This is a genomic window from Photorhabdus akhurstii (assembly GCF_018448925.1).
In the GTDB taxonomy this organism is placed as follows: domain Bacteria; phylum Pseudomonadota; class Gammaproteobacteria; order Enterobacterales; family Enterobacteriaceae; genus Photorhabdus; species Photorhabdus akhurstii.
Window position 1 is genome coordinate 21,056 of the sequence record NZ_RCWE01000015.1, and the last position, 57,671, is coordinate 78,726.

The 57,671-nt window shown below is 43.6% G+C and carries 50 protein-coding genes, 11 tRNA genes, 3 other RNA genes and 1 pseudogene (1 of these 65 cut by a window edge); 18 read left to right on the forward strand and 47 right to left on the reverse strand.

Going from position 1 to position 57,671, the window contains the following annotated elements:
- Positions 1–6: 6 nt before the first annotated feature.
- From EAE93_RS15745 to sdhC, 23 genes are all read right to left on the reverse strand, one after another.
- Positions 7–146: transfer RNA gene (locus EAE93_RS15745), tRNA-Lys, on the reverse strand.
- 34 nt (positions 147–180) lie between these two features.
- Positions 181–310: non-coding RNA, RtT sRNA (locus EAE93_RS15750), on the reverse strand.
- 45 nt (positions 311–355) lie between these two features.
- A tRNA-Lys gene (locus EAE93_RS15755) sits at positions 356–431 on the reverse strand.
- 34 nt (positions 432–465) lie between these two features.
- A tRNA-Lys gene (locus EAE93_RS15760) sits at positions 466–541 on the reverse strand.
- A 147-nt stretch (positions 542–688) separates the two neighbouring features.
- Positions 689–1,456: a cell division protein CpoB gene (gene cpoB / locus EAE93_RS15765; RefSeq protein WP_036812858.1), complete on the reverse strand. Its 768-nt coding sequence runs from the start codon at positions 1,454–1,456 to the stop codon at positions 689–691.
- A gap of 9 nt (positions 1,457–1,465) precedes the next feature.
- On the reverse strand, positions 1,466–1,966 hold the full coding sequence (gene pal, locus EAE93_RS15770) for a peptidoglycan-associated lipoprotein Pal (protein WP_036780818.1): 501 nt from the start codon (positions 1,964–1,966) through the stop codon (positions 1,466–1,468).
- A 42-nt stretch (positions 1,967–2,008) separates the two neighbouring features.
- Positions 2,009–3,301, reverse strand: a complete 1,293-nt coding sequence (gene tolB, locus EAE93_RS15775) for a Tol-Pal system beta propeller repeat protein TolB (protein ID WP_036812856.1) — start codon at positions 3,299–3,301, stop codon at positions 2,009–2,011.
- 103 nt (positions 3,302–3,404) lie between these two features.
- A complete protein-coding gene (tolA, locus tag EAE93_RS15780) occupies positions 3,405–4,451 on the reverse strand; it encodes a cell envelope integrity protein TolA (RefSeq protein WP_214040060.1) in 1,047 nt (348 codons plus the stop codon).
- Between the two features lie 45 nt (positions 4,452–4,496).
- Positions 4,497–4,922 carry a colicin uptake protein TolR gene (gene tolR, locus EAE93_RS15785; RefSeq protein ID WP_036812850.1) on the reverse strand — a complete coding sequence of 142 codons (426 nt, stop codon included), beginning with the start codon at positions 4,920–4,922 and terminating at the stop codon, positions 4,497–4,499.
- Positions 4,923–4,936: 14 nt separating this feature from the next.
- Positions 4,937–5,632 (reverse strand): Tol-Pal system protein TolQ, encoded by a 696-nt coding sequence (tolQ, locus tag EAE93_RS15790; RefSeq protein ID WP_036812848.1) that lies wholly within the window; start codon positions 5,630–5,632, stop codon positions 4,937–4,939.
- On the reverse strand, positions 5,629–6,033 hold the full coding sequence (ybgC, locus tag EAE93_RS15795; protein ID WP_036780827.1) for a tol-pal system-associated acyl-CoA thioesterase: 405 nt from the start codon (positions 6,031–6,033) through the stop codon (positions 5,629–5,631). Before ybgC ends, tolQ begins: the two co-directional genes overlap by 4 nt.
- Positions 6,034–6,145: 112 nt before the next feature.
- A complete protein-coding gene (ybgE, locus tag EAE93_RS15800; RefSeq protein WP_415186296.1) occupies positions 6,146–6,436 on the reverse strand; it encodes a cyd operon protein YbgE in 291 nt (96 codons plus the stop codon).
- Entirely contained in the window at positions 6,430–6,552 is a 123-nt protein-coding gene (gene cydX, locus EAE93_RS15805; protein ID WP_071647116.1) for a cytochrome bd-I oxidase subunit CydX, read from the reverse strand. The genes ybgE and cydX overlap by 7 nt, the downstream gene beginning before the upstream one ends.
- Before the next feature lie 12 nt (positions 6,553–6,564).
- A complete protein-coding gene (gene cydB / locus EAE93_RS15810) occupies positions 6,565–7,704 on the reverse strand; it encodes a cytochrome d ubiquinol oxidase subunit II (protein ID WP_214040061.1) in 1,140 nt (379 codons plus the stop codon).
- Positions 7,705–7,718: 14 nt separating this feature from the next.
- Positions 7,719–9,287, reverse strand: a complete 1,569-nt coding sequence (cydA, locus tag EAE93_RS15815; protein WP_036812845.1) for a cytochrome ubiquinol oxidase subunit I — start codon at positions 9,285–9,287, stop codon at positions 7,719–7,721.
- Positions 9,288–9,958: 671 nt separating this feature from the next.
- Positions 9,959–10,834: a succinate--CoA ligase subunit alpha gene (gene sucD / locus EAE93_RS15820; protein WP_036812842.1), complete on the reverse strand. Its 876-nt coding sequence runs from the start codon at positions 10,832–10,834 to the stop codon at positions 9,959–9,961.
- 3 nt (positions 10,835–10,837) lie between these two features.
- Positions 10,838–12,004 (reverse strand): ADP-forming succinate--CoA ligase subunit beta, encoded by a 1,167-nt coding sequence (gene sucC, locus EAE93_RS15825; protein ID WP_036812840.1) that lies wholly within the window; start codon positions 12,002–12,004, stop codon positions 10,838–10,840.
- A 168-nt stretch (positions 12,005–12,172) separates the two neighbouring features.
- Positions 12,173–13,390: a 2-oxoglutarate dehydrogenase complex dihydrolipoyllysine-residue succinyltransferase gene (odhB, locus tag EAE93_RS15830; RefSeq protein WP_036812839.1), complete on the reverse strand. Its 1,218-nt coding sequence runs from the start codon at positions 13,388–13,390 to the stop codon at positions 12,173–12,175.
- Positions 13,391–13,404: 14 nt separating this feature from the next.
- Positions 13,405–16,212, reverse strand: coding sequence for a 2-oxoglutarate dehydrogenase E1 component (gene sucA / locus EAE93_RS15835; protein ID WP_214040062.1), 2,808 nt, complete (start codon positions 16,210–16,212; stop codon positions 13,405–13,407).
- A gap of 264 nt (positions 16,213–16,476) precedes the next feature.
- Positions 16,477–17,193, reverse strand: coding sequence for a succinate dehydrogenase iron-sulfur subunit (locus tag EAE93_RS15840; protein WP_036780842.1), 717 nt, complete (start codon positions 17,191–17,193; stop codon positions 16,477–16,479).
- Between the two features lie 36 nt (positions 17,194–17,229).
- On the reverse strand, positions 17,230–18,996 hold the full coding sequence (gene sdhA, locus EAE93_RS15845) for a succinate dehydrogenase flavoprotein subunit (RefSeq protein WP_214040063.1): 1,767 nt from the start codon (positions 18,994–18,996) through the stop codon (positions 17,230–17,232).
- A complete protein-coding gene (gene sdhD, locus EAE93_RS15850) occupies positions 18,997–19,344 on the reverse strand; it encodes a succinate dehydrogenase membrane anchor subunit (protein ID WP_036780845.1) in 348 nt (115 codons plus the stop codon).
- Positions 19,338–19,727 (reverse strand): succinate dehydrogenase cytochrome b556 subunit, encoded by a 390-nt coding sequence (sdhC, locus tag EAE93_RS15855; protein WP_036780848.1) that lies wholly within the window; start codon positions 19,725–19,727, stop codon positions 19,338–19,340. Before sdhC ends, sdhD begins: the two co-directional genes overlap by 7 nt.
- Before the next feature lie 867 nt (positions 19,728–20,594).
- Here sdhC and EAE93_RS15860 point away from each other — a divergent pair.
- Complete coding sequence (locus EAE93_RS15860; protein WP_036780850.1) at positions 20,595–21,878, forward strand: citrate synthase; 1,284 nt, start codon at positions 20,595–20,597, stop codon at positions 21,876–21,878.
- Between the two features lie 72 nt (positions 21,879–21,950).
- Here EAE93_RS15860 and EAE93_RS15865 read toward each other — a convergent pair whose 3' ends face one another.
- Positions 21,951–23,120: an RNA-guided endonuclease InsQ/TnpB family protein gene (locus EAE93_RS15865; RefSeq protein ID WP_036780852.1), complete on the reverse strand. Its 1,170-nt coding sequence runs from the start codon at positions 23,118–23,120 to the stop codon at positions 21,951–21,953.
- Positions 23,121–23,179: 59 nt separating this feature from the next.
- On the opposite strand from EAE93_RS15865, the pseudogene EAE93_RS25615 reads away from it, so the two are divergent.
- Positions 23,180–23,290 (forward strand): annotated as a pseudogene (locus EAE93_RS25615) (IS200/IS605 family transposase); the annotation flags it as partial.
- A 433-nt stretch (positions 23,291–23,723) separates the two neighbouring features.
- Here the strand turns inward: EAE93_RS25615 and EAE93_RS15870 are convergent.
- Both EAE93_RS15870 and EAE93_RS15875 read right to left on the reverse strand, forming a co-directional pair.
- Positions 23,724–24,467, reverse strand: a complete 744-nt coding sequence (locus EAE93_RS15870; RefSeq protein WP_214040097.1) for a type 2 GTP cyclohydrolase I — start codon at positions 24,465–24,467, stop codon at positions 23,724–23,726.
- 66 nt (positions 24,468–24,533) lie between these two features.
- Entirely contained in the window at positions 24,534–24,743 is a 210-nt protein-coding gene (locus EAE93_RS15875) for a YbfA family protein (RefSeq protein WP_036812824.1), read from the reverse strand.
- Between the two features lie 217 nt (positions 24,744–24,960).
- On the opposite strand from EAE93_RS15875, the gene EAE93_RS15880 reads away from it, so the two are divergent.
- The 8 genes from EAE93_RS15880 to kdpE all read left to right on the forward strand — a co-directional run bounded on the left by EAE93_RS15880 (position 24,961) and on the right by kdpE (position 33,904).
- Positions 24,961–25,119: a hypothetical protein gene (locus tag EAE93_RS15880; RefSeq protein WP_214040064.1), complete on the forward strand. Its 159-nt coding sequence runs from the start codon at positions 24,961–24,963 to the stop codon at positions 25,117–25,119.
- Positions 25,120–25,143: 24 nt separating this feature from the next.
- The gene (locus tag EAE93_RS15885; protein ID WP_214040065.1) at positions 25,144–25,527 is read left to right on the forward strand and encodes a hypothetical protein; all 384 of its coding nucleotides are present in this window, start codon (positions 25,144–25,146) and stop codon (positions 25,525–25,527) included.
- Between the two features lie 508 nt (positions 25,528–26,035).
- Positions 26,036–26,125: a K(+)-transporting ATPase subunit F gene (gene kdpF / locus EAE93_RS15890; protein ID WP_071647059.1), complete on the forward strand. Its 90-nt coding sequence runs from the start codon at positions 26,036–26,038 to the stop codon at positions 26,123–26,125.
- On the forward strand, positions 26,126–27,832 hold the full coding sequence (kdpA, locus tag EAE93_RS15895; RefSeq protein ID WP_214040066.1) for a potassium-transporting ATPase subunit KdpA: 1,707 nt from the start codon (positions 26,126–26,128) through the stop codon (positions 27,830–27,832). It abuts the gene before it with no gap.
- A gap of 21 nt (positions 27,833–27,853) precedes the next feature.
- Complete coding sequence (kdpB, locus tag EAE93_RS15900; RefSeq protein WP_214040067.1) at positions 27,854–29,920, forward strand: potassium-transporting ATPase subunit KdpB; 2,067 nt, start codon at positions 27,854–27,856, stop codon at positions 29,918–29,920.
- An 11-nt stretch (positions 29,921–29,931) separates the two neighbouring features.
- A complete protein-coding gene (gene kdpC, locus EAE93_RS15905; RefSeq protein ID WP_214040068.1) occupies positions 29,932–30,519 on the forward strand; it encodes a potassium-transporting ATPase subunit KdpC in 588 nt (195 codons plus the stop codon).
- A gap of 2 nt (positions 30,520–30,521) precedes the next feature.
- The gene (gene kdpD / locus EAE93_RS15910; protein WP_214040069.1) at positions 30,522–33,215 is read left to right on the forward strand and encodes a two-component system sensor histidine kinase KdpD; all 2,694 of its coding nucleotides are present in this window, start codon (positions 30,522–30,524) and stop codon (positions 33,213–33,215) included.
- A gap of 23 nt (positions 33,216–33,238) precedes the next feature.
- The gene (gene kdpE, locus EAE93_RS15915) at positions 33,239–33,904 is read left to right on the forward strand and encodes a two-component system response regulator KdpE (protein WP_246550781.1); all 666 of its coding nucleotides are present in this window, start codon (positions 33,239–33,241) and stop codon (positions 33,902–33,904) included.
- Between the two features lie 65 nt (positions 33,905–33,969).
- Here the strand turns inward: kdpE and EAE93_RS15920 are convergent, their stop codons facing one another.
- The 6 genes from EAE93_RS15920 to EAE93_RS15945 form a co-directional block, all read right to left on the reverse strand.
- Positions 33,970–34,782 carry a Cof-type HAD-IIB family hydrolase gene (locus EAE93_RS15920; protein ID WP_214040070.1) on the reverse strand — a complete coding sequence of 271 codons (813 nt, stop codon included), beginning with the start codon at positions 34,780–34,782 and terminating at the stop codon, positions 33,970–33,972.
- Between the two features lie 34 nt (positions 34,783–34,816).
- Positions 34,817–35,491, reverse strand: coding sequence for a formyl transferase (locus EAE93_RS15925; protein ID WP_214040071.1), 675 nt, complete (start codon positions 35,489–35,491; stop codon positions 34,817–34,819).
- On the reverse strand, positions 35,488–37,344 hold the full coding sequence (locus EAE93_RS15930; protein WP_214040072.1) for an aminotransferase class I/II-fold pyridoxal phosphate-dependent enzyme: 1,857 nt from the start codon (positions 37,342–37,344) through the stop codon (positions 35,488–35,490). The genes EAE93_RS15925 and EAE93_RS15930 overlap by 4 nt, the downstream gene beginning before the upstream one ends.
- Positions 37,345–37,457: 113 nt before the next feature.
- Complete coding sequence (locus EAE93_RS15935) at positions 37,458–38,654, reverse strand: hypothetical protein (protein WP_214040073.1); 1,197 nt, start codon at positions 38,652–38,654, stop codon at positions 37,458–37,460.
- Positions 38,647–39,042, reverse strand: a complete 396-nt coding sequence (locus EAE93_RS15940) for a ParB N-terminal domain-containing protein (RefSeq protein ID WP_214040074.1) — start codon at positions 39,040–39,042, stop codon at positions 38,647–38,649. Before EAE93_RS15940 ends, EAE93_RS15935 begins: the two co-directional genes overlap by 8 nt.
- Positions 39,008–40,240, reverse strand: coding sequence for an MFS transporter (locus EAE93_RS15945; RefSeq protein WP_214040075.1), 1,233 nt, complete (start codon positions 40,238–40,240; stop codon positions 39,008–39,010). The genes EAE93_RS15940 and EAE93_RS15945 overlap by 35 nt, the downstream gene beginning before the upstream one ends.
- Positions 40,241–40,922: 682 nt before the next feature.
- On the opposite strand from EAE93_RS15945, the gene EAE93_RS15950 reads away from it, so the two are divergent.
- The gene (locus EAE93_RS15950; protein ID WP_036812956.1) at positions 40,923–41,351 is read left to right on the forward strand and encodes an EamA family transporter; all 429 of its coding nucleotides are present in this window, start codon (positions 40,923–40,925) and stop codon (positions 41,349–41,351) included.
- A gap of 61 nt (positions 41,352–41,412) precedes the next feature.
- Here EAE93_RS15950 and pgm read toward each other — a convergent pair whose 3' ends face one another.
- The 11 genes from pgm to EAE93_RS16010 form a co-directional block, all read right to left on the reverse strand.
- A complete protein-coding gene (pgm, locus tag EAE93_RS15955; protein WP_036782500.1) occupies positions 41,413–43,053 on the reverse strand; it encodes a phosphoglucomutase (alpha-D-glucose-1,6-bisphosphate-dependent) in 1,641 nt (546 codons plus the stop codon).
- Between the two features lie 59 nt (positions 43,054–43,112).
- Positions 43,113–43,637, reverse strand: coding sequence for a replication initiation negative regulator SeqA (gene seqA, locus EAE93_RS15960; RefSeq protein ID WP_214040076.1), 525 nt, complete (start codon positions 43,635–43,637; stop codon positions 43,113–43,115).
- A gap of 922 nt (positions 43,638–44,559) precedes the next feature.
- Positions 44,560–45,525, reverse strand: coding sequence for a glucokinase (gene glk, locus EAE93_RS15965; protein ID WP_214040077.1), 966 nt, complete (start codon positions 45,523–45,525; stop codon positions 44,560–44,562).
- 344 nt (positions 45,526–45,869) lie between these two features.
- Positions 45,870–46,002: non-coding RNA, RtT sRNA (locus EAE93_RS15975), on the reverse strand.
- A 44-nt stretch (positions 46,003–46,046) separates the two neighbouring features.
- A non-coding RNA gene (locus EAE93_RS15980) (RtT sRNA) lies at positions 46,047–46,179 on the reverse strand.
- Between the two features lie 44 nt (positions 46,180–46,223).
- A tRNA-Lys gene (locus EAE93_RS15985) sits at positions 46,224–46,363 on the reverse strand.
- Positions 46,364–46,400: 37 nt separating this feature from the next.
- Positions 46,401–46,476: transfer RNA gene (locus EAE93_RS15990), tRNA-Lys, on the reverse strand.
- 37 nt (positions 46,477–46,513) lie between these two features.
- Positions 46,514–46,589, reverse strand: a tRNA-Lys gene (locus EAE93_RS15995).
- 43 nt (positions 46,590–46,632) lie between these two features.
- A tRNA-Val gene (locus tag EAE93_RS16000) sits at positions 46,633–46,708 on the reverse strand.
- A 43-nt stretch (positions 46,709–46,751) separates the two neighbouring features.
- Positions 46,752–46,827 (reverse strand) — tRNA-Val (locus EAE93_RS16005).
- A 30-nt stretch (positions 46,828–46,857) separates the two neighbouring features.
- Positions 46,858–46,933: transfer RNA gene (locus EAE93_RS16010), tRNA-Val, on the reverse strand.
- A gap of 269 nt (positions 46,934–47,202) precedes the next feature.
- Between EAE93_RS16010 and gltX the strand changes: the two genes are divergently transcribed.
- From gltX to EAE93_RS16025, 3 genes are all read left to right on the forward strand, one after another.
- Positions 47,203–48,621 (forward strand): glutamate--tRNA ligase, encoded by a 1,419-nt coding sequence (gene gltX, locus EAE93_RS16015; protein ID WP_214040078.1) that lies wholly within the window; start codon positions 47,203–47,205, stop codon positions 48,619–48,621.
- Between the two features lie 250 nt (positions 48,622–48,871).
- A tRNA-Ala gene (locus EAE93_RS16020) sits at positions 48,872–48,947 on the forward strand.
- A gap of 57 nt (positions 48,948–49,004) precedes the next feature.
- Positions 49,005–49,080 (forward strand) — tRNA-Ala (locus EAE93_RS16025).
- 93 nt (positions 49,081–49,173) lie between these two features.
- Here EAE93_RS16025 and EAE93_RS16030 read toward each other — a convergent pair.
- The 4 genes from EAE93_RS16030 to zipA all read right to left on the reverse strand — a co-directional run bounded on the left by EAE93_RS16030 (position 49,174) and on the right by zipA (position 53,998).
- Complete coding sequence (locus tag EAE93_RS16030) at positions 49,174–49,389, reverse strand: DUF3820 family protein (RefSeq protein WP_011145708.1); 216 nt, start codon at positions 49,387–49,389, stop codon at positions 49,174–49,176.
- A gap of 83 nt (positions 49,390–49,472) precedes the next feature.
- Positions 49,473–50,657 carry a NupC/NupG family nucleoside CNT transporter gene (locus EAE93_RS16035; protein ID WP_214040079.1) on the reverse strand — a complete coding sequence of 395 codons (1,185 nt, stop codon included), beginning with the start codon at positions 50,655–50,657 and terminating at the stop codon, positions 49,473–49,475.
- Between the two features lie 350 nt (positions 50,658–51,007).
- Complete coding sequence (gene ligA / locus EAE93_RS16040) at positions 51,008–53,026, reverse strand: NAD-dependent DNA ligase LigA (RefSeq protein ID WP_214040080.1); 2,019 nt, start codon at positions 53,024–53,026, stop codon at positions 51,008–51,010.
- Positions 53,027–53,086: 60 nt separating this feature from the next.
- Positions 53,087–53,998 (reverse strand): cell division protein ZipA, encoded by a 912-nt coding sequence (gene zipA / locus EAE93_RS16045; RefSeq protein ID WP_214040081.1) that lies wholly within the window; start codon positions 53,996–53,998, stop codon positions 53,087–53,089.
- Positions 53,999–54,248: 250 nt separating this feature from the next.
- On the opposite strand from zipA, the gene cysZ reads away from it, so the two are divergent.
- From cysZ to ptsI, 4 genes are all read left to right on the forward strand, one after another.
- Positions 54,249–54,989, forward strand: a complete 741-nt coding sequence (gene cysZ / locus EAE93_RS16050) for a sulfate transporter CysZ (RefSeq protein ID WP_214040098.1) — start codon at positions 54,249–54,251, stop codon at positions 54,987–54,989.
- Between the two features lie 114 nt (positions 54,990–55,103).
- Positions 55,104–56,057, forward strand: a complete 954-nt coding sequence (gene cysK, locus EAE93_RS16055; protein ID WP_214040082.1) for a cysteine synthase A — start codon at positions 55,104–55,106, stop codon at positions 56,055–56,057.
- 552 nt (positions 56,058–56,609) lie between these two features.
- Positions 56,610–56,867, forward strand: coding sequence for a phosphocarrier protein Hpr (gene ptsH, locus EAE93_RS16060; RefSeq protein WP_036782535.1), 258 nt, complete (start codon positions 56,610–56,612; stop codon positions 56,865–56,867).
- 310 nt (positions 56,868–57,177) lie between these two features.
- A protein-coding gene (ptsI, locus tag EAE93_RS16065; RefSeq protein WP_214040083.1) for a phosphoenolpyruvate-protein phosphotransferase PtsI crosses the window boundary here: on the forward strand, positions 57,178–57,671 show its beginning. Its footprint extends 1,234 nt past the window's final position; the window shows 494 of its 1,728 coding nt (coding positions 1–494); its start codon is at positions 57,178–57,180; its stop codon lies off the right edge, out of view.

A 57,671-nucleotide genomic window follows, 5' to 3' on the forward strand; every position in this document is an offset into this window, starting at 1 on the left:
TCAAGATGGTGGGTCGTGCAGGATGACTCGGCCTGTGGCCTCGCCCTTCGGGCCAGCGCTTACGCGCTGTTGTCTCGCTTCGCTCGGCTCGAACCTGCGACCCATTGATTAAAAGCCAACTGTTCTACCGACTGAGCTAACGACCCATCTAGGGAATTGGTTTTGAATGAAGCTTTAAGATGGTGGGTCGTGCAGGATGACTCGGCCTGTGGCCTCGCCCTTCGGGCCAGCGCTTACGCGCTGTTGTCTCGCTTCGCTCGGCTCGAACCTGCGACCCATTGATTAAAAGCCAACTGTTCTACCGACTGAGCTAACGACTTATCTGAAGGATTTGTTTTTGAATGAAGTTTCAAGATGGTGGGTCGTGCAGGATTCGAACCTGCGACCAATTGATTAAAAGTCAACTGCTCTACCGACTGAGCTAACGACCCATCTAGGGAATTGGTTTTGAATGAAGCTTTAAGATGGTGGGTCGTACAGGATTCGAACCTGTGACCAATTGATTAAAAGTCAACTGCTCTACCGACTGAGCTAACGACCCATCTTGTGACTTCTCTCGGCAACGGCGGCATATATTACTGATTTCTCCGCGCTACGCAATGATTATTTTTTCAAATTACGTTTAAATGCTTATTAAACACTCAATTAACCCCGAAAATGTATTACTACACCCTTCCGGGGCCAATAATTATAGAGTAGAAAGCTTTTTCTCCGCCAGTTTAGCTGCATTCGAACCAGGGTATTGTTTCATGACCTGTTGATAAACCGATCTCGCTTTATCCTTCTGCCCCTTGTCCTGCATGATTAAACCAACTTTATAAAGCGATTCACCACTCTTCTGCGACTTTGGGTACTCTTTGACTACCGTAGCAAAGTAATACGCGGCTTCGTCTTTTTTACCCTTGTTGTAATTAAGCTGCCCTAACCAGTAATTGGCATTAGGCATATAGCTCGACTTTGGGTAACTCTTCACGAAACTTTGAAAGGCTACAATCGCTTTATCATACTCTTTGGTATTCACCGCCAAATGAACAGCAGCGTCATAATCACCTTTCTCACTGCCCGTGCCGACAGATGATGATGCCTGATTGCCACTATGGCTTGCCGTTGAAGAAGCTGTATTTGCAGCAGGTTTGCTCCCCTCAGAACTGGCAGCCCCTTCCAGTTGCTGATAAATGTCCTTCTGCCGCTCTATAATCTGATTGAGCTGATACTGATTCTCCTGAATCTGCCCTCGAAGCATGTCAATATCACGTTGAGAATCAGCAAGTTGTTGCTGGAGTTGCGTTAATAGCTGACTGTGAGCGTTGGAAATCCGCTCTAATTGGGTAAGGCGCTCATCGGTAGAACCCGATCCGACATTACTGATTGGCGCTTGGGCAATAGCGGCCCAAGGAACCGCTACGCCAACCAGTAACGACAGACCCAAAACATGATGTCTGAAGTTACTGTTCATGAACTACTCTTAGTATGCCAGTACTGCGCGACGGTTCTTAGCATAGGCTGCTTCGTCGTGACCCAGTACAGCAGGTTTCTCTTTACCGTAAGAGACGATAGAGATTTGCTCACCGGAAACACCTTTGCCTTGCAGGTACATTTTCACTGCATTAGCACGGCGTTCACCTAATGCGATGTTGTACTCAGGAGTACCACGTTCGTCAGCATGACCTTCTACAACAACTTTATAAGATGGGTTGCTGCGCAGGAATGCCGCGTGAGCGTCTAACAGCTGAGTAAAATCTGAGCCAACGTCGTATTTGTCAAAACCAAAATATACGATGTTGTTGTTTTGTAGCTCTTGCATTTGCTGACGAGCTAATTCCTCTGCTGACAGACCCGCATTAGTTTCGTTAACAGTGCCGACACCAGTCTGATCGTTATCAGCATTCTTGTTAGAACTACACGCTGCTACGGCCATAACTGGTAAAGCTAACATCAGCCCTTTTAGCACTTTGTTCAGTTGCATCTCTTTGATCCTTTTAAAATTTGCCATACATATTATTATGCATCACAGATACGGCGACCAGGCAGGGAATTTTACCTGTCCATCGGTTGCCGGAAGACGCGCTTTGAAACGCCCGTCAGTCGAAACTAGCTGCAATACAGTCCCCAACCCTTGGGTGGAGCTATAAATCACCATAGTGCCGTTAGGTGCGATACTCGGCGTTTCATCCAGGAACGTATCCGTCAAAATTTGAACGGCTCCCGTTGCCAGATCTTGTTTAGCTATGTGCTGCTTACCACTCTCTGAGCTGACCATCACCACAAAACTACCATCTGCGCTTACATCAGCATCCTGGTTTTGTGTGCCTTCCCAAGTGAGACGTTGCGGAGCACCGCCATTAATATCGGTTTTATATAACTGTGGACGACCACCCTGATCAGAGGTGTAAACCAAAGTCTGGTTATCCGGCATCCAACTTGGCTCAGTGTTGTTACTGCGGCCATCTGTAACCTGACGAATCTGAGCTGAACCCAAATCCATCACGTAAAGATTCAAACTACCCGATTTAGATAGAGCAAATGCCAATTTACTGCCATCAGGGGAAAATGCAGGCGCACCGTTATGACGCGGGAAGGAGGCAACCTGACGCACCTCACCACTCGCCAAGGTCTGGATCACCAAGGCAGAACGGCCGCTTTCAAATGTCACATAAGCCAGTTTGGCTCCATCAGGAGACCATGCCGGCGACATCAACGGTTCCGGCGAACGGTGGACAGTGAACTGGTTGTAACCATCGTAATCAGATACACGCAGTTCATACGGATATTTACCGCCATTCGTTTTTACAATATATGCCAAACGGGTACGGAATGCGCCTTTGATACCCGTCAGTTTTTCAAATACTTGATCACTGGCTGTATGCGCAGCATAACGCAACCACTGTTTGGTCACTTTAAATTGATCCTGAGCAAGCACCGTGCCCGGAGCGCTCGCAGTATCAACCAATTGATAAGAGATTAAAAAACCACCATCCGCACTTGGTTGGATCTGCCCAACAACAACAGCATCAATCCCTAACGCCGACCACGCAGCAGGTGTCACCTCAGATGCCGTTGTTGGTTGCTGCGGCATACGGCTGACATCAATAGGGTTAAATTTCCCGCTGTTGCGAAGATCGGCCCCAACGATCGCCCCAATATCTTCCGGTGCATTCCCCGCTCCAGTCCATTTAAAAGGTACAACGCCAATAGGACGCGCAGAATCGACACCTTGGGTGATCTCAATACGAACTTCTGCGTAAGCAACCGTGGCCCACAACATTAAAATGCCTAGTACTACTTTAAAAGCCTGCCTCATTAATCTCTCCCTTATCACGATGGAATAGTCGCAATAATTCGCAGAATATTAACAAACGTCAACAAACAAAACCAGATAGCTTAATAACTTCTAAATAACAGCTTCATTGAGGTTTAAAATCAAGCGGCGCGTTTTTAAACACTTCGTAAACCTCTTTGCTTGGCGGTTTCGGAAGTTTCGCTTGTTTAGCCGCCGCTACCGCCGCTTGGCACAACGCCGGGTCTCCCCCCTCTGACTTTACATCAATCAACAAGCCATCAGGAGCAAGTTTAATCCGTAATGCACAGGTACGACCACGATACATGCTTGGATCGTAAAACTTATTCTGTATCGCTATCTGGATCTGCCCCAGATAGTTATTAATGTCGGCATTTGAAGCTCCACTTTTCTTGCCGCCACCTTTACCGGCGGCAGAAGCCCCTCCCTGCTGTTTCGGTGCATTGGAAGTTAAGCCACCCAGTAAGTCATCAACTTCACTTTCCTGTTTAGCAGCTTGCGCCGCAGCTTTTTTCTTGGCGTCAGCGTCAGCCTTGGCTTTAGCCTTTGCATCCGCTTCAGCCTTGGCTTTTGCTTTAACCTCAGCTTCTGCTTTGGCTTTCGCTTCTTCCGCGGCTTTTTGTTTAGCAGCAGCGGCTTCAGCCTCTTTCTTAGCTTCAGCTTCGGCTTTCTTCTGCGCCTCAGCCTGCTCTTTAATCAGTTTCTCTTTTTCAGCCTTAGCCTTTGCCGCAGCTTCTTCTGCCTGTTTTTGCTCTTCACGGGCTTTGTTTGCGGCTTCTAAAGCTTGCTTTTTCTGTTCTTCCGCTGCTTGTTGCGCCTTAATTCGTTCTTCTTCTACCGCCTTTAAACGCTCCTGCTCTTCGACCTGTTTTTCCCTTAATTCAGCGGCCTGCTGTTCGGCTTTCTTCTTTCGTAACTGCTCTGCACGTTTAGCATCGGCCTGTTGTTGTTGCTGTTGGTTGTACTGCTGTACTACCGCATTCGGATCGACCATCACAGCATCAATAACAGAACCATCCTGACCACCGCCACCCATTTCAGTTTTTCGTGTCAGGGAACCCCAAATAAGTAACCCAATCAAAATAATATGCAACACAACCGAAACGATAACAGCGCGATTTAATTTATTGTTTTGCCCGTTTGTCTTTCCCACGCTCGATATCCAAGATCTTCAAATAACAGCAACTGCCGGCTAAACTCAGATAGGCTGAGTCATTAAACCAACGGATTTCACACCTGCCCGATGCAGCATGTTGAGTGCCTTAATAATCTCATCGTAAGGCACTTCCTTCGAACCACCGATTAAGAAAATGGTTTTTGGATTCTCTTTTATTCGCGCCTGCGCTTCCGCAATAATCTGCGGCTCAGGCAATAACTCCAATCGTTCATGGTTAACTATCATGGTGTACTGACCAACACCAGAAACCTCCACGATTACCGGTGGATTATCAGAGTTGGAAACCGTTTTAGAATCTACCGCATCCGGCAGATCAACTTCTACGCTTTGAGTGATAATCGGCGCTGTCGCCATAAAGATAAGCAACAGAACCAGCAACACGTCCAGTAAGGGAACGATATTGATTTCGGATTTCAGCTCACGCTTGCGACTACGGGTGCGTGCCATAGCTTCTCCCCTTACTATTTGTTCTCTGCTTTATTTTCAGCAGCGAAAGCCTGACGATGCAAAATAGCCAGAAACTCTTCCATAAAGTTATCGTAATTTTGCTCCAGCTTATTAACACGCTGATTCAGGCGGTTGTATGCCATAACTGCCGGAATCGCTGCAAACAGACCAATCGCCGTTGCAATCAACGCTTCTGCAATACCCGGCGCCACCATCTGGAGAGTGGCCTGTTTTACCGCACCTAACGCGATAAACGCATGCATGATCCCCCAAACAGTACCAAACAAACCGATATACGGGCTAATTGAGCCAACGGTACCCAAGAATGGAATATGGCTTTCTAACGATTCCAATTCACGATTCATTGAGATACGCATTGCACGCGAAGCTCCTGTTACTACCGCTTCTGGAGCATGATTATTTGCATGACGCAGACGGGCAAATTCTTTGAACCCAGAATAAAAAATTTGTTCTGTTCCACCTAAAGAATCTCGACGCGACTGACTTTCCTTATATAAGCGTGATAATTCAATACCCGACCAGAATTTATCTTCAAACGCTTCCGCTTCACGAGTCGCCGCATTGAGAATTTTGGTCCTTTGAATAATGATCGCCCATGAAGCAACGGAAAAGCAGATCAAAATAAGCATGATCAGCTGCACCAAAAGGCCCGCTTTCAGGAATAAATCTAGAATGTTCATGTCAGTCACTGCTTAAACTCCGCGACAATAGACTTTGGAAGCGCAATCGGCTTCATTTGAGATGTATTCACGCAGGCGATTAAAACTTCTGCGCTGTTAAGAATTGTCCCATTACCATCAACAATGCGTTGAATAAATGTCAAAGACGCTCTACGAATATCCGTAATTTCGCTCTGCACCTCTAACATATCATCAAGCCGGGCCGGGGCACGATAATCAACCACCATACGCCGAACAACAAATGCAATTTGTTCATCAAGTAAACGCTGTTGATGAATTCCATGCTGACGTAACATCTCAGTACGTGCTCTTTCATAAAAGACCACATAACGGCCATTATAAACTATCCCACTCACATCTGTATCTTCGTAATAAATACGAATGGGCCACCGGAACAACGTATTACTCACTTTCAATCCTACATAAGGCGAATTAACGCTGCCACTATACTCAAGACAATGCGGCTTTGGAATAATGTGCAAATAAAAAATTTATGGGTCAGAAGCCCCATAACATACAGAATTAACTCATAAAGAAACGATACAAACCCCAAATCAAAATCAAGAATGCCGGCAAAGGAGAGAAAAAAACGCGCCAGACGATATTTCTTGGCTGAAAACCCACCCCGAAAATCACACCTGTACATACAGCCCATATTAGCAAAATACCTTGCCATATCTGCAATGAACTGGTGTTAGCCGCAAAACGAGCCGGGTCCCAGAATACACAAGCGGCAAACATTAATGCCGCAATAAGGATAAGGCCCCGAATGGGGGCTTTATCCATTAGCCGATAGTATTTATCTATCAACACGATTTCTCGCTATTTTTAGCGGCTTTTTCTTCTTCATTATGCTCAAAAGCTAAGGCAGCGATTATAGCGAAACTACAAGCCAAGAGCGTTCCGAGAATCCAAGCAAAATACCACATGCTTTATGCTCCTTAGTACAGTGAATGTTTGTTATCTTCAATAAAGCTTTTATCCAAACGTCCAAACATTTTGTAATAACACCAAATGGTATATCCCAGAACAATTGGGACAAAAATCAATGCAACCACAAACATGACACGCAGCGTCATCAAGCTTGAAGTCGCATCCCACATCGTCAAGCTGACATTAGGATTAGTGATTGAAGGCATCACAAATGGGAACATCGTTACACCGCAGGCCAAAATGATGCCAGCTATTGTCAGTGAAGAGAACAGGAATGCCCATCCAGCTTTATTCATACGCGTCATCAGCATCGTCAGCAAAGGCGAAGCCACGCCCAGTGCCGGTAGCACCCACAACCACGGATAGTTGTTAAAGTTAGTCAGCCAAGCACCAGCCTGATGAGCGACTTCTTTATGTAATGGGTTAGATTGAGCCATCGTATCCAAGCCGCCAGTCACAACATAACCATCAATACCATAAATCAGCCATACACCTGCCAGCAGAAAAGCCACCATTGTCACCAGCGCACAGAGGTAAGTTGCGGTACGAGAACGCAGACGCAACTCACCCGTAGTACGCATTTGCAGATAAGTCGCCCCCTGCGTCACAATCATCATCAAGCTGATCACTCCCGCCAATAAACCGTATGGGTTGAGCAATCCAAAGAAGGAGCCGGAGTAGAACAAGCGGAGTTGAGAGTCAACGTTAAACGGCACTCCCTGTAATAGATTACCGAATGCCACGCCGATAACTAATGGCGGAACAAAACTACCGACAACGATTCCCCAATCCCACATGTTACGCCACTTGCGGTCTTCCAGTTTGGAGCGGTAATCAAAACCAACCGGACGGAAGAACAATGCAGATAACACTAGGATCATAGCAACATAGAAGCCAGAGAACGCCGCGGCATAGACCATCGGCCATGCGGCGAACAGCGCTCCACCGGCGGTAATCAGCCAAACTTGGTTACCATCCCAATGCGGCGCCACTGAGTTAATCATGATGCGACGCTCAGTATCGTTTTTCCCGATGATACGTAACAGGATACCAACTCCCATATCAAAACCATCAGTTACCGCAAAACCGATTAGCAGCACGCCAATCAGTAGCCACCAGATAAATCGTAGTACTTCATAATCAAACATAAGTGGACTCCTGTTTACTGAGCATCGGGTGCTGAAGTTGTTTTCTGTTCAAAATGGTAACGCCCGGTTTTTAGGCTACTTGGGCCAAGGCGGGCAAATTTGAACATCAAAAACATTTCCGCAATCAGGAATAAGGTATAAAGGCCACAAATTAGCGCCATAGAGAACAAGATATCGCCGGCTGTTAAATTGGAACTCGCCACCGCAGTTGGCAGAACTTCACCGATTGCCCACGGTTGACGACCATATTCCGCCACAAACCAGCCTGATTCTATGGCAATCCACGGCAATGGAATGCTGTACAGTGCGGCGCGAAGTAACCATTTTTGTTTACCAATACGGCCACGGATAACACTCCAAAACGCCAAACCAATCAACAATAACATCAGGAAGCCGGCTGCAACCATGATACGGAATGCAAAATAGAGCGGCGCAACACGAGGAATAGAATCTTTCGCGGCTGCTTTGATCTGTTCTTCACTGGCATCAGTCACTTTGCTGGTATAACGTTTCAGCAACATGCCATAACCCAGATCTTGTTTACTCTCATTGAATGCAGTACGAACAGTCGGGTCTGTGTTACCGGCACGCAATTCTTCTAACAGTCCATAAGCCTTTATACCGTTACGAATACGCACCTCATGCTGCTCCATCAGATCACGCAGACCAATGACCGGGGTATCAACGGAACGGGTAGCAATCAATCCCATAAGATAAGGGATCTGGATGGCATATTTATTTTCCATTTTATCCTGATCCGGAATACCTATCAGTGTAAAAGCGGCCGGCGGTGCCTGAGTTTCCCATTCAGCTTCGATTGATGCCAGCTTAGTCTTCTGTACGTCGCCCATTTCGTAGCCAGATTCATCACCCAACACAATAACAGACAACACAGCCGCGATACCAAAGCTTGAAGCAATCGCAAATGAACGTTTAGCAAATGGAATATCACGGCCTTTAAGCAGGTAGTAAGAGCTGATACCGAGAACAAAGATCGCCCCTGTCACATAACCCGCTGCAACGGTATGAACAAATTTCACCTGAGCAACCGGGTTTAGTACCAGTTCAGCAAAACTGACCATCTCCATACGCATAGTTTCAAAGTTGAAATCAGAAGCAATCGGGTTTTGCATCCAACCGTTAGCAATCAGAATCCAAAGCGCAGAGAAGTTAGATCCTAGTGCGACCAACCAAGTTACCGCCAGATGTTGCGTCTTACTGAGACGATCCCAACCGAAGAAGAACAAGCCTACGAATGTAGACTCCAGGAAGAACGCCATCAAGCCTTCAATCGCCAGAGGCGCACCGAAAATGTCACCAACGTAGTGAGAAAAGTATGACCAGTTAGTCCCAAACTGGAACTCCATAGTCAACCCTGTTGCGACCCCCAGAGCAAAGTTAATACCAAATAACTTGCCCCAGAACTTCGTCATATCTTTATAAATTTGTTTACCGGAAAGCACATATACCGTTTCCATGATCGCCAGCAAAAACGCCATACCAAGCGTTAGCGGAACGAATAGGAAGTGATACATCGCAGTTAAGGCAAACTGTAATCGTGACAGTTCGACAATATCAAACATCTTGACTCCTTGCTCCTAGCAGGAAGACACCGACTTGCGGCAACCTGACTTCATATAAGCCCTTTTCTCAAAGAACTCATGCAAAAGCCCCGTAACTACCAGCAATAAATGCCTTTAAAATAACAACTCATTACTAAGTAAATTAAAAACTAATTAGACTAATAGTATAGTACGCTTATATTCCCATACAATAAATAGGTTTTACGTGATTCAGATTAGAATTCTGAATATAGGTCAAGAATTGCAGCCATGTTTAATAGGAATTAATTTGATCAGAGTCAATTTAAGCAAACTAAAGCAATAATGCTATAGTAATAACTTGATTTTAGTTATCTTTTTCTGGTTAGTGTTAATTACTTTGTCTATTATTTCATTTTGGTTGATATCTTGTTAATTATTTGTTCATTTAGATAAATATTGATTTCTATATTGCTGTGAAATGACTTTTAAAATTAACTTCTTATTTTCATCCTTAAGAAAATATTATTATTAACTTCATCTTTATTAAATTTCATTTTAATAAATAGCATTAATGAAATTCAGTTTAATTTAATTGGAGAATAACAAAGTGAAAATAAAGATTTAATGAATCTAGTAGCAGTGAATACCGTCTATACAAATAAAAAGGCCACTTTACAGCGGCCTAATAGATAAGAGTTTTTTATCATAATTTACTTGCTAGCGAGTAAATCTTTTACCGCATCACCGATGTCAGCCAAGCTACGAACAGTTTTCACGCCTGCCGCTTCCAGAGCAGCAAATTTTTCGTCCGCCGTTCCTTTGCCACCTGCGATAATGGCGCCGGCATGGCCCATACGCTTACCTTTTGGCGCAGTCACACCCGCGATGTAGGCGACAACCGGCTTAGTGACATGCTCTTTAATATAAGCCGCCGCTTCTTCTTCCGCTGTACCACCAATTTCACCAATCATTACGATGGCTTCTGTTTGCGGATCTTGCTGGAACAATTTCAAAATATCGATGAAGTTAGAACCTGGAATTGGATCCCCGCCGATACCAACGCAGGTAGATTGCCCTAAACCTGCATCAGTGGTCTGTTTTACTGCTTCATAAGTCAGCGTGCCTGAACGGGAAACGATACCAACCTTACCCGCCCGATGAATGTGGCCCGGCATAATACCGATCTTACATTCATCTGGTGTAATGACTCCCGGACAGTTAGGGCCGATCATACGCACACCCGCTTCATCCAATTTCACTTTAACCGCCAGCATATCCAGTGTCGGAATACCTTCGGTAATAGTGATAATCAGTTTAATACCTGCGTCAATCGCTTCCAGAATAGAGTCTTTACAGAATGGCGCAGGAACATAGATAACAGAAGCCGTTGCCCCTGTTGCTTCTACCGCTTCACGAACGGTATTGAAAACAGGTAATCCCAGATGCTCAGTGCCACCCTTACCCGGAGTCACCCCGCCAACCATTTGGGTGCCGTAAGCAATCGCTTGTTCTGAGTGGAAAGTACCTTGGCTGCCAGTGAAACCCTGACAGATAACTTTGGTGTTTTTATCAATTAAAATAGACATTATTTATTTTGCCCCCACTGCTGCTACTGCTTGCTTAGCTGCATCTGTCAAGCTGGTTGCGGCAATGATATTTAAACCACTGTCAGCCAGTTTTTTCGCGCCCAGATCAGCATTGTTTCCTTCCAAACGAACAACAACCGGTACGTGAACTCCAACTTCTTCCACCGCGCCAATAATACCGTCAGCAATCAGGTCACAACGAACAATACCACCAAAGATATTAACCAATACCGCTTTTACATTTTCATCTGACAGGATGATCTTAAACGCTTCTGTAACACGCTCTTTGGTTGCGCCACCACCGACATCAAGGAAGTTAGCTGGCGCCCCGCCATGCAATTTAACGATATCCATCGTCCCCATAGCCAAGCCCGCACCGTTTACCATGCAACCAATATTGCCATCCAGCGCGACATAGTTCAGTTCCCACTGTGCCGCCTGAGCTTCACGGGGATCTTCCTGAGATGGGTCATGCATTTCACGCAATTCAGCCTGACGGAACAGTGCGTTGCCGTCAGCGCCCAGTTTGCCATCCAGACAAATCAAATCACCTTGAGTGGTAATAACCAATGGGTTAATTTCAACCAGAGCCAGATCGCGCTCCAGGAACAGATTTGCCAACCCTAAGAAAATTTTAGTGAACTGGCTGACTTGTTTACCGGTTAAACCTAATTTAAATGCCAGTTCACGCCCCTGATAAGGCATAGGACCAATCAGTGGGTCAATAATCGCTTTATGAATCAGTTCCGGGGTCTCTTCCGCAACTTTTTCAATTTCAACACCACCTTCAGTAGAAGCCATGAACACTACACGACGTGTACCACGATCAACCACAGCACCGAGATACAGCTCCTTCGCAATATCAGTTGCCCCTTCCACTAAAATCTGACGAACAGGCTGACCTTGCGCATCTGTCTGGTAAGTAACCAGACGTTTGCCCAGCCATTGTTCAGCGAAAGCGCGAATTTCTTCTTTACTGTTAACCACTTTCACGCCGCCCGCTTTACCGCGACCGCCGGCATGAACCTGGCACTTCACCACCCAAGGGCCAGAGCCGATTTTAGATGCAGCTTCTTCTGCTTCACGCGGTGTTGTGCAGGCGTAACCAGCCGGAGCGGGTAAACCATACCGTGCAAAAAGCTGTTTTGCCTGATACTCGTGTAAATTCATGATGTTCTATCCATAATTAAGTCTGAGGAGAGCAAAAATAAGTAGGTTGCTCTCTGATTTTTTTGTTGCTTTGGATATAGCCAGTCCAAAGAAAAGACTGGCTGTACATATACATTTGTTTACTTCAGACTGGGCAGATATTAGCGCGTATCTGCCCTGATTATGTTGCTATACGTCCAGCAGCAAACGTGCAGGATCTTCCAGCATTTCTTTGATGGTCACCAGGAAGCCTACAGACTCACGTCCATCGATCAGACGGTGGTCATAAGACAGTGCCAGGTACATCATTGGAAGGATCTCCACCTGACCATTAACCGCCATTGGGCGATCTTTGATGGCATGCATGCCAAGAATCGCACTCTGTGGTGGGTTAATGATTGGCGTAGACATTAAGGAGCCGAATACACCGCCATTAGTAATGGTAAAGTTACCACCCGTCAGCTCTTCAACGGTCAATTTGCCGTCGCGGCCTTTGATAGCCAGCTCTTTAATGCGTTTTTCGAGATCAGCCATGCTCAGTGCATCGGCATCACGCAGTACTGGCGTTACCAGACCACGCGGTGTTGATACCGCAATACTGATATCGAAATAGTTGTGGTAAACCACATCAGTGCCATCAATAGAAGCATTCACTTCTGGATAGCGTTTCAGTGCTTCAACCACGGCTTTCACATAGAAAGACATAAAACCCAGACGCACACCGTGACGTTTTTCAAACGCCTCGCCGTACTGTTTACGCATGTCTTGAATGGGCTTCATGTTAACTTCGTTAAATGTTGTCAACATCGCAGTGTTGTTTTTCGCTTCCAGCAGACGTTCAGCTACGCGCTTACGCAGGCGAGTCATTGGAACACGTTTTTCACTGCGGTGCGGCAACAGAGAATCCTGGGCAGAAACAGGGGCTTCTGCGGACTTGCTAGCCACTTTTTCGTTATCAGCCATGTATTTTTCCACGTCTTCACGGACAATACGTCCACCAACACCACTGCCTTTAATCGCTTTAGCATCAAGATCATGCTCTGCAATCAAACGGCGAACCGCCGGGCTGAGCGCATCATTGCTCTCTTCTTCTAAACCCGCCGTCTGGCGTTTCGCCAAAGTCGCTTCTGTTTTCTCTTTTATTTCCGCTGGCTTGCCGGTGCTATCGCCCAGACGGATACGACCAAGAAGCTGACGGGACAGAACAGTGGCGTCTTTCTGTTCTAAAATGGCTTCTAAAACACCGGCCTCGCTGGCAGGCACTTCCAGCACAACTTTATCTGTTTCGATTTCAACCAGCACTTCATCACGTTCAACACGGTCACCCTCTTTTTTGTGCCAAACTGCCACAGTGGCATCAGCAACAGACTCAGGCAAATCCGGAACCAGAATATCTACGCTACTCATTTTATATCCTTTATTTATTCAACGTTCAGTGCGTCATTAACCAGCTCTTGTTGTTGTTGCTGGTGAACTGACGTATATCCAACTGCCGGGGAAGCAGACGCAGGACGACCTGCATAACGTAAAGAAGCCCCGAACGGGATCACTTCACGGAAGTTGTGCTGACTGCAATACCAGGCCCCCTGATTTAACGGCTCTTCCTGGCACCAGACAAAATCATGTACATGAGCATACTGTTCCAGTGTTGACTGAACATCCTGATGAGGGAATGGATATAGTTGCTCAATACGCACGATAGCGACATCAGTTTGTTCATTTTTACGACGTTGTTCCAACAGGTCGTAGTAGACTTTACCTGAACAAAGTACAACTCGTTTAACGCCTTTCGGATCAAGAGCGTCAGTTTCACCAATCACTGTCTGGAATTTACCGTTAGCCAGTTCATCCAAACCAGAAACAGCTAATGGATGGCGCAACAGTGATTTTGGCGACATCACGATCAACGGACGGCGCATACCGCGCAAAGCCTGACGGCGAAGCATATGGTAGACCTGGGCTGGCGTTGATGGTACACAAACCTGCATGTTCTGTTCTGCACACAGTTGCAGATAACGCTCCAAACGAGCGGAGGAGTGTTCAGGCCCCTGCCCTTCATAACCATGAGGCAGCAGCATAACCAAGCCGCACATACGGCCCCATTTCTGCTCACCAGAGCTGATGAATTGGTCAATAACAACCTGTGCGCCGTTGGCAAAATCACCAAACTGAGCTTCCCAGATTGTCAGAGCACGAGGTTCTGTTGTTGCGTAGCCATACTCAAATGCCAACACCGCTTCTTCGGACAGAACAGAATCCCAAACATCGAATGCTCCCTGACCGTTATGAACGTTCGCCAAAGGAACATAAACAGAACCATCAGACTGATTATGGATAACAGCATGACGATGGAAGAAGGTACCACGACCAGCATCTTCACCAGACAAACGCACCGAAACCCCTTCATCCACTAAAGTTGCGTAGGCCAATGTTTCCGCGGCGCCCCAATCGAACAATTTATCGCCGTTTGCCATCTCGGCACGGTCGTTATAAATCTTCACTACACGGGAGTGCATTGTCACTGCTTCCGGGACAGAACTGATGCGTCTACCCAGATCTTGCAAGCGCTTGATATCAACTTTATGTGGATACTCTTCATCCCATTCGTGATTTAGATAAGGTTCCCAAGTAAATGAGTGCAGCCCCATTGAGCGCCACTCATCAACGACACAATCACCACGGTCGAGGGCATCACGATACAGATTAACCATCTCGGTCACATCATCGACTGATATCAAGTTCTCAGCCGCCAGCTTGTCACCATAGATTTTACGTGGCGTTGGGTGTTTCTTGATTTTCTGATACATCATTGGCTGAGTTGCACTGGGCTCATCAGCTTCGTTATGACCATGACGGCGGTAACAGACCAGATCGATCATCACATCACGTTTGAAGGTATTACGGAAATCCAGTGCTAAACGGGTGACAAATGCCACCGCTTCCGGATCGTCTGCATTAACGTGGAAAATCGGTGCCTGTACCATTTTAATAATATCGGTACAGTATTGTGTTGAACGGGCATCTTTCGGGTTAGACGTTGTGAAACCGATCTGGTTATTGATGACAATACGAATTGTACCGCCTACCTCATAACCACGAGCCTGAGACATGTTCAGAGTCTCTTGCACCACTCCCTGACCGGTAACAGCCGCATCACCGTGGATAGTGATTGGCAACACCATATTACTGAGACCTTCATCCAGACGATCACGGCGGGCGCGTACTGAACCAATAACGACAGGGCTGACAATCTCAAGATGAGATGGGTTAAATGCTAATGCCAAATGAACCTGAGCGCCCTCGGTGGCAAAATCAGACGAGAAACCTTGATGATATTTCACGTCACCGGTACCAAGGTGCTCTTTATGTTTACCGGCAAATTCATCAAACAGATCAGCCGGTTTTTTACCTAAAATATTAACCAAGACGTTGAGGCGACCACGGTGAGCCATTCCTAGCACAACTTCTCGTGTGTCATGTTTACCCGCATGACGGATAAGATCCTTCAACATGGGGATCAGCGCATCACCACCTTCAAGAGAGAAACGTTTCGCTCCCGGAAACTTAGCTCCCAGATAACGCTCCAAACCTTCCGCCGCCGTCAGTTCCGCCAGAAAACGCCGCTTTTCCTCTACGCTAAACTGAGAGCTGACAGTCACAGACTCCAGACGCTGCTGAATCCAACGTTTTTCTTCCGTATTGGTGATGTGCATGTATTCAGCGCCAATAGAACCGCAATAAGTGCGTTTCAGCGCTTCATACAAATCAGCCAATTTCATCGTCTCTTTGCCGATTGCAAAAGAGCCTACGTTAAATGTCTCTGCAAAATCAGCTTCCGTCAGATTATGGAAAGCAGGATCTAAATCAGGGACGCTATCCTGTTTCCATAATCCCAACGGGTCAAGGTTCGCATTTTGATGACCGCGAAAGCGAAATGCGTTGATGAGCTGCAAAACTTTAACTTGTTTTGCATCCATTGCTGGATCGCTGACAGAGGAGTGATAACGCGTAGTATCTTTCGCAAGACGGCGGAAGTAATCACGCGTCTGCGAGTGGAGTTGTTCACCGTTGAGTCCCGCATTCGGCAATTGTTGGAAAATCTCTCTCCAACTTGCATCAACGGAGTTTGGATCGGTTATATAGTCTTCATAGATCTGCTCTATGTAAGACTGGTTTGAACCAGCCAGGAAGCTTGAATCCAGCCAGTCCTTCATTGCGCCGTTCTGCATTGTGATCCCTTAAGCTTTAAAAGCTTTAGTTTTCGCCGTGGTTAACTATTACCGTTTAAATACGGTATCGATAAAAGGTTCATTTGGACGTGCTTTATGCATGTTCTCTTTTGGGTTTCGGAACCCTTCAAGGAACCTTTAAAAAACGCCCAACCGTTTTTAAAGGTTCCTCTCCTCAAGCTTTTGTCATCATTAGCAGTTGGCAACTCATACTCTTCAATTCTTTGTGCCCTCCACAAAAAAATTTCGCGGAGGGCGGACCTATTATGCACTATGTTTCAGTAACATAGACTTAATATGGCCAATAGCTTTTGTTGGATTCAACCCCTTAGGGCACACACTGACACAATTCATGATGCTATGGCAACGGAAAACACTAAAAGCATCATTCAGCTTATCTAATCGTGAAGCCGTTTCAGTATCACGGCTGTCAATCAGGAAGCGATATGCAGCCAGTAAACCCGCAGGCCCGATAAATTTATCAGGGTTCCACCAGAATGACGGACAGGAAGTTGAGCAACATGCACACAGGATACATTCGTACAGACCATCGAGTTTTTCCCTTTGTGCCGGTGATTGTAAATGTTCACGCGCCGGTGGATTTTTACCGTCATTCAGCAAATATGGGCGAATCTTCTCATATTGCGCATAGAATTGCCCCATATCTACAACCAAGTCACGGATAACCGGCAAACCAGGCAACGGACGGATAACAATTTTCTTGCTGCCACGCCGCAAAGCCGAAACAGGCGTAATACAGGCCAAGCCATTTTTACCATTCATGTTGAGGCCATCAGAACCACAAACCCCTTCACGGCAAGAACGGCGGAAAGAAAGTGTTGGGTCCTGCTCTTTAAGCTGGATTAACGCATCCAGCAACATCATGTCACGCCCTTCTTCTGCTTCCAGCGTGTAATCCTGCATACGAGGAGCGCTGTCAACATCCGGGTTGTAACGATAAATCGAAAATTCAAGTTTCATAATCTATTCCTCCGCAACTGGATTATCAGCAACTCATTAGTAAGTACGCGCTTTCGGCGGAAATGCTTCACGCAGTTTTGGCTGCATGTTGACATTACGACGAGTCATAGTTTCAGTTTGCGGTAGATAGAGGGTATGGCATAACCAGTTCGCATCATCACGATCCGGATAATCGAAACGGCTATGAGCACCGCGGCTTTCAGTACGGAAGTTAGCAGCAACCGCCGTAGAAAATGCCGTTTCCATCAGGTTATCAAGCTCCAGACACTCAATACGTTGGGTATTAAACTCTGAGGAAGTATCATCCAAACGGGCACTTTTCAGGCGTTCACGGATAACTTTAAGCTCTTCCAGCCCTTTCGCCATTGCATCGCCTTCACGGAATACCGAGAAGTTATTCTGCATACACGCTTGCAAATCTTTACGAATTTTAACCGGGTCTTCACCAGTACGGGTGCTATTCCAACGGTTCAGACGTTGCAGGGACACTTCGATGTCAGATTCGCTAGCTTCGCGGCTAGTGCCTTGCTCCATCAGCGATTCTTTCAGGTGCAAACCGGCAGAACGGCCAAACACCACCAAATCCAACAGAGAGTTCCCCCCCAGACGGTTTGCGCCATGAACAGATACACAGGCAATTTCACCGACAGCAAACAGGCCCGGAATAACCACATCTTCACCTTTTTCATTAACCATCAGTGCCTGACCGGTAACTTTAGTTGGGATGCCTCCCATCATATAGTGGCAAGTCGGAATAACCGGGATCGGTTCTTTTACCGGATCAACGTGGGCGAAAGTACGGGATAATTCAAGAATACCCGGCAGACGAGATTCCAACACCTCTTTACCCAAATGATCCAGTTTCAGCTTAGCATGAGGCCCCCAAGGACCATCACAGCCACGGCCTTCGCGGATTTCGATCATGATGGAACGCGCCACGACATCACGACCAGCCAGATCTTTAGCATTTGGTGCATAACGCTCCATAAAGCGCTCACCATCTTTATTCAACAAATAACCACCTTCACCGCGGCAGCCTTCCGTCACCAGAACACCCGCCCCGGCGATACCGGTTGGGTGGAATTGCCACATTTCCATATCCTGTACAGGCACACCCGCACGCAGCGCCATACCTACACCATCACCGGTGTTAATGTGAGCGTTAGTTGTTGATTGATAGATGCGACCGGCGCCACCCGTTGCCAGAATAGTCGCCTTCGCTTTGAAATAAACCACTTCACCGGTTTCAATAGAGATCGCAGTACAACCAACAATGCTGCCATCCTGATTTTTAACCAGATCCAACGAATACCATTCAGAAAAAATAGTAGTGTGATTTTTTAAGTTCTGCTGATACAGCGTATGCAACAGGGCATGACCGGTACGGTCTGCCGCCGCGGCTGTACGTGCCGCCTGCTCACCACCAAAGTTTTTTGACTGGCCGCCGAATGGACGTTGATAAATGCGACCGTCATCCAAACGCGAAAATGGCAACCCCATGTGCTCCAGCTCCAGAATCGCCTCCGGCCCGGTCTTACACATGTACTCAATCGCATCCTGGTCACCGATATAGTCGGAGCCTTTCACCGTGTCATACATGTGCCATTCCCAGTTATCGTCATGGGAGTTACCCAACGCAACGGTGATCCCCCCCTGCGCGGATACAGTATGAGAACGGGTTGGGAATACTTTGGAAATCAAAGCACAGGATAATCCCATTTGTGAAATTTGTAGCGCAGCGCGCATGCCAGCGCCACCCGCACCAATAACGACTGCATCAAACTCTCTTACTGGCAGTTTCATCTATACACCCCACACCACAATTGTTCCATAAATCAAGTAAGCCATCAGCGCAACGATAATCGCCAATTGCAGCATTAAACGCAGTGCCAGCGGCTTTACATAGTCAGTTAGTACTTGCCACATACCAATCCAGGCGTGAGCCAGAATGGAAAACAGGGCCAGCACAGTGAAGACTTTAGTGATGGATGAGGCGAAGAAACCCCGCCAGACTTCATAAGTGATATCCGACGTTGTAACGACAAAGCCCAGCATATAAAGAACATATAAAACAATAATCATTGCGGACGCGCGCAATAATAGCCAATCATGGATACCCGTGCGACCCAATGCAGATGCGTTACTTACCATACCAGTACTCCAGCCAGAATCGACAGAATAACAGCAATCCCGATTGCCACTTTGGCAGAGAGACTACCGACCGCTAAGTTTTCTTCCAAGTAGCCGAAATCCATCAGCATATGACGGATACCACCACAGATATGGTAAGCCAGTGCGGTCAGAATGCCCCACACAATAAACTTAGCGAAAAATCCCGTCATAATATCGGCGGCTTGCTGAAACCCTTCTTGCGAGGAGAGAGACATTCCTAACAACCAGAGGAGAATTCCTACTGCTATGAAAGTAATGACGCCAGAGACACGGTGCAAGATCGAGGCTATTGCAGAGACTGGAAAGTGTATCGTCTGCAAATCAAGGTTGACAGGTCTTTGTTTTTTCACAATTTTGCCCACACAGCTCTTTTATTATTTTCCTTCCTCCGGACCTGGGCGGAAATCAGACAGCGATAAGAGGATACAAAGACACAACATTTAATCAAACGATAGATCCTTGATGTTAAGGAATGTTGTGATTTAGTTACGCTGGGTGCTCCTACAGCAGGGTAATCCGGAGACCTGGCGGCAGTATATGTGCTTCACATTATTATTACAATTCCAACACAATATGATTAGCTACATTTCCACTGAACAGTGATTAAGATCACGATTCAAACATATTGCACAAAATTAATTATCTTGTTTGACAAACTTTAAACATTTATCTTACATATATGGTTGAAAACACTTTTGAGATTGATTTTTGGTAAGAGGAAAGACCTCAAGAAAAGCTAAAGTTATGTAACTGTGTAGTCCGCACGAATCATAATCATTTTTGTAGTCAATGCATAAAACATAACTCTCAAAAATTCGCTAACAACCCGAAAACCATTGTCGTCCGGGGTGAAATTTCAGCCTTAAATGTGATATTGGCCTGATTTCAGCTTTTCCCCGGTAGTACAGTGTCAGGGGACACAGTATAAGAACCTATTCCACCAGGCATTATGAGTGTAGGCCATCTTGTCAATAAATTGGGAACACAGATTGCACCGCAACCGGAGTATGCGCACAGTCTGTAAGAGGCGATTCACTCATAAATCGCTCACCGGCGCGGGCCACACCAAAGTGCATTCAAAAGTGATCGCTTTTGTCAGAGCACCGTCCAAGCCTGTTCTTGATGACAAAGAATGGTCGATAAAATAGCCTGATAAGATAGACTCTATATAGTGTCTTTCCGCCGTGGTTGTTAAGAGTTATAAAAATGAAAGCGCTAAGGAGACTGTAATGGCAGATAACAAAGCAACTCTAACCCCAGACGGTTCAGTTGCTATTGAATTGGACGTGCTAACACCGACCCTTGGGTCTAAAGTCATCGACGTTCGTACTCTCGGCTCCCAAGGTTTCTATACCTACGACCCTGGTTTTACTTCTACAGCATCTTGCGAATCCAAGATCACCTACATTGATGGTAACGAAGGTGTATTGCTGCACCGTGGTTTCCCTATCGACCAGCTAGCGACAAAATCTACTTATCTGGAAGTCTGTTATATCCTGCTGTATGGTGAGACACCAACACAAGAACAGTTTGATAAATTCAAAAAAACTATTACCCGTCACACTATGATCCATGAACAGATCCATCGCCTGTTCAACGGCTTCCGCCGTGATTCGCACCCAATGGCGGTGCTGTGTGGTGTTACCGGCGCTCTGGCTGCTTTCTATCATGATGCTCTGGATGTGAACAATCCACGTCACCGAGACATTACCGCCTACCGTCTGCTGTCAAAAATGCCGACAGTGGCCGCCATGTGCTACAAATACTCTATTGGTCAGCCATTCGTTTATCCACGCAATGACCTCTCCTACGCAGGCAACTTCCTACACATGATGTTCGCTACACCATGCGAAGAATATAAAGTGAACCCTGTACTGGAGCGTGCTATGGATCGCATTTTAATCCTACATGCGGACCATGAACAAAACGCGTCTACCTCAACAGTACGTACCGCAGGTTCTTCCGGCGCCAACCCATTTGCCTGTATTGCCGCAGGTATCGCTTCTCTCTGGGGACCTGCTCATGGCGGCGCAAACGAAGCTTGTCTACGTATGCTGGAAGAAATCCAGTCAGTTGAACATATTCCTGAATTTATTAACCGGGCCAAAGATAAGAATGATGCTTTCCGTCTGATGGGATTTGGTCATCGTGTTTACAAAAACTATGATCCTCGCGCAACCGTCATGCGTGAAACCTGCCATGAAGTGCTAGATGAACTCGGCCTGAATGACAGCCTGCTGGAAGTTGCTATGGAGCTTGAACGTATTGCTCTACACGACCCCTATTTTATTGAGAAGAAACTGTATCCGAACGTGGATTTCTACTCAGGCATTATCCTGAAAGCAATGGGGATTCCATCCACCATGTTCACTGTTATTTTCGCCATTGCCCGTACTATCGGCTGGATCGCTCACTGGAATGAAATGCATGATGATGGCGTGAAAATTGCTCGCCCACGTCAACTCTATACCGGCTACACAAAACGTGATTTCAAAAGCCAGCTTGAAAAATAATAATAAAATCCGATTACGATAAGGGCCAAGCTGTGACTGCTCCACGCCGCAAACGGCGAGGCTTCCCACTTCTCAGGCCGCCACCGTCGATATAACGGATTTACGCGGGCCTCCGTGGGCAGAAACGACGAGTCCCGCCGCCTGTAATTCTGTTGTGCCCTTGCACTGGATGTTGAGCGCCGCATTGATATCGCGGTCATGTTCGACACCACAGCAAGGGCATAGCCAGATCCGCTTATGCAGCGGCATTTCCGGCACTTTGTGGCCGCAGCAATGGCAAGTTTTCGAGCTGGCGAACCACTGATCCAGTTTGACCAGATGAACGCCCGCCGCCGCGGCTTTGTATTCCAGTTTCTTGATGAAGCCATGCCAGCCAGCATCCCCGATAGCCCGAGCAAGGTGGTGATTCTTCATCATATTGGCCGATTTCAGCGTCTCGACAATGACCGCTTGGTTTTCGTCAACCATTGTCCGGGAGAGTTTGTGTTGAAAATCGGCACGGGCATTGGCTACCCGTTCGTGTACCGCGGCGACCTGTAAACGTGCCTTTCGACGGTTGGCGCTGCCTTTCTGTTTTCGGGACAGGGCTTTCTGCTTGCGACGCAGGTTACGGGCGGCGTTGATAAGGTGACGAGGGTTATTCACCTTCTCCCCGTCCGACTGGATAAGATAGTGGGATAAACCCATATCACACCCTGTCACGCGGGTGATAACGCCCGGCTTTTCCGGTACATCCCAACCATCGTCACACAGGATAGCGGCGAAATATTTTCCCGTAGCTGTTCGGGAGAGCGTAATGCTCTTCACTTGCCCTTCAATTTCTCGGTGTATGTGCGCCTTTATCGGTGACAATTTCGGGATCTTCACGGCGCCATCCAGCACTTTCACCCCAATACAGTGATAGCTGGATTGCCGGCCGTGTTTGCGTTTGAACGTGGGAAATTTGGCTTGCAACTTCGGATTGAAAAAATTATCAAACGCGGTATTCAGATTGATCACCGCCTGCTGTAACGCGATGGCGTCATATGCCTTGAGCCAGGCGTACTTGCGTGATTTCTTCGCGACCGCCAGTAGCGGTTTAAGATCTTTGCGCGGATTTAAACTCACACCGTGACGTCTATAAGCATGCTTTTTGATGTGCAGCGCCTTATTGTACGCAAAACGGACCGCACCGAACTGGCCGTTAAGATACGCGGCCTGTTCGGGTGTGGGGTAGAGGCGGACTTTGGTCGCTCTTAACATATTCAGCGCTCATTGAGAAAGTGCCTTCATTTTAGCCTGTGACAGGAAGATATCAACGGGTTGTGCATTTGATATTCACGACAAAATCCCGTCGAAAGCGCTTTGATGGACGGATGATACACCCGTTACGTGAGGCATTCAGTTCAGCGGTGGCAAAGCTGGGATGTGAAAGGGTTTATCGGTCTGCACACACCGTGCCAAATCTAATCATGTTGACGTTGTAATCAATTTTCAAGATACAAGGGTTTACCGCAGTTTTTGCTAGCTTAATAGCTAGGGCTTTATTCAATTGGAAAGATTATTCAGTGAAATTTGATGCCATACCAGTACAGCTTAAAGCACCGTAAAAATTGATCTCATCACCTTCCTTGTGTATGCTCGTTATCCAAGAGTGGGTACAAGCGACTTACTCTCTAAATTATCAAACGTAGCCTCTACTTGCGTGTGTAGCGAGATCACCAAGATCAAAATTCACAGTTCTATGAATCGGATAGAATAACGTTATTGATCAAAAAACGTTAATTATGAAAAGCTTATCAAAAGCTTTGAAGCCCACCGGTGGTGGGCTTCGCTTATTTCAATGTCAGCATTAGAAAAACGTGATTACGCCGGATTTGGAATATCGATAAAAGTGACATCCAGACCATAATTATCAACCAACCACTCCCCTAAAGCCTTAATACCATAACGCTCGGTGGCATGGTGGCCCGCAGCATAAAAATGCAGCCCCATTTCACGGGCGATATGAATCGTCTGCTCTGACACTTCACCGGTAATGAAAGCATCAACACCAAATTCAGCCGCCTGTTGAATAAAACCTTGCCCACCACCGGTGCACCAGGCAAGCGTGCGAATCTCCGCAGGTGCGTTATCGCTCACATGCAACACCTTGCGACCAAGCGCCTGTTCAATACGTGAAGCTAACTCCACCGGTGATATCGGCTGATCAAATTCCCCATGCGGTACGAATGGTTCAATCAACCCAACAACTTTCGCATTAATCAGACGGGCCAATTGCGCGTTATTTCCCAGTGATGGATGAGCATCAAGCGGCAGATGATAGCCGTATAAATTGATATCATTACCGAGTAGAGTTTTCAGACGATTACGTTTCATACCACGAATCACCGCTGGCTCATTTTTCCAAAAATAGCCATGATGAACGATAATAGCATCAGCCTGATGACGAACCGCTTCATCTAATAAAGCCTGACAAGCGGTCACACCGGTAACGACTCGCTGAATATGAGTACGCCCTTCAACTTGTAAACCATTGGGGGCGTAATCCTGAAACTCACCAACATTCAGCTCTTGGTTAATCACATTTTCCAGCTCAATATTACGCATCATATTCGTCCTGTGTATTAGTTGTATGACAGTAATATACCGTTACCAGTCTCCAATTGTCAGTTGTTAACCGTTTTTGACGGCCAAAACCTGTTCTGATTGTTTTAACCATACGGGTTTATCGCTGGTTTTTACCCATACACGATACAAATAACTGTAAAAACGAACGCGATCACGACGAAACAACATAACCGGAAACGCCAGGATACCGAAAGTGACAGCGCCAATACGACGTAAAAGAACCTGATACCAAGGATATTCACGATATGAAGACATATTTGTCCTCCTTAAAATGATCCCACTTTTCCGCAGAATCTTAAAAATAATCAATCTGTAAATTGTTTAAAATTTTATCGTAAAAAATGAAAATTTACCACTTATCAGATCACTTTTAAGCCGTTATTGTCGCTATATTTTCTATTTTATGTAATTTTATTACATAAAATATGATAAAAATGTAATATTACAAACATTTTATTAACAGTCAGTGAAAATGAGATTAACGATACAGGCATTTGAAAATATCCGTTTGACGCTAGCAATAAAAGCAAGGATTGCCAATATGAAAACTTTGATTGATAATCATTATAAAGCAGAGAAAAACGATATTATTCTTTGCGCCATGCTATTTTCCAGAATGATTGTGGATTAACTATGACAGATAATAGGAGGAAAGATGAAGGTATTAACTGTTATATTATTAATATTAGTAATAAATGTTTCAGGTTGTGTCTCCAAAAAACACGCTTTTTCTATTGACTATAAAGCAAATGGTGAAACTTTTCATTTAACTCCATTATGTATAGAGGAAATTACCCCGAAAAAAGGGGATAATTACTATTCCATTTTCATCAAAGTAAAAAACAACTCTCATTGCAGTAAACCATTTAATCTTCTTATAAAGCAAAACGTAGGAAAAAAACTATCTGTTTTCTTCAACGATAAACCAATTTTAAAAAACACTAATATAATTACGCCAATACATGTCGAAAATGGCTTCTATCAGGCAATAGATTCAAATGTAACATTTGAAGAAATAGAAAAATATTTAATTCATTGAAATAAATGGCTTTTTAATATAAAAAACCATTTATTAAATATTTTATAAAATTCATATACGGAGTATTTTTTGTTAATCATTAATAATCATATTAACACTTAACCCTGCATTCTCATAATAGGCTAAAATAATTTAACCCATATTATAAAATCGCAATTAATTTAATTATCAACACAAAAACATATAATTAAAAAATAAGAAAATCACACACCAATTTTTAATATTTCGATTATTTTATCAATATTGTATAAATAATCAAAACATTCATGAATAGGGTTGTGGATTAATTTAAAATCACCTAATGCTCCTAACCATTCACTTTCTCATAAGTGTATCTTCTGCTGAAAAAGGGAATTATTTTTATAGTTCTAAACAAGATAGGTTTCTATTTAAGTCTTCTTTTATTAGTCATTTTTACACTTTTTTTACACATCCACTCACTCTTTTATCAGCATCTTTGCATCCCCTTCCCTAATCTTTATCCATCCAAGTTTTCAGGAGATAAGCAATGAGCATATCCTGCATTTCCGGCGTGTTATTAGTAGCCCTGTTACTAGTTTATCTGATTTATGCGCTACTTCATGCGGAGGATTTTTAAATGGCAGCATCCGCTTTTTTATTGATCACCAGTTTCTTATTGATTTTGATGTTACTGGCAAAGCCACTCGGAAATGTTATCGCCAATATGATCGACGGTAATATTCCGCGCGGGCTGACTAAAGCAGAGTCAAGCCTTTGGCGTTGCTGTGGCTTACAAAAACCTGGCGGTACCGTCAAAGAGATGAACTGGTGGCAATACGCATTAGCTATCATTATCTTTAATCTGACCGGACTACTGCTGCTATTCACGCTTTTAATCACACAACACGCCCTTCCCCTTAATCCTGAACATTTCCCCGGACTCAAATGGGATCTGGCGCTGAATACAGCAGTCAGCTTTATCACCAATACCGATTGGCAGTCATACAGTGGAGAAAACACCCTCAGCTACTTTAGCCAGATGACAGGTCTAACGGTGCAGAACTTTCTTTCTGCGGCGACCGGTATTGCCGTGGCATTTGCGCTGATACGCGCATTTTCCCGTCATGGCGTCAAAACCGTAGGCAACGCCTGGGTTGATATCACACGTATCACACTTTATCTGCTATTACCGCTGTCTATAGTTATCACGCTCGTTTTTGTCAGTCAGGGAGTGATTCAGAATTTCGAACCGTATCAATTAGCTCATACCATTGAAGGCCAACAGCAATTAATTCCGATGGGTCCCGTCGCCTCGCAGGAAGCCATCAAATTATTGGGAACCAATGGTGGTGGATTCTTTGATGCTAATTCATCACACCCCTTTGAAAATCCAACCGCTATCAGCAATTTCGTTCAGATACTCTCTATCTTCTTGATCCCTTGCGCACTCTGCTTTGCTTTTGGGCAAGTGGTTGGCGATAACCGTCAAGGGCACGCTCTATTGTGGGCAATGAGTATCATCTTTGTCATTGCCACCGTAGGAGTCATGTATGCCGAACTGAAAGGGAATCCCCATTTCAGCCTGTTAGGCGCCAACAGTAATATCAATATGGAAGGTAAAGAGAATCGCTTTGGCATCCTCGCAACCTCAATCTATGCCGTAGTCACAACCGCCGCTTCCTGTGGGGCAGTCAATGCTATGCATGACTCTTTCACTGCGCTTGGCGGCATGATCCCAATGTGGTTGATACAAATTGGCGAAGTTGTGTTTGGCGGTGTCGGTTCTGGTTTATACGGTATGTTACTGTTCGTTCTGCTGACCGTTTTTATCGCCGGTTTAATGATAGGCCGCGCCCCTGAATATCTCGGTAAAAAAATCGAAGTATTCGAGATAAAAATGGTGGCGCTGGCGATTTTGGTTACTCCTACACTGGCTCTTTTAGGTACAGCGCTTGCCATCTCCACCGCCAGTGGACGTGCCGGTATTTTGAACCCTGGCGCTCATGGTTTCAGTGAAGCGCTCTATGCCCTCTCCTCCGCTGCCAACAATAATGGCAGTGCTTTCGCCGGCCTCAATGCCAACAGTATGTTTTATAACCTATTGCTAACCATCATCCTGTTTTTGGGCCGCTTTGGCATGATCCTGCCAGTACTTGCTATTGCCGGTTCTTTGGTCGTAAAAAAACGCCAGCCTGCCAGCAACGGTACACTTCCCACCTACAGCACACTGTTTATCAGTCTATTGATTTTGACCATCATGCTAATCGGTGCCTTGACTTTTATTCCGGCTCTGATCCTTGGCCCGGTAATTGAACATTTACAAACTTGGCTAATGGCCCGATAAGAGCCTAAAGAGAGGAATACCATGACCAACAAGCAACAGACATTATTCGAGCCTGCTTTGATTCGTAATGCCCTGATTGATTCAGTCAAAAAATGTCATCCGGCCGCACAATGGCGTAACCCAGTGATGTTTGTCGTCTATCTAGGCAGTGGGTTAACCACCATTTTATGGATTGCCATGTTAGCAGGTCAATTCAAGGGAAATACGTTGTTCACCGGTAGCATCGCCTTATGGCTGTGGTTTACTGTGCTATTCGCCAACTTTGCCGAAGCACTGGCAGAAGGGAGAAGCAAAGCTCAAGCCGCCAGTCTCAAAGGAGTAAGAAAAACCAGTTGGGCAACCAAACTCACCTCATCCAATCGTCATGCAGCCAGAGAGAAAGTCCCTTCTGACAGCCTTCGTAAAGGGGATATCGTCATTATTGAAGCCGGTGAAACTATCCCTTGCGATGGTGAAGTTATCGAAGGTGGCGCTTCTGTTGACGAAAGCGCAATCACCGGAGAATCTGCCCCAGTTATCCGCGAATCTGGCGGTGATTTTTCCTCTGTAACCGGCGGCACGCATGTGCTATCTGACTGGCTGGTGGTCGAATGTTCGGTTAATCCCGGTGAAACTTTTCTTGACCGCATGATTTCAATGGTAGAAGGGGCTAAACGTCGTAAAACCCCAAACGAGATCGCACTGACTATCCTGTTGACGGCTCTGACAATCATCTTTCTATTGGTGTGTGTCACTCTGCTGCCCTTTTCAATATTCAGCGTGGAAGCTAACCAATCTGGTCAACCTATCACTGTCACGGTATTGATAGCGTTATTAGTCTGTCTTATTCCTACCACCATTGGTGGTTTACTTTCTGCAATTGGTGTCGCAGGCATGAGCCGCATGCTAGGCGCGAATGTTATCGCCACCAGCGGACGAGCCGTTGAAGCCGCGGGTGATGTGGATGTATTACTACTGGATAAAACCGGTACCATCACCTTGGGAAATCGCCAAGCCTCTCAGTTTCTGCCCGTGCCCGGCATAACAGAACAGCAGTTGGCGGATGCCGCCCAACTCTCTTCTTTAGCCGATGAAACACCAGAAGGCCGCAGCATTGTTATTCTGGCAAAACAGCGATTCAATTTGCGTGAACGTGATCTGCGCTCCCTGAACGCAACTTTCGTGCCGTTCTCCGCCATGACGCGAATGAGTGGCGTTAATGTGGAAAACCGCATGATCCGCAAAGGCGCTGTCGATGCGATCCGCCGCCATATCGAAGTCAATCACGGAAAATTCCCAGAAGCCGTGGAAATTTTGGTACAGACAGTGGCACGTAAAGGAGGCACCCCGCTGGTTGTCGCAGAAAATCAACAGGTACTGGGAGTCGTCGCGCTAAAAGATATCATAAAAGGCGGTATTAAAGAGCGATTCAGTGAAATGCGCCGTATGGGAATCAAGACCGTTATGATTACCGGCGATAACCGTCTGACCGCGGCTGCGATTGCCGCAGAAGCCGGAGTCGATGACTTTCTGGCGGAAGCCACCCCCGAAGCCAAACTAGCCCTAATCCGCCAATATCAATCCGAAGGCCGTCTGGTCGCCATGACCGGTGATGGCACTAATGATGCCCCTGCACTTGCTCAGGCCGATGTTGCCGTTGCTATGAATTCAGGCACTCAGGCAGCTAAAGAAGCCGGCAATATGGTGGATCTGGATTCCAACCCAACCAAACTGATTGAAGTTGTCCATATTGGTAAACAGATGTTGATGACACGTGGCTCTCTGACCACATTCAGTATCGCCAATGATATCGCCAAATATTTCGCCATTATCCCGGCGGCGTTTGCCGTCACTTATCCACAATTAAATATCTTGAATATCATGCACCTGCATTCGCCCACTTCGGCGGTTTTATCGACAGTTATCTTTAACGCACTGATTATTGTTTTCCTGATCCCATTGGCTCTCAAAGGCGTGAGCTACCGACCAATGAATGCCTTGTCGCTTTTACGTCGCAACTTGTGGATTTATGGTCTGGGTGGTCTGATAGCGCCTTTCATCGGCATCAAACTAATAGATATGTTGCTCACTTTGCTGATACTTAAATAAAGGTGATGAAAATGATTTGGTTACGTTCTTCTGTTGTGTTGTTGATATTTCTGACACTGATTACCGGCGTAGCTTATCCATTGCTGGCAACAGGTTTGTCAGAACTGATGTTCCCTTATCAAGCACAAGGCTCTATGGTAAAACAAGAGGGTCGAACCGTTGGCTCTGAACTGATTGGTCAACCCTTCACTAAAGCGACCTATTTTCAGGGACGTCCTTCTGCTACCGTAGATTATCCCTATAACGCTCTGGCCTCTGGCGGCAGCAATTTAGCGCCCTCCAACCCGATATTAGATGATGAAATTAAACGCAGAGTTAAGCAACTGCGTCAATTTAACCGCCAACCAGACATTCCTGTACCGGTTGATCTGGTCACCGCATCCAGTAGCGGCCTCGATCCTCACATTTCACCCGCCGCCGCTGACTTCCAAGCACAGAGAGTCGCTGATGCCCGCCATTTACCGGTTAAAGTAGTAAAACAATTAATCAGGGATAATATTGAGCCGCCTCCATCGGAATTCCTCGGTGAGCCAGTGATTAATGTGTTAAAACTTAATCTTGCCCTTGATAATTTGCACAAGAAAAAACAGAAAGGCTGAATATGGATCAACACGAACCACAGCGCCCTAACCCGGATGAATTACTGACACTGGTTAACGAGAAACAGCGCGGTAAATTAAAAATATTTTTCGGGGCCTGCGCCGGTGTGGGAAAAACCTACGCCATGTTGCAGGAAGCGCAAAGATTGCGTTCTCAGGGGCTGGATGTGGTTATCGGCGTAGTCGAAACCCATGAGCGGCAAGGAACTGCCGCTTTACTTAATGGTCTGCCACAACTGCCACTTAAACAGATCCACTACCGACGGCGCAGAACCACCGCCTTTGATCTTGATGCCGCCATTGCCCGTCACCCGGCCATCATTTTGATGGATGAGTTGGCATTCAGTAATCCCCACACCAGCCGTCATCCCAAACGCTGGCAGGACGTTGAAGAATTGCTTGAGGCTGGCATAGATGTACTGACCACCATCAACGTTCAGCATCTGGAAAGCCTTAATGACGTTGTGGGTGATATTACGGGTATCCGGGTCAGGGAAACTATCCCGGATCACATCTTTGATCAGGCGAATGAAATTGTCTTAGTTGATCTGCCTCCAGATGATCTGCGCCAGCGGCTCCATGAAGGTAAGGTATATATTCCTAGCCAAGCAGAACGTGCCATCGAAAATTTTTTTCGCAAAGGTAATTTGATTGCATTGCGGGAGCTCGCTTTACGCCGGACGGCTGATCGCGTTGATGATCAAATGCGTGCTTTCCGCGACACACAAGGGCCTGAACCGGTCTGGCATACCCGTGATAACCTCCTACTGTGCATTGGTAACAACTCAGGTAATGAGAAGCTTATCCGCACTGCCGCTCGCCTTGCGGCCCGATTAGGCTGTATCTGGCATGCCATCTATGTTGAAACTCCAAAACTGTACCAACTACCCGAAGGTAAACGGCGTACCATTTTAAAAGCACTTAGATTAGCGCATGAATTAGGGGCTGAAACCGCGACACTTTCCGATTCAAACAAAGAAAAAGCGGTATTACGTTATGCCAGAGAACATAACCTCGGCAAGATTCTGATAGGCCGTCGCTGTACCTCCAAACAGAAGCTATTTGGCTGGCAATGGCGTCCAGGTTTTGCTGACCGACTGGGAAAACTAGGGCCAGATTTGGATCTGGTCATTGTCGCATTAGAAGAACGCAGCCAATGGGATAAAGAGCATGACAACCGCCCTGTGAGTGAAAAATGGCGAGTACAGATTCAGGGCTGCTTAATCGCTATTGCGCTCTGTACACTTATCACCCTGTTCTCCCGAACATTCTTGCTGACCCTTGATAAAGCCAATCTTGTCACACTTTATCTGCTTGGCGTCGTCATCATTGCGCTATTTTACGGACGCCGACCATCAATCTTTGCCGCTTTTATTAATGTCATTAGTTTCGATATCTTCTTTGTACAGCCTCATTGGTCTCTTGCTGTTACCGATATGCAGTACCTGCTGACTTTTAGTGTCATGCTGATAGTGGGCGTCGTCGTTGGAAACCTCACTGCGGGAATGAGATATCAGGCGCGAATTGCCCGTTACCGCGAACAGCGAACCCGCAATCTCTATGAAATGACCCGTGAACTGAGCCGAGCGCTGAATGAAGAAGATATTGCCCGCACCAGCTACCATTTTCTTACCAATAGTTTTCAGGCTAAAACCGGCCTCTTTTTACCCAACGACGATGGCAACTTATATCAATTGACGACAAATAATGGCGGTCATATGCTGATTGATGATGCCATTGCAAAATGGAGCTTTGATAAAAATCTGCCGGCCGGAGCGGGAACCGATACGCTACCTAGCGTACCTTACCAACTACAGCCTATTGCTACACCTTCTCAGACACTGGCTGTATTGGCTATTGAGCCATCTTATTTGCGCCAGTTACTGATCCCTGAACAACAGCGATTGCTGCAAACATTTACCGGCCTCATCGCCAATGCCTTGGAAAGATTGCAACTCTCACGCCGGGCAGAATCCGCGAAGCTGGATACAGAGCGGGAACAGTTACGTAACTCGCTTCTGGCGGCTCTGTCTCATGATTTACGCACGCCACTGACAGTCCTGTTCGGACAAGCGGAAATCCTGATGTTAGATTTATCTGCCGAAGGATCTCCACACACCAAACAGGTAAATCAGATCCGCCAACAAATTCTCAGCACTTCCCGTCTGGTTAATAACTTACTGGACATGGCGCGTATCCAATCGGGAGGAATTCAGCTCAATCTGGAATGGCAATCGCTGGAAGAGATCGTCGGCAGTACCTTACGTTCTTTGGAATATGCGCTCAACCGTCACCCAGTCGCGGTTTCCCTGCCATCTGATTTGCTGTTGCATTGTGATGCCAGTTTACTGGAGCGGGTATTTATCAACCTGTTGGAAAACGCAATCAAATATACCGATGATCAAACACCACTGGGCATCAAAGCGACAACAGAAAAAAATCAGATTCATATTGAAGTTTGGGATGAAGGTAAAGGCATTCCCCCGGAACAAGAACAATTAATTTTCGATAAATTCTCCCGCGCTCGTAAAGAGTCTGCTATTCCCGGAGTGGGCCTTGGATTGGCAATTTGCCGGGCAATTATTGAAATCCACCAAGGAAAGATTTGGGCGACCAATAACGAAAAAGGTGGAGCAAGTTTTCACTTTGTTCTACCGTTAGAGAAGCCACCTGAAATTATCACTGAGGAGATGTAATTATTACCAGTAATAACACCATTTTGATTATTGAAGATGAGAAAGAGATCCGACGCTTTGTCCGGTTAGCGTTGGAAGGTGAAGGCTATCGCGTATTTGACAGTGATACCCTGAAATGGGGCCTGATTGAAGCGGGAACCCGTAAACCTGACTTAATTATTCTTGATTTGGGCTTGCCGGATGGTGACGGTATTAATTTGATCCGTGATCTGCGCCAATGGAGCTCAATACCCGTTATTGTTCTCTCTGCCCGTGATAAAGAAGCGGATAAAGTTGCGGCCTTGGATGTCGGCGCTGATGACTATCTGAGTAAACCCTTTGGCATCAGTGAACTATTGGCAAGAGTCCGGGTTGCTTTACGTCGTTTTGCCAGAACCAATAAAGAAGAATCGATCGTTCATTTTTCTGATGTCGTTGTCGATCTGGTTAACCGCCGAATCACCAAAAACGATGAAGAACTACATCTCACTCCAATTGAATTCCGATTGTTAGGTGAATTATTGGCAAATAGCGGCAAAGTACTCACCCAACGCCAATTACTCAACCAGGTCTGGGGCCCTAATTATGTTGAACACAACCATTATTTACGGATTTATATGGGGCATTTACGACAAAAATTAGAAACCGACCCAACCAGACCAAAACATTTATTAACTGAAACCGGCATTGGCTATCGGTTTATGCCTTAATGCCTGAAACACAAATCGAATCTCTTCATGTCTCAGGCAATTAACATCTCTCAGCAAAACTTAGCTTATTTCACCTGACACACATGTTCAGATAAATAATAAGCGACAGACTCTTCGCAACAAGAACCAATAATATCGGCACCCGGAAGCGCTTGTTTAACCCTATCCTGTGCCGTGCCCATGATGACCCCTTTAGCGGCGGTTGAAAGCATTTCTACATCATTCATACCATCGCCAAACGCAATAGTTTGATTGATTGGGACTCTAAGAAACTCAGCTAACTGAATTAAAGCCTGCCCCTTCGAAACACCACTACCCATTACCTCCAGACACCAAGGAAATGAGAAAGCGACACTGACATTATCAGAAAAGAGATCAATTAAATGACGTTCTAATTTAACCAACGCATCATGATCTCTCTTCTTGTGAATGAAAAAGATTTTCTCAACCGCATCACAAGGCATTTCATCAGCCTGTCTAACTACAGGATTAAAATTATCATTCTGATTAAAATCACTGAAACTATGGTGTAGCTCACTGGTTAACCATTGGGAACCACAATACATATTAATCACTAAATCCTGATCCGCCTGAGTTTCCTCAATCACTCTTTTTACTACATCACCCGGTAGATATTGTTTGATATCCAATTTCTTACAGGCACTGGTCAATCTGGCGCCATTAGACGTAATCAGATGTACAGGTATACCAAAGTCACCAATAATAGCATTAACATCAGCATGATGCCTGCCGGTGGCAAATACGATCTGCTTACCTTTATTTGACAAATTAGTCAACACCTGATGGGTAAATCTACCTATCGTATCCCCGTGAAGTAATAGAGTTCCATCAAGATCTGTAGCAATAAGATTATACATAAGCGCTTCCCGGTACATTAAGAGCAGTTATCATCTAAGCTTTATTAAGCAATTCGAGCGATGCCTGCTTGGTAAATGTCATCCTTTCTTCCAGACTATGATTATCCTTTTCATAATAAATTGTTGCCTCTGCATTAACCTGAGGTCTTGGAGTTATTTTTTCCAATATTGGCATCGTGTCAAGGAATAATTTTCTGGAATAGTTAATAGCCCTTGTATAAGTATCAATAACCTCTTCAAATTCAGGGTAAATAGAAAATGAGATCTGATTGACAATTGGCCCCGCGTCAATACCTTCATTAATTTCATGGATCGTCACACCGTGGGACTGTTCTCCATTTTTTAAAGCCCAGTTTACCGGCCTTACGCCGCGATATTTAGGCAAATAGGACAAATGAATATTCAAGATTCTCTTACAAGAATTAACGAATTTTAACGGTAATATCCGCTTATGAAACACGACAAAGCATAAATCGCAAGTGAAATCACCGCTTTCATAGCCGGGCAGATTCTCAACTTTATTATCCTCAATAACAGAAATATTATTTTGATAACAGAATTCGATTAATGTCTGATCAGTACTCACAGGTTCGAATTTATCTGCCACCACGTGCGATATTTTATACTCTTTATGATTTAAGAAATACTGACAAATGAAAATTGCCAATTCTCCTTTACCACAAATTACCACTGTTTTTGGATGGCTCATTCGCAAACCTCGTTAATTTCCTTAACCACACTAATATCACTAATACTAATTAGCCCCTGCATCACCATACGCAATGAACGTATTAAAATTTCATTATCGCTTGGTGTTCGGCAAGAAATACGCAAATACCTATCAGAATCTATATTTCCTTTGCCAGAACACTCTTTTACATATAACCCATGAATATCTAAAAGTAACTGTGATATCGTTTTTGCATCAGAAACATGCAATTTACAGTAAACAAAATTAGAATCCGTTTCATAGGCAGTAATACCTTCGATTGAATTTAATTCTTGCTGTAATTTTAACGTATCCATAATCACTTGTTCACAACTTAATTTATAACTCTCTCTATATTGAGGTAATCTCAATAAAAACTCTTCAGCAAAACCATTAATATTCCAAATAGGTAACACTGCTCTTATTTTACCAAGTAATTCCTGATTTGCAGTGGCAATATACCCGATACGAATACCACCAATGCCAAAGGTTTTACTCATACTGCGAATGACAGATAAATTCTTATAGTTATCTAAATGCATTAACATTGTGTCATCACGCATTTTAGAGAAATCTAAGAAAGATTCATCAATAATTAAATCGATATTTAATGCTAACAATTCGCCAGCCAAATATAACAGACTATCAATAGGCGTCAGTTTACCTGTCGGATTATTTGGTGATTCAATCACTACCACATTTGGCTGTTCTTCTTTCGCCAACGTTAATAGTTCATCAATATCTATCTCAAAATCTCTGCTCTCTTTACTATAGCTAAATATTGTTCTGTCTTTACCAAAGCAATTAGCATATTCATTAAATGAAGGTACCGTGACTAATACTTTACCTGTATAAACATCAGGAAGCCGTTTAATTATCTCAGCAGCGCCATTCGAAATACATAATTGCGTTCTCTCTATCCCAATAAATTCAGATAAAGCATGTTCGACTAAACGATTCCCGCCAGGATAATTTAAAAATATTTCATCAAAATTATTCTTTATTTCATCTTTCAATTTCTTAGGTGGAAAGTTGAAATTATAAATTAATCCAAAGTCAATAATAGGATAACGCCAGTAACCACCGTGCCTATTTTGAATAAGATCTAATTTATTATTACTTGAGATAAAGTCACAAATAGTAAGATCATAAGTATTATCTACCTCATACCATTGAGAATGATCAACAATACTTGCTTTAAATTCAGCCATATTATTCAGCAAAGAGTGTTTAAATATATCCTCATAATATAACCCAGTTGATCCGCTATTAACGTAACTTTCTAGCTCTTTAGTCACATATTCAGCAAAATTAGCGGTGCAAATATTATAAATATTTACCGTCTTATATTGACCTTCTTCAACCTGATAATGACTATCCTTAGTAGAATTTAATGCAATAATATTATCTTTATCTATTTTTGCATAAGTCCCTTCCATATTACCACTAAGAGGAGAAACAAGGACATTGAGATCGCCTGCTTTTAACATCACTGTTTCCAAACATTTCTTTGTGAAGAAGATATCCCCTTCAAGGATCAGCGTATCTTGCTTAATCCAATTCCTGGCAAGATATAAAGAATAGATATTATTGGTTGATTCCCACTTTTCACTATTAACAAATTCAATATCCAGATTATATGTCTTTTGTTTAATATGAGATATTAAAATATCGCTCTTATAACCCACCACAATAATAACTTTTTTAATACCGACAGATTCGATATTCCTCAGCGCATTATCGATAAATGATATCTGATTTGTTTCTACCAAAGGTTTTGGTTTATTTGATGTTCTAGTTGATAATCTACTGCCTCTTCCGGCACAGAGAAGGATTGCTGTTTTTTTATTCATAGTCTTAATAAATTATTTTAAATTGATGTTAAAAGGTTATTCTATTCTTAAATAATAATTAACCTAAAATATAATCCGTTAATAATGATATAAAATTAATATTGAATTAAATATTAATTAAATACGAGGTCATATATAACATGCTGATATACCCAAACCCCGTCAATTCTTCCATGAAAATTTTCCTCTCCACCATTTTCACCACCCGTCTTTACACCAGACCCCAGACCAAATGTATGAAAATTATTGAGCGTTTCACCTGAAGTTGATACAGGATTTAATTTTTCGTTGATCAACAAACCATATTTATCACTTTTAAATTCAAGGGTAATATTATTTTTATCAATAATTTCAACAAGTTTTGAGTGATATCCCGTACAGTGAATCAATAAATCATCACAATTAATACGTTTCATAACTTCGTCACTCGATATTTCTGAGATATTTAAAATAGAAATATTTTTATGTCTTCTTTCTTTCAATTCTTGAGCAAACACAAAAGAATCATATCTCAAACCTGAATATCGGTTAACCCGTCCACTTAAAGGACAGACATCTTCCTGAGTGAAAGCATAGCCATAAGATTCTGCACTTGCAGGTGAATCAAAGAACAATTTGAAATCTTTATTAACCAGAACATTTATCTTACCGGTAAATTTTAATTGCTCTATCAGCCGAATTAAACAAGAAACAGAACTATGTGACGAACCCAATATTGATATACTTCTTACATCACCTTTATTTATAACCTCATCATAGAAACCTTTAATGAAATCACCTGAGGTAATATTGTTGCTATTATGCAATAATCTGGATTCGTTTGGAGCTCCACCTATATTAAACAGCACTTTTCTCGCTGATACAATATAATCTTCATTATTTTTATGATAAGTTATATCATAGTTACCATCTTCATTCTGCTTAATCTTTTTCACTTCCGCATCAGTCAAAATATTAAACCGATCACCATATTTATTTTCCTGAATAAAACGTGCAATTCTCTCCAAATATTGACCGACAAACCTCAATTCAACTGGCTTATCTCTATTGGCACTAAAATGTTCCCACTCCGGTGTTGATCTTATATATTGACTAAGTTCATCATCACAACCATCAAACTTCTCTAAAAATACACTACCTAAGGAGTTCGCAGTAATTTTATATTTCTTTAATGAACCAGAACCCACCATCTCTGTTTTTTCTAAAATCAGACAATTTTTTATGGCTTCATCTTTTAATAAATCCGGGATTAATGAAATATTTGCAGGCCCCGCGCCACACATTACCACATCATAAAACTGCTTATTCATTGACAAACCCTAACATTTTTAACGAAATTTGTGTTTCAATAACATTTCCGGCAAACTCATGACGAGTCTGCTTATAACCAAGCGGTTGCCCAGCCAAACCCGCCTTAATAACATCACTATGACTAATTGTTTTATTCTCATTGCGGGAATAAACTAACAGCTCCTTCTCATAATCAAATGCCAGACAAGGAATGCAACTTAATTTTAGTGTTTTGGCTAATTCAAGCCTATGATGACCATCAATAACCACATTCGTTGCTTCATCAATCCAGATTGGTTGAGTCCAAAAACCTTCAAATTTAACTTTTTCGATTAACTGCTGGACACGATCAGGGCAATGTAATTCAGTTGGTCTAAGATTTGAGACTTCTTCTAATATTAATTTCATGTTTATCCCTTAGTTTAAACATCCGATAGAAAATTACCAACATCAACACACTTAATATCGCTAATAATTGAAATAACACTCCACCATCAAATAATTGAATAATAGCACCACCAACCAACGGCGATATAGAAAAACCAATACTATAAAGTGACGCTGCACCAAAATATGCGCCACGTAAATCATTTGGCGCCAAACGATCAATGAAAACATTCACACACGGAAACAAAATAGTTTGACTGATACTCATGGTAAAAGCAGCTATATACCACAATAAATAAACATCATAATACTTGAATGAAATAAAGAACATAAATTCAGATAAAATGAGTAATACAGACCCTATATTTATTTTCGTTTCCAACGCCATTTTTTGCGTTAACATGGAAAACGGTAACTGCATAACGACAATGGTTATCGCATGTAACATAATAAGCGAAGCAATAAACTCAGCATACCCATTAAACCCTAATGAGGTAATTAACTGTGGCAAAGTTGAATCAAAATGGCCAAAAATAAACATCATGAGAATATTATTGATAACCAACATTAAAAACACACGGTCATTCAATAAAACCTTTATCGTTCCTTTAAAGTCTTCATTATTTGTTAAGTTGATTTTTATTTTCTTGCCAAATAGATAAACAGGGATCATAAAAATCACATAGGATACCGAAACAATCAAAAAAGAAATAGAATTAATATCCAGGCTTAATTTTATTCCTAAATAAGGCCCGACTACCGCTCCCGCATTTAGAAATAAATACCTTAAGTACATGGCATTCTCTCTTACCTGCTTTTCCTCAATAATATCACCGATAACGGCTTTTATAGGATTATTCACCAGCGCCCAAGAAATATTCGCTAATAAAGTGCCAATAATAAAACCAGACTGATGTTCAGACAACCATAATATTAAATATGCCAATGAAGATATAAGACATCCAATGATAATTATCTTAGCCCGGCCAACTTTATCAGAGAAGTAACCTGCATAAAAACTTAATATTGATGAAATCGCAATGGATAAAGAGAGAACTAATCCAATCATCGATGCAGTAAAATTAAACTTTGTATATAATATGATGGATATAAAAGGCCATACCATCATTGATGTTGATCTTGTTACAAAAGTCCCCAGAAATAGACCCCATATACATGCCGGTATGGATGTATAATTATTAAGAGAAAAATTTTTCATTGCTATGTTCTTATATTATTTATCTTGATATCTTTTAAGCCAATCATTTAAAATACTTATGAAAGCACATAAAATCCACTCTCCCCTACAAAAAATAAAATGTAGAGGAAATCACTAGGATGATCTGTACGATAAAGCAAATCCAATGATATATGATTTATTCTTAATATATTATCAAAACAGATGTTAATTGCAAACGAAATATGACACTTTTGTTACATGTTAAACGTAGATCAAATGCTGGTGATGTTAGTAAGCAACATAATGACATAAGTACTTTGCACTTTAACAGGCAAAAACGCAGGTAAAAAGGGCCTTTAATCTCAGATAGATACCTTTCAGTTCAATCTTTATCTATTCAAATAGCAATCAAAACTCAGCTTAATCTAATCCCAAAATAAACTGTAATATTATATTCAAAGTGAAATAGATAAATAAAATTGTATTTTAGTTTAATAGCTAAACTCTGGTGGGGATAATTATTATTTATAGATTTATATGAAGCCATCTGAGATTAAAACTGGAAACTATTTCACAGGCCCAAAATATTCAATAACTAAAATTGGGATTAGTAATGAGTTTATTCTTTAATTTCCTTAATGAGAGTAATGGTATATTCAAACCAAGAGAACTGTCTTATCATCTCAACTCATTTGATACTAACTATGAAGGATTACTCGCGATGGGTACCTGGCTTATCTATGCCTTATTATCAGCGTTTACTGCCGCTTTGGTCGCTATCTTCGGAAAAATCGGTTTGCAAAATCTTGATGCCAATACAGCAACAGCAATACGCGCAGTCATTATGGCGTTGTTTCTTGTCGGCGTCGTTGTAGTACAGGGAAAATTAAATCTGGTTAGTGAAGTGCTGGCAAACCGCAAGGCGTTGCTTTTTATCGTTTTAAGCGGTGTGGCGGGGGCATTGTCATGGCTGTTCTACTTTCTGGCAATCAGAAACGGCAATGTTTCTCAGGTTGCCCCGATTGATAAACTCAGTGTCGTGTTTGCTGTTATCTTGGCCGTTATCTTATTTGGTGAAAAGATATCATTTATGGCCGCAGGTGGTGTTGCACTGATCACTGCCGGCGCATTAATGGTTGCCTTGGGCTGAAAAATAAAAAATCCGCAAAAGCCATTTCACCATTGCGGATTCTTTTTAATCGAATAAAAGATCAACCTGCGGCAAAAACCTGGTTAACAATATCCAGTGCTTCCTGCTCAATTTTCTGCCGGTGCTCAGGACCAAGGAGGCTTTCACAATAAATTTTGTAGGCTTCTTCTGTCCCCGATGGGCGAGCGGCAAACCAGCCGTTTTCTGTTATCACTTTTAAGCCGCCTATTGACGCTCCGTTACCAGAAGCTTTTGTCAACCGGGCTGTGATTGGATCACCAGCAAGCTTATCCGCTTTCACCATTTCTGGTGATAACTTGGCTAATAATGCCTTCTGCTGATAAGTTGCCGACGCCTGAATACGGCTATAACTTGGCGTACCGAAGCGAACCGCCAACTTATTGTAATGCTGCTGCGGATTTTCCCCCGTTACCGCAGTCATCTCTGCCGCCAGTAAACACAAGATAATCCCATCTTTATCTGTAGACCACGGCGTACCATCAAAACGCAGGAAAGAAGCTCCTGCGCTCTCCTCTCCGCCAAAGCCCAACTCACCTTTATATAGACCGTCAACAAACCACTTAAAACCTACGGGTACTTCCACCAATTTACGACCAAGATCGGCGACAACCCGATCAATCATGGCACTAGATACCAATGTTTTACCTACCGCAACACTTTCTGACCATTGCGGACGATGGCGGAATAGGTAATCTATCGCAGTTGCCAGATAGTGGTTCGGATTCATCAAACCGGCGGGAGTGACAATACCGTGGCGGTCGTAATCAGGATCGTTTGCAAAAGCCAAATCAAACTTATCGCGCATGGCTAACAAACCCGCCATTGCCCAAGGGGACGAGCAATCCATACGAATGACGCCATCATGATCCAAGTGCATAAAACGGAATGTCTGATCGACTTGATCGTTAACCAACGTCAGATCTAAATTGTAGCGCTCACCGATACGCTGCCAAAATGCAATGCCAGAACCCCCTAAAGGATCAATACCAATTTTCAGCCCGGCCTGTTGGATAGCAGCCATATCAACCACATCGCCCAACGCGCTAACATACGGCTCAACTAAATCCTGCTGATGCAAATATTCACTGCTCAATACCTGAACAAATGGCAAGCGTTTAATGCCTTTCAGACCTTCTGCAAGCAACTCATTAGCACGACGTTCTATAATTGCTGTCAAATCCGTATCTGCCGGGCCGCCATCAGGTGGGTTATATTTAATCCCTCCGTCTTCTGGTGGATTATGGGAAGGGGTAATAACAATCCCGTCAGCCAACGCTTTCCCCAAGCGGTTATAACAAAGGATGGCATGAGAAATCGCAGGTGTTGGAGTAAATCCATTATTTTCCTGCACAATCACGTTCACGCTGTTAGCCGTTAGGACTTCCAATACGGAAATAAATGCCGATTCTGATAAAGCATGAGTATCTTTACCCACATAACAAGGGCCATTAATTCCCCGTTGCTTGCGAACTTCTGCAACAGCCTGAGTAATTGCCAGAATATGCGCCTCATTAAAACTGTGACGCTGAGAACTGCCACGATGACCGGATGTACCAAATTTAACCTTATGCTCAGAGTTCTCCGGCTGAGGATGTAAGGTGTAATACTGTGATGTAAGCTGCGCTACATTTATCAGATCACTTTGGCGGGCAATCTGTCCCGCACGCGGATGATTTACCACTTTAAATCTCCCCTGGACAAGAGCTGCGCTGCACTTTGTGTCAGCACAGCCTTAATCAGTTAAATCGTGCCACATACCTTGTCGATAAAATTGGCTGAGAATTTCATATCCTGCATAATTTGCTCAACCATATTACGCTTACGATCAGTATTGGTGTTAGTAATCACCCAAAAAGGTGTGCCCGGAATGTGACGAGGTTTAGTTTGTTTACCACTGGCGAGTAATGTCTGTTGATCACCAGCAAAATAAACGCGGGTACGACCATGCATAGCATCAGTCGTCTGGGAAAAACTTTCGCTGTTCAAACTATATAATGTAGATAAGATCAACATAAAACGCTCAACAGATTTTTTCTTATCAGAATAGTCATCTGAAAGTAACAATTCACGCATCACACGGACAGAATCACGCTGGCGGACTACCGGCGCTTTCTCCACAGCACTGATAGGCTGTGCATTTTGTACTGGCTGCTCGGCGTTAAATTTCAACATTCGCCGTAAAATATCAGATGCACTTTCACCAATATGTTGTGTGTGGCTGGCAATATAGCGGTAAAGGTCTTCATCAACTTCTATCGTTTTCATTTCTATCCAGTACTGTTCTAAATAAAAAATTTTGACAGATTATAAAGTATAAAAAGAGAAAACAAAACAATTAAAATTTCAATAACTTAAAAGTATTTAAACATGAAAAACAGCATAATAAAATATCCACTTTTCATTTAAAATAAATCAATCAGTTACATAAATATTGTGAATATAAATCTCATTATCATGTTAAAGACTTCCCACAAGCCGGGGAATAAATCATCGCTATATTGCAGAAAGTTTTTATGATGATAGTAAAGAACGTCACAAAACCTATTTATTCATTGTAAAGTGTCATATCAATCTTTTAATACCACCTATTTAAGCGTTGATAATCACATAATGATTTATTCTGACATTACACCCAGATAATAATAAAACCTGGTTGCAACATTTCTGACAATAAATTTAATCAAGGAAGATTAAGCAGCGAAGGGGAAAATTGATTATAGACGGTAAAACAGTTTAAATTCATGGAGATGTATGTCTATCCCCATTAAATCTTGACATAAAATGCATTTTAGTAAATTACACGCCTTTTATTTACATATAATATTTACCACTTGCAAAAAATAAATCGTAACCATATAAATTATATGAAAAAATTGTCAATGTTATTATTATTACATTTTATAGCATTAAGATTTTAAACTAAAACTTTATATTCTGTTTTCAATGTTAATTATAGATAAAATAATCTCACAATTAATTATATAAATCATAATATCTATTCTTTAAATTTATTCTTATAAATTCACAACAACATTATTAAACCAAAATTTCATATGAATACTCGAAAATAAAATAGATTTCCATGTCTTTCAACATTAATATACAGTTGAAATGGTTATATTTTATAAAATTTCAGTCAGATATATACAGTCATTAATTTTGAAATGTATATATCTGCCTTTATAATTTAATCAATAAGTGAAAGTTGTTGCCGTAAATAGGTACCTGAACCTAATAATCCTGGTTGTGGATGAGTAATCAAATAAACAGGAATCTGTTGTATTAACGGTTTAAAACGCCCTTTATCTTCAAATCCATGAAGAAAGTTCGATTGCTTAAAGAACTCAAGGAATCGCGGCACTATACCACCAGCGATATACACACCACCAAAAGTCCCCATATTTAACGCCAAATTTCCGCCAAATCGCCCCATAATTTCACAAAATAGTGTCAAGGCACGATGGCAATATTGACAACTTTCATCCAATGCTCGTTGCGTCACGGTTTCTGGTTCTAAATCTTCCGGCTGACGATGATCCAAGATAGCAATCGCCTGATAAAGGTTTACCAACCCACTACCGGACAAGATTCTTTCTACCGAAACATGCCCAAATTTACGCCGTAAAACGGCCAATATCGCATCCTGTTCTTCACTATTCGCTGCAAAATCTACGTGACCACCTTCACCAGGCAAACTTACCCATTGTTTGTCTACCTTGATCAAATGAGCTACGCCAAGGCCAGTCCCTGCCCCGTAAACCGCTATCGGTTTGTCTTTAACCGCTTCTCCTCCGCCTAATTGAACCTTATGTTCTTCTGTCAGCATTGGAATCGCCATAGATACAGCCGTGAAGTCATTGATCACATCTAATTTTTCTAGCCCAAGCGTCTGTTTCAGCTCACTAATCGAAAATGCCCATTGGTGATTGGTCATTTCTATCCAATCACCATTTATCGGGCAAGCAATAGCGATACATGCATAAGTCACTACTGTTTTTTGCTCCGCCAAATAGTGACTGATAATAGACTCTAATCCGATGTGTTGTTTTGCGCTATATGTTTCGATCCGCTCAATCGCCCCATTTTCCAAATTGCAAAGTGCTAATCTGGCATTAGTACCACCGATATCAGCAACAAGTCCGTAGAAATTCATTTTTATATCCTAATAATTTGCCAGTACAACAATTAGGTAAAGCTTATCCCATCTGGCATTATTGGTATAGATCGTTTAACTATCTGATAATATCGTCCATTTAGCCGGTGTGCCGTACAAGTACTAAAATTACTTACCACATCTTGGTTCTACCTGTTTCCAAGAGGCCATAGTTTGAGTGTTCACATTACTCGTGACTTTTTTTACTGCGGGCCTGCGCTCACGCGCGGTTGTCTCGCTTCGCTCGGCTCAAACCTGCGACCCATTGATTAAAAGTCAACTGCTCTACCGACTGAGCTAACAACCTGACTGTAGGAAAATTATTCTGATTGCGTCTTTTGAGATGGTGGGTCGTGCAGGATGACTCGGCCTACGGCCTCGCCCTTCGGGCCAGCGCTCACGCGCTGTTGTCTCGCTTCGCTCGTCTCGAACCTGTGACCCATTGATTAAAAGTCAACTGCTCTACCGACTGAACTAACAACCTGACTGTAGGAAAATTATTCTAATTGCGTCTTTTGAGATGGTGGGTCGTGCAGGATGACTCGGCCTACGGCCTCGCCCTTCGGGCCAGCGCTCACGCGCTGTTGTCTCGCTTCGCTCGGCTCGAACCTGTGACCAATTGATTAAAAGTCAACTGCTCTACCGACTGAGCTAACAACCTGACTGTAGGAAAAATATTCTAATTGCGTCTTTTGAGATGGTGGGTCGTGCAGGATGACTCGGCCTGCGGCCTCGCCCTTCGGGCCAGCGCTCACGCGCTGTTGTCTCGCTTCGCTCGGCTCAAACCTGCGACCAATTGATTAAAAGTCAACTGCTCTACCGACTGAGCTAACGACCCATCTATAGGAAAACTACTCTAATTGCGTCTTTTGGAATGGTGGGTCGTGCAGGATTCGAACCTGCGACCAATTGATTAAAAGTCAACTGCTCTACCGACTGAGCTAACGACCCATCTGTAGGAAAACTACTCTAATTGCGTCTTTTGGAATGGTGGGTCGTGCAGGATTCGAACCTGCGACCAATTGATTAAAAGTCAACTGCTCTACCGACTGAGCTAACGACCCATACCAAATAGATGTGATATCGCCTGAAACAATCTTAATGAAGTGGTGGGCGATACCAGATTCGAACTGATGACCCCCTCCTTGTAAGGGAGATGCTCTACCAACTGAGCTAATCGCCCACTTCAATAACTATTGCTGCTTCTATACCACTGAATTTATGATTGGTGGGCGATACCAGATTCGAACTGATGACCCCCTCCTTGTAAGGGAGGTGCTCTACCAACTGAGCTAATCGCCCAACCATAAAATCTTTTTCATCACAACGAGATGGTGGGCGATACCAGATTCGAACTGATGACCCCCTCCTTGTAAGGGAGATGCTCTACCAACTGAGCTAATCGCCCGTCGTGATGGGGTCGCATTATAGGGATAGTTCAGAATGAGTCAACGCTTTTTCTAGAGAAAAATATCGTTCGTCTCAAAATTAAACAAGGGTGAGATAATTATCGTCACTATAGGGTACAGTTTAGACAAATACACTGACTTTTCTCAACAACTCCCCGTTAACAGCATTGAGGAATTAAGGTGCAGTGATAAAATAACCCCCCTCTTTTATTACTTAAATCACCGATAACGTTCATTGAAAAGTGAAACGTAATTAAGGCAATCCCCAATGAGTAAAATCAAAACCCGTTTCGCACCAAGCCCAACCGGCTATCTCCATGTTGGCGGTGCTCGTACCGCACTGTATTCCTGGTTATATAGCCGCCATAACAAAGGCGAATTTGTATTGCGTATCGAAGATACTGACCTTGAACGCTCAACTCAGGAAGCTATCAATGCCATTATGGACGGTATGAACTGGTTAAATCTGAATTGGGATGAAGGCCCTTATTATCAGACGAAACGTTTTGATCGCTATAATCAGGCGATCGATCAAATGCTGGAACAAGGAAGCGCTTATCGCTGCTATTGTTCTAAAGAGCATCTGGAAGAATTGCGTGAGACTCAAATGGCAAATGGCGAGAAACCACGTTATGACGGCCGTTGCCGTGATAATTCATGTCAACATAACCCAGATCAGCCCCATGTTGTCCGTTTCCGCAATCCACAGGAAGGTTCTGTTGTTTTTAATGATCGTATCCGCGGCCCCATTGAGTTCAGCAATCAGGAGCTTGATGATCTGATTATCCGTCGTACCGATGGCTCACCAACGTATAATTTCTGTGTTGTTATCGATGACTGGGATATGGAGATCACTCATGTCATCCGCGGTGAAGACCATATTAATAATACACCTCGTCAAATTAATATTCTGAAAGCACTCGGCGCTCCCGTACCAGAATATGCGCACGTTTCTATGATCCTCGGTGATGATGGTAAAAAATTGTCCAAACGTCACGGCGCAGTGAGCGTGATGCAATACCGTGATGATGGCTACCTGCCAGAAGCACTGCTGAATTATCTGGTTCGTCTGGGTTGGTCGCATGGTGATCAAGAAATTTTCAGCATTGAAGAAATGACTGAGTTGTTCAGCCTGGATGCTATCAATAAATCCGCCAGCGCATTCAATACAGAAAAACTGCAATGGCTGAACCATCACTATATTAATACCCTGCCTCCAGAGAAAGTTGCCGTTCATCTAGCATGGCACATGGAGCAACAAGGTATTGATACCCGTAATGGTCCACAGTTGGTTGATCTGATTAAATTACTGGGCGAACGCTGTAAGACTCTGAAAGAGATAGCCGAATCTTGCCGCTACTTCTATGAAGATTTTGCTGAATTTGATGCCGATGCAGCGAAGAAACATTTGCGCCCAGTCGCCCGTCAACCTCTTGAAGTTGTCCGTGCGAAGCTGACTTCAATTACTGACTGGACGCCAGAAAATGTTCATCATGCCATTCAATCCACCGCTGATGAGCTGGAAGTCGGTATGGGTAAAATCGGTATGCCATTGCGGGTTGCGGCTACCGGTGCAGGTCAATCCCCAGGTGTGGATGTCACTATTCACGCTATCGGGCAAACTCGTACTTTATCCCGTATTAATCAAGCGCTGGAGTTCATTGCTCAACGCGAAACTCAATCTTAATTAATGCATCAAAGGCATCACTTACTACAGGTGATGCCTTTCTGTTTTCCAAAAATCCTATTTAATTGCTACCTCTTTATCACTTTCCCAAACACCTTCTATTTCACTTCAATCCATTGCTCAACCTCTGTTTTGTTAATTGATCATAAAATTGATGGCTTTTTCAACGCTCGTTGTGAGAATGATAAGTTAGCCGTTGACAGTATTTGCAGGGTTTCATATTATGCGCCCCGTTCCATTAATTTTGATTGGGGCTATAGCTCAGCTGGGAGAGCGCTTGCATGGCATGCAAGAGGTCAGCGGTTCGATCCCGCTTAGCTCCACCAAATCCTTTATATTGAGATAAGGTATTTGGTACTAAAATTAGGAAATACCACGCTCGTGGGGCTATAGCTCAGCTGGGAGAGCGCTTGCATGGCATGCAAGAGGTCAGCGGTTCGATCCCGCTTAGCTCCACCAAAATTATCAGGCCCTGAAAGCCATGCTTTCAGGGCTTTGGTTATTCCCATTCATAACCACCATCATCGATTAAAAAACAAACGCCAACCTTGGCTAGCCTTTTTTCAATGGTTTCACCAACGAATCCAGTCCTTCTAGTTTTATTGCTAAAGTCATCTCCATCAGCGCACCCAATTTACCTTGTGGAAATTCCCCCTTACGAGCGAACCACAATAAATACTCTTCCGGTAAGTCAATGAGCATACGCCCTTTGTATTTACCAAACGGCATTGCAGTATTAGCAATTTCTATCAGGTTCTCTTTTTCCATAATTTACACATCTATAAGGAGAAATAGGTGAAAGGGAATCTGCACCATTCATGATGCAATATTCCACGATAAAACATGATCTTTTACAGTACTAAACCGGCAATAGCCGCAGACAAGAAACTGACAAGCGTTGAACCAAATAGTAGTTTCAAACCAAAGCGGGAAACGACATTACCCTGTTTCTCATTCAAGCCTTTAATCGCACCAGCCACAATCCCAATGGAAGAGAAGTTAGCAAAAGAAACCAGGAATACCGACAAAATACCCTGTGAACGAGGAGAAAGTTCTGTCGCAACGGATTGTAAGCTGTGCATTGCCACAAATTCGTTAGCAACCAATTTGGTTGCCATGACGCTACCAACCCGTAATGCTTCATCTGTGGGAATTCCAATTACCCAAGCAAATGGATAAAACACGTAGCCGAGCATCTCCTGAAAACTCTTTTCAAACACCATGCTGAACAAAGCATTAATAGCCGCAATCAGGGCAATGAAACCAATCAACATAGCAGCAACAATGAGAGCCACTTTAAAACCCGCCAAAATATATTCACCTAGCATTTCGAAAAAACTTTGGCCTTCGTGAAGATTGCTCATCTGAATATCTTCTTCACTGTCAACAGCATACGGATTAATCAGCGATAGGATGATAAAGGTACTGAACATATTAAGCACCAATGCCGCTACAACATATTTAGGCGCTAAAATTTGCATGTAAGCCCCAACGATCGACATAGAAACCGTTGACATTGCAGTCGCAGCCATCGTGTACATGCGACGCTCAGACATTTTTCCCAGTACGTCTTTATAAGCAATAAAGTTTTCAGACTGCCCAAGTATCAGAGAACTGACCGCGTTAAATGATTCCAGTTTACCCATGCCGTTGACTTTAGACAGCAGAGTACCAATAAACCGGATGATGATTGGCAATAGTTTGATATGCTGCAAAATACCAATCAGCGCAGAAATAAAGATAATCGGACACAATACATTCAGAAAGAAAAATGCTAGTTTTGCATCCATCATGCCGCCAAAAATGAATTCAGTCCCTTCACCCGCATATTTCAGTAAATGCTCAAACAAACCGGCAAATCCCATGACAAATTCCTGACCAACACCAGAATTCAGGAAAAACCAAGCCAAGATAAGCTCAATAACAAGCAATTGAATAATATAGCGAGGACGAATACTTTTACGGTCATTACTTGCCAAAATAGCAAGGCCGCCAATGACAATCAAAGCTAAGAAGAAATGCAGGATCTGAGACATATCACACTCCAAACACGATAGAAAGCGAGTTTTTATAAACGCATTCTATGCAATAAAAGGCGATCAAATAAGGATATACCCGTTATCTTTCAAGTCGCCTCTTTGTTGGCTGCACTCGCTCACCCCGGTCACATAGTTTGGGGGATTCACTCCCTTGCCGTCGCGATGCATCTTGAAATCCATAGGGTATAGATATCACATTAGACTGAAATAATTCTTACTGTAAATCTTTACTTAATGTGTCTGATCACATTTTTAGCTGAATCGTATAAGATAAGCTTTAAAAACATCTTATCGCGCATGACTGATTATTGAGAAAAACTCTCAATAATCAGTATGTAAACAAAAAATTATTCACCCAATAAACGGATCATTTCTTCTTCATCAATAACCGGAATATTCAACTCATTAGCTTTAGCTAATTTTGAACCGGCAGCTTCACCCGCAATCACCAAATCCGTTTTCTTAGAAACGCTGCCCGTCACTTTTGCCCCAAGTGCAACAAGTTTAGCTTTGGCTTCATCCCTGGATAACTGATGCAATGACCCTGTGAGCACAACTGTTTTACCCGAAAATGGGCTGTCAATTTTCTCAGCTTTTGTTACGACAACCGGTTCCCAGTTGATACCGATATTATCAATCAGATCGTTAATGACTGTTTGGTTATGGGGTTCATTGAAGAAGTTAACAACATGTTTTGCCACCACTTCGCCAACATCTTGAACCTCTTTCAATGCTTCCTCATGAGCAGAACGTAATTTATCCAGTTCGCCAAAGTGAGCAGCCAAATTAGCAGCAGTCGCTTCCCCAACTTCACGGATACCCAACGCATAAAGGAAACGGGCAAAGGTGGTTTTTTTCGCTTTTTCCAACGCATCCACCACATTCTGGGCAGATTTCGGCCCCATGCGATCAAGCCCAGTCAACTTGCCTGCCGTCAGCCTGAAAAGATCGGCCGGGGTTTCGACATACTCTTTATCCACCAGCTGATCGATAATCTTTTCTCCCATGCCGTCAACATCCATCGCCCGACGGGAAACAAAATGCCTAAGTGCCTCTTTACGCTGAGCGCCACACACCAATCCCCCCGTACAACGCGCTACAGCCTCCCCTTCAATCCTTTCAATATCTGCCCCACATACCGGGCAATGTTCAGGGAAAATAACTTCATTACTGTCCTGCGGCCTTCTCTCTTCCAAAACACCGACAACTTGTGGAATCACATCTCCAGCACGGCGGATAATAACCGTATCGCCAATCCGCAAACCTAAACGCTCAATCTCATCCGCATTGTGCAATGTTGCATTACTGACAGTCACTCCAGAGACCAATACTGGCTCCAGACGTGCTACCGGTGTGATCGCGCCAGTACGACCAACCTGAAACTCAACATCACGAACAATCGTCATTTGCTCTTGAGCGGGAAACTTGAACGCCGTTGCCCAACGTGGCGCACGAGCGACAAAGCCTAATGTTTCCTGTAATTCCAGCGAGTTAACTTTGACAACGACACCATCGATATCAAACCCCAATGCGGAACGCTGGTTTACGATATCATGATAAAAATCAATAACCTGTTGACTATCGGTACAAACTTTAACTTTATCGCTGACCGGCAATCCCCATTTCTTAAACTGTATCAATCGCTCGTAGTGACTGGCTGGTAATTCTCCCCCCTCCAATACGCCAACACCATAACAGAAGAAAGCCAATGGGCGTTTAGCCGTAATACGGGGATCGAGCTGACGCAACGAGCCAGCCGCCGCATTGCGTGGGTTAGCAAATACTTTTGCCCCCGTGCGACGCGCCTCCTCATTCAGTTTCTCAAACCCTTTTTGCGGCATGAAAACTTCACCGCGAATCTCAATACGCGCTGGAATATTTTCGCCGAATAGACGCAGGGGAATTGCACAGATAGTCCGTATATTTGATGTAATATTTTCCCCGGTTGTACCATCACCGCGGGTTGCAGCCCGTACCAACTCACCATGTTCATACAACAGGCTGACCGCCAAACCATCCAGTTTCAGCTCACAGCACACCACTAAATCCTGAGTCTCTTTCAGACGGTCACGCACCCGCTTATCAAACGCCAGATAACTCTCTTCATCAAATACGTTATCCAGTGACAACATCGGAATTTCATGGCGGACTTGTTCAAAAGCCGTCAGAGGAGCAGCCCCAACCCGCTGCGTTGGTGAATCTGATGTAATCAACTCAGGGTACTGTTCTTCAAGATCCTTCAATTCCTGCATTAACCGATCATATTCCGCATCAGGGATCTCTGGCGCATCCATGACGTGATACAGATATTCATGATGACGCAGTGTTGTTCTGAGCTTTTCTATTTGTTGAGCCGTTGATTTCATGATTTATAACCAGCGATAAAAAGCCCCCGGCTGGCGGAGGCTTGAACATTCGATAATTGATTATACCTGAACACCAAGTGTGCTGCGAATACGCGCTTTATACAATTCGATTTTTTGCGGTGTCAGCATTTTTCGCTCATCATCAAGCACCACGCCCCCAACATCAGAGGCAATACGCTGAGCTGCCTGTAACATCAGTTTAAAATTCTGATTAGATTCTCCGTAAGAAGGGACTACCATAAACATGGAAATCCCCGGAGTTGTAAAATCAGCCATTATTTCAGGATTAAATGAACCCGGTTTCACCATATTTGCCAAACTAAACAGTACCGGGCCACTACCTGATGGGTTCACGTGACGGTGAAAAATCTGCATTTCCCCAAACTGGAAGCCAGATTGCAGAATACTTTGCAGCAAGGGTTCACCATTCAATTCCTGGCCGTGGTGTGCTGCTACGTGAAGAACCAAAACGATTTCTTTCACCTTGGGCTGAGTTTCTTTTTCGCCAACCGCCTCTTGAGACTTTTCTTCAATCGCAGATCTGTTTTTTTCAGGCTCGTTCTGCTCTTCGAATTCAAACAGACCGAGTTGGGGTTCCTGCTCTTCTATGACTGCTTTTCTCGCTGTCGTCTCAGGCTGATGACCCGTCAGCAACGGATCATCGCTTTCTTCAAGCGTTGCAGCATCAATTTCAGTCAACTTTTGCTGACGGCGCTCGATAGCTGGCTCAGCTTTATACTCCTGATGAGATTTCACCTGTTTATGGGCATAAGGCTTTTGCTGATTGCCGAACGCTTCATCGTCACTGTCATCGACGAAACTGTTCTGACGATCATGTTTATGACGTTTGACTGGGCGATCACGAAAAAGCGAAGAACGCTCTTTACGGCTGGTCCACAACCCATGTAACAGCAAAGCTATTATTGCTATCGCACCAACAATGATTAATATCAGACGCAAATCCTGCATCATTGCGATCTCTGTTGTTTAATTAAGTATGCCACCACGGCGGAATATTTTCTGTATTAACTGTATTTGTCAAATAACACAAGTGCAAGCTTATACACACTTTTCTTATCAGAAAGATGCCTAATAAGCCCCTTTTGCGTTCTTTTTATACAGAACAATACTAGTCAGTCGAAAATCCTACCTATATGATAGCGTTTCAATCACACAGGAGAGAATAGGAAGTATGCTGAATTTGACAAAATTGCCCAAAAATTTGAGCGGCTTTCAGTATTTGATGCAAGGTTGCAAATTAATTACTCGCTCAGGCATTAAAAGATTTGTCCTATTGCCTTTGTTGGCAAATATTTTGTTTCTCGGCGGTTCATTTTGGTGGCTCTATCAGAAACTGGAGAACTGGATCCCTTGGATAGTAAGCAAAGTACCAGATTGGATGCAATGGCTCAGTTATATTTTATGGCCGATGGCCGTGCTCTCTGTTTTGATGATTTTTACTTACTTCTTCAGCACAATAGCGAATTTTATCGCAGCGCCATTCAATGGTCTGCTAGCAGAGAAACTGGAAGCGGATTTAACAGGAATCCCCGCACCGGATACCGGCGTTTTAGCACTCTTCAAAGATGTTCCACGTATCCTAAAACGGGAATTAACCAAGCTGTGCTACTATATTCCACGCGCTCTGGTCTTATTGTTACTCTATTTTATCCCTGTTATCGGGCAAACTGTCGCGCCTGTGCTCTGGTTTATTTTCAGTGCCTGGATGCTATCAATTCAGTATTGTGATTATCCCTTTGATAACCACAAAGTCAGTTTTCCAACAATGCGTAGCGCCCTTCGCCAAAACAAAATAATTAATCTGCAATTTGGAGCAACAGTGAGTATTTTAACCATGATACCCATTGTCAATTTGGTGATTATGCCTATTGCTGTATGCGCGGCGACAGCAATGTGGGTCGATCGCTATCGAGATCAACATGCCCTTCGTATTATGCCATGATATTCATTTAAGTTATTCTTTTAGACAATAAAAATATATTTAAGTTATATTTCCATTAACCGGTTGTTGGCGTATTGTTGACCGGATATCACTAAAAGGAGTTGAAAGACGAGTATGAGTAAAATTTACGAAGATAATTCTTTGACTATTGGTCGTACCCCGTTAATTCGCCTAAAACACTTTGGCAATGGGCGTATTCTGGCAAAAGTGGAATCCCGTAACCCAAGTTTTAGTGTAAAATGTCGCATTGGTTCCAACATGATTTGGGATGCTGAAAAACGCGGTATCCTAAAACCGGGACAAGAATTAATAGAACCCACCAGTGGTAACACTGGAATAGCGCTTGCGTATGTCGCCGCCGCTCGGGACTATAAATTAACGCTGACAATGCCAGAAACCATGAGTATTGAACGCCGCAAGCTCTTGAAAGCATTGGGTGCTCAGTTGATACTGACGGAAGGCGCTAAAGGTATGAAAGGCGCCATTGAGAAAGCTAACGAGATTAAAGCTAGCGATCCCGACCGCTACATTATCCTGCAACAGTTCAGTAATCCGGCAAACCCGGAAATCCATGAAAAAACCACAGGCCCGGAAATCTGGGAAGACACAGACGGTGAAGTGGATGCATTTGTTACCGGTGTAGGGACCGGCGGTACACTAACAGGCGTTACCCGTTACCTGAAAAACACCAAAGGTAAAAATGTCACCGCGGTTGCCGTAGAACCCGAAGAATCACCCGTCATCAGCCAGACTCTGGCCGGTGAAGAAGTGAAACCTGGCCCTCATAAGATTCAAGGTATTGGCGCGGGTTTTATTCCAGATAACCTTGATTTGAAACTAGTTGATCGCGTTTTCAAAATCAGCAGCGAGGAAGCGATTAAAACCGCACGTGAAATCATGGTGAAAGAGGGCATTCTGGTAGGTATTTCCTCTGGTGCCGCCGTTGCGGCAGCGGTAAAACTTTCTCAGGAACCGGAATATAAAGACAAAAATATCGTCGTCATTCTGGCTTCATCAGGTGAACGCTATTTAAGCAGCCCACTGTTTACTGACTTGTCTGATGAATAAAAGTTTTTAAGTAAGTTACTTAGATTTATTGATAAAAAAGCACCTAAATGGTGCTTTTTCTGTGTGGTAGATCAAACTTTTTCACTTTGCCAGATGATTTCTTACAATGGGTCTAGTATTTAACCAATAATAATTATTTCGATGCTCGAAATTAATTAACAGGAGTAGTAGTTTCAGTTAAGTAGTTCCGCGATCTATCTTTACTTCAAACTATCAATCAGAAGCATCGGAAAGAACAATTTTTTTGATAATGAATAAAAATTTTTATTACATTATCAACCTGAGAGTCTATCTCAGTAGACGTCGTTAGTGCTGTTTATTCTTACCAGTAAAAGTAAATACAGACAGCACACATGGCCCGGAAGTTATGGGTCGTACTAAAGAGCGTTCAGAGGCTATTTAGCGCTTTTGCCAGAACATTACTCAGTTCGCTCTTTAGGTAAATAAAATCGTCTTACATGGGATAGGCAGTGAATAAACACTCAAGTTAAAATTTGTCCATTACAAGTTCTTAACTTACATAGCAAAAATCTAAGTTATTGAGGAAACGTTATGTTCCAGCAAGAAGTCACTATTACTGCGCCAAATGGCCTACACACCCGTCCCGCGGCACAGTTTGTTAAAGAAGCCAAAAGTTTCTCCTCCGACATTACACTGACTTCCGGTGGTAAAACCGCCAGTGCCAAGAGCCTGTTTAAACTACAAACTTTGGGGCTTACTCAAGGCACTGTAGTGACTATTTCTGCTGAAGGCGAAGATGAGCAAAGAGCAATCGAGCATCTGGTTAAGTTGATGGCAGAACTGGAATAATTTTCCATTGACCGCAAAGCCAGTCAAGATCCAGAGATTGTGAATATACCCTATGGATTTCAAGATGCATCGCGACGGCCAGGGAGTGAATCCCTGGGAGCATAGCAAACTATGTGACCGGGGTGAGCGAGCGCAGCCAACAAAGAGGCAACTTGAAAGATGACGGGGTATAAACAGGTATTCACTTAGCCGTTCCTCATCCCCGGATAAACTTTTATCTGGGGATGTCAGTTTAAATGCATGTCCTAAAACAGCAAACCATCTGCGGGCTGGCTCTTTAAAGAATAATTATTAGTAGTTAGGTAACATCATGATTTCAGGCATATTAGTATCACCAGGCATCGCTTTCGGTAAAGCACTATTACTGAAAGAAGACCCAATCATTGTCAATCAGAAAAAAATCAGCCAAGAACAAGTCGAACAAGAAATTTTCCATTTCAAGCAAGGCCGTGAAAAAGCTTCATCCCAGCTAGAAATCATCAAGAATATAGCCGCAAAAAACCTCGGAGAAGAAAAAGCTGAAATCTTCGAAGGACATATCATGCTATTGGAAGATGAAGAACTTGAGCAAGAAATTATTTCGTTAATCAAAAACGATTTCAGAACTGCGGATGCCGCGGTCTATTCCGTTATTGAAACTCAGGCCCAAGCCCTTGAAGAATTGGATGATGAATACCTGAAAGAACGTGCCACAGACGTGCGTGATATCGGTAAACGCTTATTGAAAAACATTCTGGGTATGCCCATTGTTGATCTTGGCTCAATTTCAGAGGAAGTCATTCTGGTTGCCAACGACCTGACTCC

Excerpts from the sequence above, each read along its gene's own strand:
- cpoB (WP_036812858.1), bottom strand. The coding sequence starts at position 1,456 with ATGAACAGTAACTTCAGACATCATGTTTTGGGTCTGTCGTTACTGGTT.
- pal (WP_036780818.1), bottom strand. The coding sequence starts at position 1,966 with ATGCAACTGAACAAAGTGCTAAAAGGGCTGATGTTAGCTTTACCAGTT.
- tolB (WP_036812856.1), bottom strand. The coding sequence starts at position 3,301 with ATGAGGCAGGCTTTTAAAGTAGTACTAGGCATTTTAATGTTGTGGGCC.
- tolR (WP_036812850.1), bottom strand. The coding sequence starts at position 4,922 with ATGGCACGCACCCGTAGTCGCAAGCGTGAGCTGAAATCCGAAATCAAT.
- cydX (WP_071647116.1), bottom strand. The coding sequence starts at position 6,552 with ATGTGGTATTTTGCTTGGATTCTCGGAACGCTCTTGGCTTGTAGTTTC.
- cydB (WP_214040061.1), bottom strand. The coding sequence starts at position 7,704 with ATGTTTGATTATGAAGTACTACGATTTATCTGGTGGCTACTGATTGGC.
- cydA (WP_036812845.1), bottom strand. The coding sequence starts at position 9,287 with ATGTTTGATATTGTCGAACTGTCACGATTACAGTTTGCCTTAACTGCG.
- sucD (WP_036812842.1), bottom strand. The coding sequence starts at position 10,834 with ATGTCTATTTTAATTGATAAAAACACCAAAGTTATCTGTCAGGGTTTC.
- sucC (WP_036812840.1), bottom strand. The coding sequence starts at position 12,004 with ATGAATTTACACGAGTATCAGGCAAAACAGCTTTTTGCACGGTATGGT.
- odhB (WP_036812839.1), bottom strand. The coding sequence starts at position 13,390 with ATGAGTAGCGTAGATATTCTGGTTCCGGATTTGCCTGAGTCTGTTGCT.
- sucA (WP_214040062.1), bottom strand. The coding sequence starts at position 16,212 with ATGCAGAACGGCGCAATGAAGGACTGGCTGGATTCAAGCTTCCTGGCT.
- EAE93_RS15840 (WP_036780842.1), bottom strand. The coding sequence starts at position 17,193 with ATGAAACTTGAATTTTCGATTTATCGTTACAACCCGGATGTTGACAGC.
- sdhA (WP_214040063.1), bottom strand. The coding sequence starts at position 18,996 with ATGAAACTGCCAGTAAGAGAGTTTGATGCAGTCGTTATTGGTGCGGGT.
- sdhD (WP_036780845.1), bottom strand. The coding sequence starts at position 19,344 with ATGGTAAGTAACGCATCTGCATTGGGTCGCACGGGTATCCATGATTGG.
- EAE93_RS15860 (WP_036780850.1), top strand. The coding sequence starts at position 20,595 with ATGGCAGATAACAAAGCAACTCTAACCCCAGACGGTTCAGTTGCTATT.
- EAE93_RS15865 (WP_036780852.1), bottom strand. The coding sequence starts at position 23,120 with ATGTTAAGAGCGACCAAAGTCCGCCTCTACCCCACACCCGAACAGGCC.
- EAE93_RS15870 (WP_214040097.1), bottom strand. The coding sequence starts at position 24,467 with ATGCGTAATATTGAGCTGGAAAATGTGATTAACCAAGAGCTGAATGTT.
- EAE93_RS15875 (WP_036812824.1), bottom strand. The coding sequence starts at position 24,743 with ATGTCTTCATATCGTGAATATCCTTGGTATCAGGTTCTTTTACGTCGT.
- EAE93_RS15880 (WP_214040064.1), top strand. The coding sequence starts at position 24,961 with ATGAGATTAACGATACAGGCATTTGAAAATATCCGTTTGACGCTAGCA.
- EAE93_RS15885 (WP_214040065.1), top strand. The coding sequence starts at position 25,144 with ATGAAGGTATTAACTGTTATATTATTAATATTAGTAATAAATGTTTCA.
- kdpF (WP_071647059.1), top strand. The coding sequence starts at position 26,036 with ATGAGCATATCCTGCATTTCCGGCGTGTTATTAGTAGCCCTGTTACTA.
- kdpA (WP_214040066.1), top strand. The coding sequence starts at position 26,126 with ATGGCAGCATCCGCTTTTTTATTGATCACCAGTTTCTTATTGATTTTG.
- kdpB (WP_214040067.1), top strand. The coding sequence starts at position 27,854 with ATGACCAACAAGCAACAGACATTATTCGAGCCTGCTTTGATTCGTAAT.
- kdpC (WP_214040068.1), top strand. The coding sequence starts at position 29,932 with ATGATTTGGTTACGTTCTTCTGTTGTGTTGTTGATATTTCTGACACTG.
- kdpD (WP_214040069.1), top strand. The coding sequence starts at position 30,522 with ATGGATCAACACGAACCACAGCGCCCTAACCCGGATGAATTACTGACA.
- EAE93_RS15920 (WP_214040070.1), bottom strand. The coding sequence starts at position 34,782 with ATGTATAATCTTATTGCTACAGATCTTGATGGAACTCTATTACTTCAC.
- EAE93_RS15925 (WP_214040071.1), bottom strand. The coding sequence starts at position 35,491 with ATGAGCCATCCAAAAACAGTGGTAATTTGTGGTAAAGGAGAATTGGCA.
- EAE93_RS15930 (WP_214040072.1), bottom strand. The coding sequence starts at position 37,344 with ATGAATAAAAAAACAGCAATCCTTCTCTGTGCCGGAAGAGGCAGTAGA.
- EAE93_RS15935 (WP_214040073.1), bottom strand. The coding sequence starts at position 38,654 with ATGAATAAGCAGTTTTATGATGTGGTAATGTGTGGCGCGGGGCCTGCA.
- EAE93_RS15940 (WP_214040074.1), bottom strand. The coding sequence starts at position 39,042 with ATGAAATTAATATTAGAAGAAGTCTCAAATCTTAGACCAACTGAATTA.
- EAE93_RS15945 (WP_214040075.1), bottom strand. The coding sequence starts at position 40,240 with ATGAAAAATTTTTCTCTTAATAATTATACATCCATACCGGCATGTATA.
- EAE93_RS15950 (WP_036812956.1), top strand. The coding sequence starts at position 40,923 with ATGGGTACCTGGCTTATCTATGCCTTATTATCAGCGTTTACTGCCGCT.
- seqA (WP_214040076.1), bottom strand. The coding sequence starts at position 43,637 with ATGAAAACGATAGAAGTTGATGAAGACCTTTACCGCTATATTGCCAGC.
- glk (WP_214040077.1), bottom strand. The coding sequence starts at position 45,525 with ATGAATTTCTACGGACTTGTTGCTGATATCGGTGGTACTAATGCCAGA.
- gltX (WP_214040078.1), top strand. The coding sequence starts at position 47,203 with ATGAGTAAAATCAAAACCCGTTTCGCACCAAGCCCAACCGGCTATCTC.
- EAE93_RS16030 (WP_011145708.1), bottom strand. The coding sequence starts at position 49,389 with ATGGAAAAAGAGAACCTGATAGAAATTGCTAATACTGCAATGCCGTTT.
- EAE93_RS16035 (WP_214040079.1), bottom strand. The coding sequence starts at position 50,657 with ATGTCTCAGATCCTGCATTTCTTCTTAGCTTTGATTGTCATTGGCGGC.
- ligA (WP_214040080.1), bottom strand. The coding sequence starts at position 53,026 with ATGAAATCAACGGCTCAACAAATAGAAAAGCTCAGAACAACACTGCGT.
- zipA (WP_214040081.1), bottom strand. The coding sequence starts at position 53,998 with ATGATGCAGGATTTGCGTCTGATATTAATCATTGTTGGTGCGATAGCA.
- cysK (WP_214040082.1), top strand. The coding sequence starts at position 55,104 with ATGAGTAAAATTTACGAAGATAATTCTTTGACTATTGGTCGTACCCCG.
- ptsH (WP_036782535.1), top strand. The coding sequence starts at position 56,610 with ATGTTCCAGCAAGAAGTCACTATTACTGCGCCAAATGGCCTACACACC.